This is a genomic window from Streptomyces azureus, from assembly GCF_001270025.1.
GTDB lineage: Bacteria > Actinomycetota > Actinomycetes > Streptomycetales > Streptomycetaceae > Streptomyces > Streptomyces azureus.
Genome location: NZ_DF968213.1, coordinates 1 through 55661 on the forward strand (window position 1 = coordinate 1; position 55661 = coordinate 55661).

General features: G+C 70.7%; 54 protein-coding genes, 1 tRNA gene and 2 pseudogenes (1 of these 57 running past the window's edge). 27 read left to right on the forward strand and 30 right to left on the reverse strand.

The genetic code is table 11. The annotated features are described in order from the left end of the window. Positions 1-423: pseudogene (locus AOQ53_RS05135) on the reverse strand (PucR family transcriptional regulator); the annotation flags it as partial. 61 nt (positions 424-484) lie between these two features. On the opposite strand from AOQ53_RS05135, the gene AOQ53_RS05140 reads away from it, so the two are divergent. Then, a complete protein-coding gene (locus AOQ53_RS05140) occupies positions 485-1135 on the forward strand; it encodes a pirin family protein (RefSeq protein WP_059415425.1) in 651 nt (216 codons plus the stop codon). A gap of 189 nt (positions 1136-1324) precedes the next feature. On the opposite strand, the gene AOQ53_RS05145 is transcribed toward AOQ53_RS05140, so the two are convergent. Beyond that, on the reverse strand, positions 1325-2140 hold the full coding sequence (locus AOQ53_RS05145) for a serine hydrolase domain-containing protein (protein ID WP_059415348.1): 816 nt from the start codon (positions 2138-2140) through the stop codon (positions 1325-1327). Positions 2141-2158: 18 nt separating this feature from the next. Continuing rightward, the gene (locus AOQ53_RS05150; RefSeq protein WP_059415350.1) at positions 2159-2629 is read right to left on the reverse strand and encodes a GNAT family N-acetyltransferase; all 471 of its coding nucleotides are present in this window, start codon (positions 2627-2629) and stop codon (positions 2159-2161) included. A 98-nt stretch (positions 2630-2727) separates the two neighbouring features. Here AOQ53_RS05150 and AOQ53_RS05155 point away from each other — a divergent pair, with 98 nt between their 5' ends. Both AOQ53_RS05155 and AOQ53_RS05160 read left to right on the forward strand, forming a co-directional pair. Next, complete coding sequence (locus AOQ53_RS05155; RefSeq protein ID WP_059415352.1) at positions 2728-3192, forward strand: MerR family transcriptional regulator; 465 nt, start codon at positions 2728-2730, stop codon at positions 3190-3192. Next, positions 3189-4202 (forward strand): aldo/keto reductase, encoded by a 1014-nt coding sequence (locus tag AOQ53_RS05160; protein WP_059415355.1) that lies wholly within the window; start codon positions 3189-3191, stop codon positions 4200-4202. Before AOQ53_RS05155 ends, AOQ53_RS05160 begins: the two co-directional genes overlap by 4 nt. Before the next feature lie 76 nt (positions 4203-4278). On the opposite strand, the gene AOQ53_RS05165 is transcribed toward AOQ53_RS05160, so the two are convergent. The 3 genes from AOQ53_RS05165 to AOQ53_RS05175 form a co-directional block, all read right to left on the reverse strand. After that, a complete protein-coding gene (locus AOQ53_RS05165; RefSeq protein WP_059415356.1) occupies positions 4279-5145 on the reverse strand; it encodes a DUF4429 domain-containing protein in 867 nt (288 codons plus the stop codon). 66 nt (positions 5146-5211) lie between these two features. Beyond that, complete coding sequence (locus AOQ53_RS05170) at positions 5212-6420, reverse strand: alpha/beta hydrolase (protein WP_059415357.1); 1209 nt, start codon at positions 6418-6420, stop codon at positions 5212-5214. A gap of 73 nt (positions 6421-6493) precedes the next feature. Continuing rightward, positions 6494-7069, reverse strand: a complete 576-nt coding sequence (locus tag AOQ53_RS05175; RefSeq protein ID WP_236711600.1) for a TetR family transcriptional regulator — start codon at positions 7067-7069, stop codon at positions 6494-6496. A gap of 171 nt (positions 7070-7240) precedes the next feature. Here AOQ53_RS05175 and AOQ53_RS05180 point away from each other — a divergent pair, with 171 nt between their 5' ends. Further along, the gene (locus AOQ53_RS05180) at positions 7241-8860 is read left to right on the forward strand and encodes an MFS transporter (protein WP_059415360.1); all 1620 of its coding nucleotides are present in this window, start codon (positions 7241-7243) and stop codon (positions 8858-8860) included. A 233-nt stretch (positions 8861-9093) separates the two neighbouring features. Next, positions 9094-9405, forward strand: a complete 312-nt coding sequence (locus tag AOQ53_RS05185; RefSeq protein WP_059415361.1) for a hypothetical protein — start codon at positions 9094-9096, stop codon at positions 9403-9405. Positions 9406-9610: 205 nt separating this feature from the next. On the opposite strand, the gene AOQ53_RS05190 is transcribed toward AOQ53_RS05185, so the two are convergent. Both AOQ53_RS05190 and aceE read right to left on the reverse strand, forming a co-directional pair. Then, positions 9611-10345 carry a potassium channel family protein gene (locus AOQ53_RS05190; protein ID WP_059415362.1) on the reverse strand — a complete coding sequence of 245 codons (735 nt, stop codon included), beginning with the start codon at positions 10343-10345 and terminating at the stop codon, positions 9611-9613. Between the two features lie 83 nt (positions 10346-10428). Further along, positions 10429-13176: a pyruvate dehydrogenase (acetyl-transferring), homodimeric type gene (aceE, locus tag AOQ53_RS05195; RefSeq protein WP_059415363.1), complete on the reverse strand. Its 2748-nt coding sequence runs from the start codon at positions 13174-13176 to the stop codon at positions 10429-10431. 446 nt (positions 13177-13622) lie between these two features. Between aceE and AOQ53_RS05200 the strand changes: the two genes are divergently transcribed. From AOQ53_RS05200 to AOQ53_RS05225, 6 genes are all read left to right on the forward strand, one after another. Further along, entirely contained in the window at positions 13623-14060 is a 438-nt protein-coding gene (locus AOQ53_RS05200; protein WP_010048512.1) for a DUF3052 domain-containing protein, read from the forward strand. A 132-nt stretch (positions 14061-14192) separates the two neighbouring features. Next, on the forward strand, positions 14193-14651 hold the full coding sequence (locus AOQ53_RS05205) for a peroxiredoxin (RefSeq protein WP_010048511.1): 459 nt from the start codon (positions 14193-14195) through the stop codon (positions 14649-14651). Between the two features lie 147 nt (positions 14652-14798). Then, positions 14799-15374 (forward strand): calcium homeostasis/redox stress adaptation protein, encoded by a 576-nt coding sequence (locus AOQ53_RS05210; RefSeq protein WP_059415365.1) that lies wholly within the window; start codon positions 14799-14801, stop codon positions 15372-15374. Positions 15375-15468: 94 nt separating this feature from the next. Then, a complete protein-coding gene (locus tag AOQ53_RS05215) occupies positions 15469-16044 on the forward strand; it encodes a TerD family protein (protein WP_059415366.1) in 576 nt (191 codons plus the stop codon). A 125-nt stretch (positions 16045-16169) separates the two neighbouring features. Further along, positions 16170-17315 carry a DUF475 domain-containing protein gene (locus tag AOQ53_RS05220; RefSeq protein ID WP_059415367.1) on the forward strand — a complete coding sequence of 382 codons (1146 nt, stop codon included), beginning with the start codon at positions 16170-16172 and terminating at the stop codon, positions 17313-17315. A gap of 130 nt (positions 17316-17445) precedes the next feature. Next, positions 17446-18183 carry a TerD family protein gene (locus AOQ53_RS05225; protein ID WP_059415368.1) on the forward strand — a complete coding sequence of 246 codons (738 nt, stop codon included), beginning with the start codon at positions 17446-17448 and terminating at the stop codon, positions 18181-18183. Between the two features lie 49 nt (positions 18184-18232). Here AOQ53_RS05225 and AOQ53_RS05230 read toward each other — a convergent pair whose 3' ends face one another. Then, positions 18233-19201, reverse strand: a complete 969-nt coding sequence (locus AOQ53_RS05230) for a TerD family protein (RefSeq protein WP_059415369.1) — start codon at positions 19199-19201, stop codon at positions 18233-18235. A 230-nt stretch (positions 19202-19431) separates the two neighbouring features. Here AOQ53_RS05230 and AOQ53_RS05235 point away from each other — a divergent pair, with 230 nt between their 5' ends. The 3 genes from AOQ53_RS05235 (at position 19432) to AOQ53_RS05245 (ending at position 24118) form a co-directional block, all read left to right on the forward strand. Further along, on the forward strand, positions 19432-20598 hold the full coding sequence (locus AOQ53_RS05235; RefSeq protein WP_059415371.1) for an HpcH/HpaI aldolase/citrate lyase family protein: 1167 nt from the start codon (positions 19432-19434) through the stop codon (positions 20596-20598). Positions 20599-20660: 62 nt separating this feature from the next. Further along, positions 20661-23300 carry a phosphoribosyltransferase gene (locus tag AOQ53_RS05240; protein ID WP_059415373.1) on the forward strand — a complete coding sequence of 880 codons (2640 nt, stop codon included), beginning with the start codon at positions 20661-20663 and terminating at the stop codon, positions 23298-23300. Continuing rightward, positions 23300-24118 (forward strand): HAD family hydrolase, encoded by an 819-nt coding sequence (locus tag AOQ53_RS05245; protein WP_059415374.1) that lies wholly within the window; start codon positions 23300-23302, stop codon positions 24116-24118. The genes AOQ53_RS05240 and AOQ53_RS05245 overlap by 1 nt, the downstream gene beginning before the upstream one ends. On the opposite strand, the gene AOQ53_RS05250 is transcribed toward AOQ53_RS05245, so the two are convergent. The 4 genes from AOQ53_RS05250 to AOQ53_RS05260 all read right to left on the reverse strand — a co-directional run bounded on the left by AOQ53_RS05250 (position 24030) and on the right by AOQ53_RS05260 (position 27458). Next, the gene (locus AOQ53_RS05250; protein ID WP_059415375.1) at positions 24030-24806 is read right to left on the reverse strand and encodes a DedA family protein; all 777 of its coding nucleotides are present in this window, start codon (positions 24804-24806) and stop codon (positions 24030-24032) included. The genes AOQ53_RS05245 and AOQ53_RS05250 overlap by 89 nt on opposite strands. Before the next feature lie 69 nt (positions 24807-24875). Next, positions 24876-25097, reverse strand: a complete 222-nt coding sequence (locus tag AOQ53_RS40405; protein WP_078945164.1) for an FmdB family zinc ribbon protein — start codon at positions 25095-25097, stop codon at positions 24876-24878. A gap of 22 nt (positions 25098-25119) precedes the next feature. Next, a complete protein-coding gene (locus AOQ53_RS05255) occupies positions 25120-26523 on the reverse strand; it encodes a hypothetical protein (protein WP_059415377.1) in 1404 nt (467 codons plus the stop codon). Between the two features lie 74 nt (positions 26524-26597). Then, entirely contained in the window at positions 26598-27458 is an 861-nt protein-coding gene (locus AOQ53_RS05260; RefSeq protein ID WP_059415379.1) for a DUF4097 family beta strand repeat-containing protein, read from the reverse strand. Positions 27459-27658: 200 nt separating this feature from the next. Here AOQ53_RS05260 and AOQ53_RS05265 point away from each other — a divergent pair. Beyond that, positions 27659-27730: transfer RNA gene (locus AOQ53_RS05265), tRNA-Val, on the forward strand. Between the two features lie 74 nt (positions 27731-27804). Here AOQ53_RS05265 and AOQ53_RS05270 read toward each other — a convergent pair. Then, positions 27805-28155 (reverse strand): hypothetical protein, encoded by a 351-nt coding sequence (locus tag AOQ53_RS05270; protein WP_059415382.1) that lies wholly within the window; start codon positions 28153-28155, stop codon positions 27805-27807. A gap of 112 nt (positions 28156-28267) precedes the next feature. Here AOQ53_RS05270 and AOQ53_RS05275 point away from each other — a divergent pair, with 112 nt between their 5' ends. After that, a complete protein-coding gene (locus tag AOQ53_RS05275; protein WP_059415426.1) occupies positions 28268-28498 on the forward strand; it encodes a DUF2277 domain-containing protein in 231 nt (76 codons plus the stop codon). A 233-nt stretch (positions 28499-28731) separates the two neighbouring features. Here the strand turns inward: AOQ53_RS05275 and AOQ53_RS05280 are convergent, their stop codons facing one another. The 5 genes from AOQ53_RS05280 to AOQ53_RS05300 all read right to left on the reverse strand — a co-directional run bounded on the left by AOQ53_RS05280 (position 28732) and on the right by AOQ53_RS05300 (position 34527). Beyond that, positions 28732-29328: a DedA family protein gene (locus tag AOQ53_RS05280; protein ID WP_059415384.1), complete on the reverse strand. Its 597-nt coding sequence runs from the start codon at positions 29326-29328 to the stop codon at positions 28732-28734. Positions 29329-29536: 208 nt separating this feature from the next. Next, complete coding sequence (locus tag AOQ53_RS05285; protein ID WP_059415385.1) at positions 29537-29989, reverse strand: DoxX family protein; 453 nt, start codon at positions 29987-29989, stop codon at positions 29537-29539. 79 nt (positions 29990-30068) lie between these two features. After that, entirely contained in the window at positions 30069-31982 is a 1914-nt protein-coding gene (locus AOQ53_RS05290) for an FAD/NAD(P)-binding protein (RefSeq protein WP_059415387.1), read from the reverse strand. A 183-nt stretch (positions 31983-32165) separates the two neighbouring features. Beyond that, entirely contained in the window at positions 32166-33803 is a 1638-nt protein-coding gene (locus AOQ53_RS05295) for an alkaline phosphatase D family protein (RefSeq protein ID WP_059415389.1), read from the reverse strand. Between the two features lie 79 nt (positions 33804-33882). Continuing rightward, the gene (locus tag AOQ53_RS05300) at positions 33883-34527 is read right to left on the reverse strand and encodes an HNH endonuclease family protein (protein ID WP_059415391.1); all 645 of its coding nucleotides are present in this window, start codon (positions 34525-34527) and stop codon (positions 33883-33885) included. A 389-nt stretch (positions 34528-34916) separates the two neighbouring features. Here AOQ53_RS05300 and AOQ53_RS05305 point away from each other — a divergent pair, with 389 nt between their 5' ends. Together AOQ53_RS05305 and AOQ53_RS05310 are read left to right on the forward strand one after the other, a co-directional pair. Then, on the forward strand, positions 34917-35498 hold the full coding sequence (locus tag AOQ53_RS05305; protein ID WP_059415392.1) for a TMEM165/GDT1 family protein: 582 nt from the start codon (positions 34917-34919) through the stop codon (positions 35496-35498). Positions 35499-35701: 203 nt separating this feature from the next. After that, positions 35702-36361 (forward strand): HAD-IA family hydrolase, encoded by a 660-nt coding sequence (locus tag AOQ53_RS05310; protein WP_059415394.1) that lies wholly within the window; start codon positions 35702-35704, stop codon positions 36359-36361. A 31-nt stretch (positions 36362-36392) separates the two neighbouring features. Here AOQ53_RS05310 and cpt read toward each other — a convergent pair whose 3' ends face one another. Next, the gene (gene cpt / locus AOQ53_RS05315) at positions 36393-36923 is read right to left on the reverse strand and encodes a chloramphenicol phosphotransferase CPT (protein ID WP_059415396.1); all 531 of its coding nucleotides are present in this window, start codon (positions 36921-36923) and stop codon (positions 36393-36395) included. Positions 36924-36950: 27 nt separating this feature from the next. After that, complete coding sequence (locus tag AOQ53_RS45815) at positions 36951-38378, reverse strand: peptidoglycan-binding protein (RefSeq protein ID WP_099054529.1); 1428 nt, start codon at positions 38376-38378, stop codon at positions 36951-36953. A 159-nt stretch (positions 38379-38537) separates the two neighbouring features. Here AOQ53_RS45815 and AOQ53_RS05325 point away from each other — a divergent pair, with 159 nt between their 5' ends. Further along, positions 38538-40589, forward strand: a complete 2052-nt coding sequence (locus AOQ53_RS05325; RefSeq protein ID WP_059415398.1) for an MDR family MFS transporter — start codon at positions 38538-38540, stop codon at positions 40587-40589. Between the two features lie 19 nt (positions 40590-40608). Here AOQ53_RS05325 and AOQ53_RS05330 read toward each other — a convergent pair whose 3' ends face one another. Further along, positions 40609-41100, reverse strand: coding sequence for a GNAT family N-acetyltransferase (locus AOQ53_RS05330; protein WP_099054531.1), 492 nt, complete (start codon positions 41098-41100; stop codon positions 40609-40611). A gap of 166 nt (positions 41101-41266) precedes the next feature. On the opposite strand from AOQ53_RS05330, the gene AOQ53_RS05335 reads away from it, so the two are divergent. Beyond that, the gene (locus tag AOQ53_RS05335) at positions 41267-41983 is read left to right on the forward strand and encodes a hypothetical protein (protein WP_059415401.1); all 717 of its coding nucleotides are present in this window, start codon (positions 41267-41269) and stop codon (positions 41981-41983) included. A 5-nt stretch (positions 41984-41988) separates the two neighbouring features. Then, positions 41989-42537 carry a hypothetical protein gene (locus AOQ53_RS05340; RefSeq protein WP_059415403.1) on the forward strand — a complete coding sequence of 183 codons (549 nt, stop codon included), beginning with the start codon at positions 41989-41991 and terminating at the stop codon, positions 42535-42537. Positions 42538-42547: 10 nt separating this feature from the next. Here the strand turns inward: AOQ53_RS05340 and AOQ53_RS05345 are convergent, their stop codons facing one another. Continuing rightward, positions 42548-42955 carry a DnaJ family domain-containing protein gene (locus AOQ53_RS05345; protein ID WP_059415405.1) on the reverse strand — a complete coding sequence of 136 codons (408 nt, stop codon included), beginning with the start codon at positions 42953-42955 and terminating at the stop codon, positions 42548-42550. A gap of 88 nt (positions 42956-43043) precedes the next feature. Here AOQ53_RS05345 and AOQ53_RS05350 point away from each other — a divergent pair, with 88 nt between their 5' ends. Next, positions 43044-43436: an FHA domain-containing protein gene (locus AOQ53_RS05350; protein WP_059415407.1), complete on the forward strand. Its 393-nt coding sequence runs from the start codon at positions 43044-43046 to the stop codon at positions 43434-43436. A 66-nt stretch (positions 43437-43502) separates the two neighbouring features. Here the strand turns inward: AOQ53_RS05350 and AOQ53_RS05355 are convergent, their stop codons facing one another. Both AOQ53_RS05355 and proP read right to left on the reverse strand, forming a co-directional pair. Further along, positions 43503-44174, reverse strand: a complete 672-nt coding sequence (locus AOQ53_RS05355; protein WP_059415409.1) for an O-methyltransferase — start codon at positions 44172-44174, stop codon at positions 43503-43505. 103 nt (positions 44175-44277) lie between these two features. Further along, on the reverse strand, positions 44278-45651 hold the full coding sequence (gene proP, locus AOQ53_RS05360) for a glycine betaine/L-proline transporter ProP (protein WP_059415410.1): 1374 nt from the start codon (positions 45649-45651) through the stop codon (positions 44278-44280). A gap of 310 nt (positions 45652-45961) precedes the next feature. Here proP and AOQ53_RS05365 point away from each other — a divergent pair, with 310 nt between their 5' ends. Next, the gene (locus AOQ53_RS05365; RefSeq protein WP_059415412.1) at positions 45962-48010 is read left to right on the forward strand and encodes a bifunctional glycosyltransferase 87/phosphatase PAP2 family protein; all 2049 of its coding nucleotides are present in this window, start codon (positions 45962-45964) and stop codon (positions 48008-48010) included. Positions 48011-48078: 68 nt separating this feature from the next. Here AOQ53_RS05365 and AOQ53_RS05370 read toward each other — a convergent pair whose 3' ends face one another. Beyond that, positions 48079-49050, reverse strand: coding sequence for a helix-turn-helix transcriptional regulator (locus AOQ53_RS05370; RefSeq protein ID WP_059415413.1), 972 nt, complete (start codon positions 49048-49050; stop codon positions 48079-48081). A 61-nt stretch (positions 49051-49111) separates the two neighbouring features. On the opposite strand from AOQ53_RS05370, the gene AOQ53_RS05375 reads away from it, so the two are divergent. Beyond that, positions 49112-50593 carry an MFS transporter gene (locus tag AOQ53_RS05375; protein ID WP_059415429.1) on the forward strand — a complete coding sequence of 494 codons (1482 nt, stop codon included), beginning with the start codon at positions 49112-49114 and terminating at the stop codon, positions 50591-50593. Between the two features lie 54 nt (positions 50594-50647). On the opposite strand, the pseudogene AOQ53_RS40410 reads toward AOQ53_RS05375, so the two are convergent. Beyond that, positions 50648-51001: pseudogene (locus AOQ53_RS40410) on the reverse strand (ATP-binding protein); the annotation flags it as partial. Positions 51002-51122: 121 nt separating this feature from the next. Between AOQ53_RS40410 and AOQ53_RS05380 the strand changes: the two are divergent. Both AOQ53_RS05380 and AOQ53_RS05385 read left to right on the forward strand, forming a co-directional pair. Further along, entirely contained in the window at positions 51123-51950 is an 828-nt protein-coding gene (locus AOQ53_RS05380) for a helix-turn-helix domain-containing protein (RefSeq protein WP_059415415.1), read from the forward strand. Then, complete coding sequence (locus AOQ53_RS05385; protein WP_059415417.1) at positions 51931-52119, forward strand: DUF397 domain-containing protein; 189 nt, start codon at positions 51931-51933, stop codon at positions 52117-52119. Before AOQ53_RS05380 ends, AOQ53_RS05385 begins: the two co-directional genes overlap by 20 nt. Here the strand turns inward: AOQ53_RS05385 and AOQ53_RS05390 are convergent. Then, positions 52103-53272 (reverse strand): steroid 3-ketoacyl-CoA thiolase, encoded by a 1170-nt coding sequence (locus AOQ53_RS05390; protein WP_059415418.1) that lies wholly within the window; start codon positions 53270-53272, stop codon positions 52103-52105. The two genes, AOQ53_RS05385 and AOQ53_RS05390, sit on opposite strands and share 17 nt — an antisense overlap. Before the next feature lie 216 nt (positions 53273-53488). Between AOQ53_RS05390 and AOQ53_RS05395 the strand changes: the two genes are divergently transcribed. After that, positions 53489-54724 carry a cytochrome P450 gene (locus AOQ53_RS05395; protein ID WP_059415420.1) on the forward strand — a complete coding sequence of 412 codons (1236 nt, stop codon included), beginning with the start codon at positions 53489-53491 and terminating at the stop codon, positions 54722-54724. Positions 54725-54754: 30 nt separating this feature from the next. Here the strand turns inward: AOQ53_RS05395 and AOQ53_RS05400 are convergent, their stop codons facing one another. Together AOQ53_RS05400 and AOQ53_RS05405 are read right to left on the reverse strand one after the other, a co-directional pair. Then, entirely contained in the window at positions 54755-55579 is an 825-nt protein-coding gene (locus tag AOQ53_RS05400) for an ECF transporter S component (RefSeq protein ID WP_059415421.1), read from the reverse strand. Next, positions 55576-55661 carry the 3' portion of an ABC transporter ATP-binding protein gene (locus tag AOQ53_RS05405; protein WP_059415423.1) on the reverse strand. 1567 nt of this gene lie beyond the right edge of the window, so only the last 86 of its 1653 coding nucleotides appear in the window; its start codon lies beyond the right edge, outside the window — the gene reads right to left on this strand; the stop codon is at positions 55576-55578. Before AOQ53_RS05405 ends, AOQ53_RS05400 begins: the two co-directional genes overlap by 4 nt.

Here is a 55661-nt window from a genome sequence, read left to right on the forward strand (position 1 = left end):
CTCCCGGGCGTAGACGAGCAGGGCCTCGCGCAGCACGTTCTCGTCGCCCGGGGCCGCGACCTCGTCGATCGCGCTCTCCATGACCTCGATGGTGGTGCGCACCATCTCCACGGTCTGCCGCAGCGTGATCGCCCGGGTCAGCTCGCGGGGCGCGGTTCCGAACACGTCGGTGGAGATGGCCTGCGGGGCGTCCGGACGCCGGAACCACTCGGTGAAGGCGGCGATACCCGCCTGCGCGACCAGACCGATCCAGGAACGGTTCTCCGGGGGCATGGCCCGGTACCAGGGCAGCGTCTCGTCCATCCGCGCGATGGCCTGCGCGGCGAGCGATCCGGACGACTTCTCCAGCCGCTTCAGCGTCGCGGCATGCGGGTGGACGTCGTGTGCTGCGGCTTCGTTCTTGCTGGTTTCGGGTCGGGGCACGGGACAAGACTGCCTTATCCGGACGGGAAGGTGCGTCGCCGGGTCTACGGTGGACTCCGTGATGGACGTACGGCGCGCTGATGAGCGCTACCAAGGTGGCGACCCGGAGGCCGGAATCGAGAGCCGGCACGCCTTCTCTTTCGGCCCCCACTACGACCCGGACAACCTCCGTTTCGGCGCGGTGATCGCCTGCAACGAGGAGCACCTGGCACCCGGTGCCGGCTTCGACGAGCATCCGCACAGTCACACCGAGATCGTGACGTGGGTGGTCGAGGGGGAGCTGACGCACCGGGACTCCACCGGGCACGAGTCGGCGGTGCGCCACGGGGACGTGCAGCGGCTGAGCTCGGCGGACGGGATGCGCCACGTGGAGCGCAACGACGGCCCCGACCCCCTGACCTTCGTCCAGATGTGGCTGGCCCCGCTCCGGCCCGGCGGCGACCCGTACTACGAGGTCGTCCACGGCATCGCCGACTCGACGCCCTACGCCGTCCCGGAGGCCGGCGCGATGCTGCACGTACGGCGCCTGGGGGCGGGGGAGCGGACGGCGGTACCGGACGCGGCGTACGCGTACGTGCACGTCGTGCGTGGTGACGTACGCCTGGACGGCGAGGAACTGGGCGCGGGCGACGCGGCCCGGATCACCGACGCCAAGGGCCTGGAAGCCGAGGGCGTGACGGAGGCGGAGCTGCTGGTCTGGGAGATGAACTAGTGCCCCGGCAGGCAACGTTCACCCCGTCGCGACGCCCGGTACGCCCTCTCGCCGCACCGGACGAAAGCCCGAGTGCATCCAGTACGAGGGCTTCCGGCCGGCACTCCCCCGAGCTCTTCGAGCAGGGGGTACCCCCAGAGCACGCACCGGGCGCCGCTCCTTGACGGGCAAACGTTGCCTGCCGGGGCACTAGAGATCGGCCAGTACCGCGTCCGTGAACGCCGGCCACGCCTCGATCGCCCACGGCCCGAACGCCCGGTCCGTCAGTGCGACGCACGCGGCCCGCGCGTCGGGGTCGATCCACAGGAACGTCCCTGACTGCCCGAAGTGCCCGAACGTGCGCGACGAGGACGACGAGCCCGTCCAGTGCGGTGACTTGGAGTCGCGGATCTCGAAGCCGAGCCCCCAGTCGTTGGGGTTCTGGTGGCCGTACCCCGGCAGGACGCCCTTCGTGCCCGGGTAGTGCACGGTCATCGCCTCGGCGACCGTACGGGGGTCCAGCAGACGGGGGCCCTGCACCTCGGCGGCGAACCGCAGCAGGTCCTCGACCGTCGACACCCCGTCCTTGGCCGGAGACCCCTCCAGGCTCGTCGAGGTCATGCCCAGCGGCTCCAGCACGGCCTGGCGCAGGTACTCCCCGAACGGGATGTCGGTCGCCTTCGCGACGTGGTCGCCGAGCTGCTCGAAGCCGGCGTTGGAGTACAGCCGCCGTTCCCCGGGCGGGGCCGTGACCTTGTGCTCGTCGAAGGCGAGGCCCGAGGTGTGCGCGAGCAGGTGCCGGACCGTCGACCCGGCCGGACCGGCGGGCTCGTCGAGCTCGATGGCCCCCTCCTCGTACGCGACGAGCACCGCGTAGGCGGCGAGCGGCTTGGTCACCGACGCGAGCGGGAACCGCTGTCCGGCCGGTCCGTGCGTGCCGAGGACGGTGCCGTCCGCCCGTACGACACCCGCCGCGGCGGTGGGAACCGGCCAGTTCTCGATCAACGCGAGGCTCTTCAGCGACATGCCTTCGAGCCTATGCGCTCAGAGCGCCAGCTCCAGCAAGGGGTCGGGCTTGGGCCGGAAACCGAGGGAGACGTACAGCGGCTCGGCCTCCGGCGAGGCGGTGAGCTGCACGCGCCGGGCGCCGCGTTCGCGGAACCACTCCAGCAGGCTGTGCATGCACGCGCGCGCGTACCCACGCCGACGGGCGTCCGGGTCGGTGGCGACGCTGAAGACGAACCCGACGACGCCCTGCGGATTGCCCGACTTCCCGATGCGGTAGTCGATCGTCCCGGCCACCAGCGACGCCAACGCCCCCGGCCGCTCGGGGTGGTCCACGACGAATGCCGTGAAGTCCCCTTCCGTTTCGCCCAGTTTGGCTCTCAGCGTGGGGAGGGACTCCCCGTGCCAGGCGGTGGAGCCGTCGGCCGCGAACATCGAATCGATCATGACTTGGCGCAGGCGCAGAACTTCCTCGGCGTCCTCGGGCAGGGCACGGCGTACGACACTCATGACGCCCTACGCTAACCAGCCGGATCAAGAAGTGTCCTGCCGATTTCTTACCGTCGGCGCTTGCTTGGAGTGCACTCCAAGGTTCTAGCGTTGGGGGCATGACGGTGATGGAGACCACGGGTACCAGGACCGACACCTGCGCCGGCCCGCCGCAGCAGAACCGGCGTCCGGACGGCCAGGACCGCTACACGATCAGCGAGGTCGTCGCCCTTACGGGCCTGACGGCACACACCCTGCGCTGGTACGAGCGCATCGGCCTGATGCCGCACATCGACCGGTCCCACACCGGCCAGCGCCGCTACACCAACCGCGACCTCGACTGGCTCGACCTCGTGGGCAAGCTCCGCCTGACGGGCATGCCGGTCGCCGACATGGTCCGGTACGCGGAACTCGTGCGTGAGGGCGACCACACCTACGGCGAGCGCTTCGAGCTGCTGAAGACGACCCGTGAGGACGTGCTGGCCAGGATCGACGAACTCCGGGGCACGCTCGCCGTGCTCGACCGGAAGATCAGTTTCTACGCGGACGCCGGGCGTGCCCTGGCGTCGGAGAGGTCCCGATGACGGACGGCAGGATCACGACGGCGAAGCTCGGCGACCACGGCCCCGAGGTGGGTGTCCAGGGCCTCGGCTGCATGGGCATGAGCTTCGCCTACGGCCCCGTGGACGCGGAAGCGTCCCGGGCCACCCTCGAACGGGCGCTCGAACTGGGCGTCACCTTCTACGACACGGCCGACGCGTACGGCGCCGGCGAGAACGAGCGGTTCCTCTCGCCGTTCTTCAAGGCCCACCGCGACGAGGTCGTCATCGCGACCAAGTTCGCCCTGTCGATCCCCCCGGACGACCCGACGCGCCGCGTCATCCGCAACGACCCGCCCTACATCCGTCAGGCCGTCGAGGCGAGCCTGAAGCGCCTCGACGTCGACGTCATCGACCTCTACTACATGCACCGGCGCGATGTGAACGTGCCGATCGAGGAGAGCGTCGGCACCATGGCCGAACTGGTCCGCGAGGGCAAGGTCAAGCACCTGGGCCTGAGCGAGGTGACGGCGGACGAACTCCGCGCCGCCCACGCGGTGCACCCGATCGCGGCCGTGCAGTCGGAGTGGTCGCTGTTCAGCCGTGACATCGAGCCGAAGGTCGTCCCCGCGGCCCGCGACCTGGGCGTGGCCCTGGTCCCCTACTCCCCGCTCGGCCGCGGCTTCCTCACGGGCTCCTTCGCCAAGGCCGAGGACCTGACCCCCGACGACTTCCGCCGCCAGCAGCCCCGTTTCACGGGGGACAACGCGGCGAGGAACGCGGCCCTGCTGGAGCCGATCCGCACGATCGCCTCGTCCCACGGCGCCACCCCGGGCCAGATCGCCCTGGCCTGGGTCCAGCAGCAGGCGGCGGTCCACAACCTCCCGGTCATCCCGATCCCGGGCACCCGCAAGCCGTCCAGGGTGGAGGAGAACACGGCGGCAACCAGGATCGTTCTGACGGAGGAGGAAGTCTCCCTGCTGGACCCGATCGCAGCCCAGGTGGCAGGCAACAGGTACGCGGACATGGCGTTCACTTCGGCGGGTCGTGAGTAGAGGTTCTCAGGGGCGGTGAACTGCGCGACCGGCCACGGAGCACCCGCACCCGCCGGCGCGCAGTACTCCACAGACGCTAAAGCTCCGCCAACAACTCCGCCTTCTTCACCGAGAACTCCTCATCGGTCACCAGCCCGGCCTGGTGCAGCTCCCCCAGATGCCGAATCCGCTCGGCGATATCCGCAGGATCACGCCGCGGCCCAGCCGCGGACACAGCCGCCACCGGACTCGACGTCCGCACCGCCGCCAACACCGCCGCAGCGAACGGCAGTGACTCATGCACGGGTCCATACCCCAGCCCGAACACCACCGCGGCAGGATCCTGGTCAGCCTGCGCAGCCGCGGCCGCCGTCTCCGCTCCGTCGCGCCGCAACAACCGCAGATGCCCCTCGAAGACCTCGGGCGACCGCCACTCCACCCCGTTCAGCTCCCCGACGGAGAAACTCTGGTCCCCGGCCTTCCACTTCGCCGACGACGCCCCGGTCCAGAACCACCGGAAGTTCACGGTCCGCCCGTCGAACGAGGCCTTCCCGTCGTACGCCTTGAACGACAACGGCCCCTTGGGCGGCTCCACGAGGAACCGCTCCGCCGGGCCGGACTCCGTCAGCAGCCCTTGCAGTTCCTCGGCGTAGTACTCCGCGAGGACCTCCCGCTCGGCGGGCAGCACCAGCCGGTAGGGATCGCCGCCGTCCTTGAGCTGCCCGGCGGCCGCCTCCATCAACGGGTCCGCACCGGGCCGCGGCTCGACGCGCAGCACCACCGTGCCGCGCTTCCCGCGCGTCAGTGTCACCCCGGAGATCGCCTCCAGAGGCACACGACGTTCCCCCAGCGCCTGGAAGAGCTTGGGTGTTCGAATTCCCCGCTCGTAACGGATGAGCACGGAGTCGGACTCGAACTCCCAGGCGGCATGATATCCGGCCAGCACATCACCCATGCGGCTCATCGTATGCGGCACGCGCTCCTCCGTCCCCCTCCCGAGCAGACCGCAGTTTCTTCGCCTCTACGCGCGTCAGGCCGCCGCCGTGCCGGACAAACCGGTCCGGCAGACGCCGTCTTCGTGCGCGCAGTGCACCGAGCGGTATGCGCCAACGCCGATCTCTGCGAAATTCATCAGGCTTGCCGTGCCCGGCTCGAAGTAGCCGGCGTGACCCTTCGCACCCTGCGCCGACAACACCCGCGCACCGAACCCGGTGGACACCGGGTCGGCCCCGTGGCCCAGCCCGCCGACCTCCAGGTACGGCACGTCCTGGATCCAGTCGTCGGCGTCCCGCATCGCCCACACCCGGGCGGTGGTGTGCAGCTGGGCGGCCTTCTCGACGCGCATGCCGGGGCTGCCGGCCACCGCGATGTCGGACACCCGGCCCGGCAGCGAGTGCGCGGCGACCCCGCACACCACGGAGCCGTAGCTGTGGCAGAACAGCGAGACCGGCGAACTGTTCGGCAGCGCCCGCACCAGCGCGTTCAGCCGTAGGGCCCCCTCCTCGGCGCGCAACCCAGTGGCCGAGTCGATGCCGAGTCCGCTGGGTGCCGTGTAGTCGGCCCAGGCGATCACGGCTGTACGGGTCGAGGGGCTCGCCGCCCGCTCGGCCGCGTAGAGGGACTCGGCCATGCCGACGGGTGCCGAGTACTTGCGGCGGGTGCGCTGGAAAGTGAGCAGGTCGGTGTCCACACCGGGCACGACGACCGAGACCCGGTCCGCCTCGCGCAGGTCGCCGAAGACCTCCGCCACCCGCCCCGAGCCGTCGGGGTCGAAGGCGAGGATGCGGCGGTCCTTCTCCATGAGGTCTGCGAAGCGGTGCATCCGGCGGCCGGCCTCGTGCTTCCCGGTCTGGGTGAGGCGGCTGTCGTGCATGCGTTCCCGCTCGACCTCTCGTGCCTGGCCGAGCGCGATGCGATTGGCGCGGTAGCGCAGTTCGACCGGGGCGCCGTTCATGTTGCCGACCGCGAGCGGGTACTTACGGACCAGACTCGCGCGGTCCCGCTCGGTGAGCGACGCGAAGAAGCGGGCCAGCTTCGTCGGCTGCGACTGCGGGTCGGGCAGCCGGTGGCCGTCGATCCGGCCGCGCTCCCAGGCGGAGAGCGAGGCCTGCAGCGGCGTGTCGCCCCGCTGGTTGCGCAGAGCCGTCCAACCGCTGGTCGCCAGCATCACGAACACGACGGCCAGAGCGAGCAGTGCGCGCCAGACGTTCAGTTGCGGGGTGGTGTCGAAGGAAGTCACTGAAAGGACACACTAGGAGAACGAAGGGGTCTCGCGTTAACCAAGTGACCGGGATCACGTTTCGGTGTATGCGCTAAGGGGACTGTCCCGTACGCCAGTTCCCGGCCAGGGCCGGGCCCACCTGATCGAGGTAGGTGGCGGTCAGTTGGCGCATCCCTTCGAGGCTGAGGTCGTCCCCCGCGGACCACAACCGCTCGGTGACGCGAATCACCCCGCCGAAGAGCGCCACGATGATCCTGGGCCGCGGATCCGCGTCCACGTCGAGGCCCTCACGCCCGGCGATGATGCGCGCGAGCTCCTCCTCCAGTTCCGCCGCCCGCCGCAGATGGGCGGCGAGCAGTGCGGGCGTCGACTCGATCACCCGGTAGACGCGCATATGGAGGTCGACCGGCACGATCTCCTCGATCGTCTCGTTGATCGCGTCCCAGCTCTCCAGCAGGGCCCGGCGCAGCGCCTCCAGCGGGGCCTCGCCCGGCGGGCGGGCCCGTACGGCCTCGACGACCTGAGTCTCCGCGAGCCGCGTCACGTAGAACGCCGCCTCCTCCTTGCCGGCGAAGTAGCGGAAGAAGGTGCGCTGCGAGACGTCGACGGCGGCGGCGATGTCGTCGACGGTCGTCTCCTCGTACCCGCGCGTGGCGAACAGTTCCATGGCCGCCCGCAGCAGCGCGTCCCGGGTGCGCAGCTTCTTGCGTTCGCGCAGGTTCAAGAGGTGCCTTTCTCTGAAGGGTTTGCCCAGTTCAGGCTATAGGGGGGTGTCGTGTCAGTTACCGACTTGTGAATTGGTTTGTCAATTGTCAGTGACTGTCATTAGCCTCGACGCATGACTAGTCAGACCACCATCGACACGACGGGGTCGGGGGGCAAGGCACCGGCGACGCCGTCGGGCGCGACGCCGGGCAAGGGGCTGCGGGGGCACCCCTGGCTCACCCTCATCACCGTCGCTGTGGGGGTCATGATGGTGGCCCTCGACGGCACCATCGTGGCCATAGCCAACCCCGCCATACAGAAGGACCTCGGCGCCACCTTCGCCGAGGTCCAGTGGATCACCAACGGATACTTCCTCGCCCTCGCGGTCTCCCTGATCACCGCGGGCAAGCTCGGCGACCGCTTCGGTCACCGGCAGACCTTCCTCATCGGCGTCGTCGGCTTCGCCGCCGCCTCGGGCGCCATCGGTCTGTCCGACAGCATCGCGCTCGTCGTCACCTTCCGCGTCCTGCAGGGCCTCTTCGGCGCGCTGCTGATGCCGGCCGCGCTCGGTCTGCTGCGGGCCACCTTCCCGGCCGAGAAGCTCAACATGGCGATCGGCATCTGGGGCATGGTCATCGGCGCCTCCACCGCGGGCGGCCCGATCCTCGGCGGCGTGCTCGTCGAGCACGTCAACTGGCAGTCGGTGTTCTTCATCAACGTGCCGGTCGGTGTCCTCGCCGTCGTCCTCGGCGTCTGGATCCTCCTCGACCACCGTGCCGAGAACGCCCCGCGCTCCTTCGACATCCTCGGCATCGCCCTGCTGTCCGCCGCGATGTTCTGCCTCGTCTGGGCCCTGATCAAGGCTCCGGAGTGGGGCTGGGGCGACGGCAGGACATGGGCGTTCATCATCGCGTCGGTCGTGGGCTTCGCACTGTTCTCCTTCTGGGAGACGAAGGTCAGGGAGCCGCTGGTCCCGCTGGCGCTGTTCCGCTCCGTCCCGCTGTCCGCGGGTGTCGTGCTGATGATCCTGATGGCCATCGCCTTCATGGGCGGGCTGTTCTTCGTGACGTTCTACCTCCAGAACGTGCACGGCATGAGCCCGATCGACGCCGGTCTGCACCTGCTCCCGCTCACCGGCATGATGATCGTCGGCTCGCCGCTCGCCGGCGCGATGATCACCAAGGTCGGCCCGCGGATCCCGCTCGCGGGCGGCATGGCGCTCACCGCGATCGCCATGTACGGGATGTCGACGCTGGAGACGGACACCGGCAGCGGCATCATGTCGGTCTGGTTCGCCCTGCTCGGCCTCGGCCTCGCGCCGGTCATGGTCGGCGCGACCGAGGTCATCGTCGGCAACGCGCCGATGGAGCTGTCGGGCGTGGCGGGCGGTCTCCAGCAGGCCGCCATGCAGATCGGCGGCAGCCTCGGCACGGCCGTGCTGGGCGCCGTGATGGCCTCCAAGGTCGACAGCGACCTCGCGGACAACTGGACGAAGGCGGGGCTTCCGCCGCTGACGCCGGAGCAGGAGCACCAGGCGTCCGAGGCCGTCCAGGTCGGTGTCCCGCCGGTGGCGCCGGGGACGCCGGACGCGATCGCCGCGAAGATCACGGGCGTCGCGCACGACACGTTCATCTCCGGCATGAGCGCGGCGTCCCTCGTCGCCGCCGGTGTCGCCGTGGTGGCGGTGCTGGTGGCGTTCCTCACCAAGCGCGGTGAGAACGCGGGCGCCGGCGCGGGCGCGGCGCACATCTGACGGTCTCTCCCGGGTGTTCGCCTATCAGGGTGAACAAGACCGCCGATCCCTCCCCTCCGGCGGGTATCGCAGGTCACAGTGGGTCAAGTCCTCCGCAGGGCATGGAGGACGGACGCTGCGGCGCGCTGCTGGAGGGGGGCAGCGCGCAAGCAGCGGGATTGAGGCCCGTTTTGGGGGTACTCGCCATGTCGTACCCGAACCGAACCCAACCGACCGAGGGTTTACGGGAGTTGATGATGGCGAGCTTCGGACACGGTACGCGCAGGCACCCCCGCTCACGTGGCCGGACGTGGTCACGGACCGGGCCGGATCGCGCGACGCTCGGAATCATCGGTGTCATCTGCGCGGTTGCCGGATTCTTCGTGCTGGGGATCATCCTCGGCCCCGTGGCGATCGTCTGCGGCTGGCTCGCCATGGGCCGTACCTGGTCGGGCTCCCGCCCGGCCACGGCCGTGGTCGCCCTCGTCCTGGGCGCCATCGACACGCTCCTGGCCATCATCTGGCTGGCCGGAGCGACGACTCCGGGCAACGGCATGCTGTTCTGACCCGGGGAAGTGAGGGAAGGGCCCCTGGCCACCAGGCCGGGGGCCCACCTTCGTGTCCGGTGCGCCCAGCTGCGGGCAGTCGTGCCGCTGGGGCGATGGGGGTCCCCCTGCTCGAGCGAAGCCGAGAGCTTGGGAGGGTGGACGCAGCGGCACCCCGCTCCGCCGGGGCCGCGCACCCACCCGCCCCGGGCGCCCGCGCCGAGCACTACTCAACGGACGTTCCCTTCAACGCCGCCACCTCCCCCCGCAACGCCCGAACCTCCTCCGTCAACTCCCGTATCGCCTCCGTCTGCCGCCGCTCCTCCACATCGTCCTTCTCGAACCGCGCGATGAACCACGCCGCGATGTTCGCCGTCACCACACCCAGCAGAGCGATCCCGGACAACATCAGCCCCACCGCGAGCATCCGCCCCAACCCGGTGGTCGGCGAATGATCCCCGTACCCCACGGTCGTCATCGTCGTGAACGACCACCACACCGCGTCACCCAGCGTCCGGATGTTTCCGTCCGGCGAGTCCCGTTCCACCGACAGCACCGCCAGCGACCCGAACATCAGCAGCCCGACCACCGCACCGGCGACATAGGTCGTCAGCCTGATCTGCGAGGCCATCCGCGCCCGCTGCCCCACCAGCAGCAGCGTCGACACCAGCCGCAGCAACCGCATCGGCTGAAGCATCGGCAGCAACACCGCACCCAGGTCGAGCCAGTGCGTCCGGACGAACACCATTCGCTGCTCGGCGAGCGCGAGCCGTACGACGTAGTCGAGTGCGAACACGCCCCACACCACCCACTCGACGGCCGTGCACACCTCCACCACGTCCCGGCTCGCGTCGGGCCGGACGATCGGCACGGCATAGGCGACGGCGAACGCCAGGGCCAGGCCGAAGAGGGGCCGTTGCGTGTGTTGTTCCCAACGGAGTTGGGCCGACTGCTGCTGCATGGCCGAATCGTAGAAAAGGTGAAGGGGTGGTGTGTCCACGGTGTACCCGTGAGGCTCACCACCCCTTGGCAGGGCCTGACGCGTTACGCGTCGCCGCCCGCGGCCCCCGGGTCGGCCGCCGACACGTCGAGCAGCTGGTACCGGTCGATGGCCTGCTTGAGCACCGACCGGTCGACCTTGCCCTCACGGGCCAGCTCGGTCAGCACCCCCACCACGATCGACTGCGCGTCGATGTGGAAGAAGCGGCGGGCCGCGCCCCGTGTGTCGGCGAAGCCGAAGCCGTCCGCGCCGAGCGACTGGTACGTCTGCGGCACCCAGCGCGCGATCTGGTCCGGAACCGATCGCATCCAGTCGGACACGGCCACGACCGGGCCCTGCGCGTCGGCCAGCTTCCGCGTCACGTACGGCACCCGCTGCTCCTCCTCGGGGTGCAGCAGGTTGTGCTCCTCGCAGGCCACGGCCTCGCGCCGCAGCTCGTTCCAGGAGGTCGCCGACCACACGTCGGCCTTGACGTTCCACTCCTCCGCGAGGATCTTCTGCGCCTCGACCGCCCACGGCACCGCGACACCGGACGCCATGATCTGCGCCGGGATCGAGCCGCCTGTGCCCTCGCTGAAGCGGTAGACACCCTTGAGGATGCCCTCGACGTCCACGTTCTCCGGCTCGGCCGGGTGCTGGATGGGCTCGTTGTAGACGGTCAGGTAGTAGAAGACGTCCTCGCCGTGCGGGTGCTCCTCGGAGCCTCCGTACATCCGGCGCAGGCCGTCCTTGACGATGTGCGCGATCTCGAAGCCGAAGGCCGGGTCGTAGGACACGCAGCCGGGGTTCGTCGAGGCGAGCAGCTGCGAGTGGCCGTCCGCGTGCTGGAGGCCTTCACCGGTCAGGGTCGTCCGGCCGGCGGTCGCGCCCAGGACGAAACCGCGCGCCAGCTGGTCGGCCATCTGCCAGAACTGATCGCCGGTGCGCTGGAAACCGAACATCGAGTAGAAGACGTAGACCGGGATCAGCGGCTCGCCGTGGGTCGCGTACGCCGAGCCGGCGGCGATCAGGGACGCCGTGCAGCCGGCCTCCGAGATGCCGTCGTGCAGCATCTGGCCGTTCGGCGACTCCTTGTAGGCGAGCAGCAGGTCACGGTCGACCGACTCGTACTGCTGGCCGAGCGGGTTGTAGATCTTCGCGCTCGGGAAGAACGAGTCCATGCCGAACGTGCGGTACTCGTCCGGCGCGATCAGCACGAACCGCTTGCCGATCTCCTTGTCCCGCATGAGGTCCTTGAGGAGACGGACGAACGCCATCGTCGTCGCGATGGACTGCTGGCCCGAGCCCTTCTTCACGGTCGCGTACGTCTTGTCCTCGGGCAGAGGCAGCGGCTTGGACCGTACGACGCGCGTGGGGACGTAACCGCCGAGCGACCTGCGGCGGTCGTGCATGTACTGGATCTCCTCCGAGTCCGGACCCGGGTGGTAGTACGGCGGCACGCCGGACTCCAGCTCCTTGTCCGAGATCGGCAGGTGCAGGCGGTCGCGGAAGCGCTTCAGGTCGTCGACCGTCAGCTTCTTCATCTGGTGCGTGGCGTTGCGGCCCTCGAAGTTCGGGCCCAGCGTCCAGCCCTTGATCGTCTTGGCGAGGATCACCGTCGGCTGGCCCTTGTGCTCCACGGCCGCCTTGTACGCCGCGAAGATCTTCCGGTGGTCGTGACCGCCGCGGCCCAGGTGCAGGATCTGGTCGTCGGTCATGCCCTCGACCATCGCGCGCAGGCGGTGGTCGTCCCCGAAGAAGTGGTCGCGGATGTACGCGCCGGTCTCCGTGGCGTACGTCTGGAACTGCCCGTCCGGCGTGGTGTTCATCTTGTTGACCAGCACGCCGTCGCGGTCCTGGGCGAGCAGCGGGTCCCAGGTGCGGTCCCAGACCAGCTTGATCACGTTCCAGCCGGCGCCGCGGAAGATCGACTCCAGCTCCTGGATGATCTTGCCGTTGCCGCGCACGGGGCCGTCGAGGCGCTGGAGGTTGCAGTTGACCACGAACGTGAGGTTGTCCAGGCCCTCGCGGGCGGCGATGGACAGCTGGCCCAGCGACTCGGGCTCGTCCATCTCGCCGTCGCCGAGGAAGGCCCAGACGTGCGACTTCGAGGTGTCGGCGATCCCGCGCGCCTGCATGTAGCGGTTCATGCGCGCCTGGTAGATCGCGCCGATCGGGCCGAGCCCCATCGACACCGTCGGGAACTCCCAGAAGTCCGGCATCGACCGCGGGTGCGGGTACGACGACAGCGCGTACGGCGCCTTCGACTTCTCCTGGCGGAAGCCGTCCAGGTGCTGCTCGCTGAGCCGGTCCAGCATGAAGGCCCGGGCGTAGATGCCCGGCGAGGCGTGGCCCTGGAAGAAGACCTGGTCGCCGCCGTCGCCCTCGTCCTTGCCGCGGAAGAAGTGGTTGAAGCCGACGTCGTAGAGGGAGGCGGAGGACGCGAACGTGGCGATGTGGCCGCCGACGCCGATGCCGGGGCGCTGGGCCCGGGAGACCATCACCGCCGCGTTCCACCGGGTCGCGTTGAGGATCTTCCGCTCGATCTCCTCGTTGCCCGGGAAGAACGGCTCGCTCTTGGTGGGGATGGTGTTGACGTAGTCCGTGCTGCGCATCTCCGGCACGGCCACGCGCTTCTCGCGGGCCCGCTCGATCAGCCGCAGCATCAGGTAGCGGGCGCGCTCGCGGCCGCGCTCGTCGACGGCGGCGTCGAGGGAGTCGAGCCACTCCTGCGTCTCTTCGGGATCGAAGTCAGGAACCTGACTCGGAAGGCCGCCAATGATGATCGGGTTGCGATCGGATGCGGAAGCCACGCTGTTCCTTACCTGTCAGAGGGCCTGCGAGGGCCGCTGTTTCGCTGGGGTCGCCGGTCGTTGTCGCTCTGGCCGCGCCGCTCCCATGGTCCACCTCGGGGCCGTAAACGTCATCTCTACCCAGCGGTAACCCGGGCGTGGGAGCGGCTCCGTGACGTATGGGGCGAATACCTTCGAGTCTCGTACCCGCGGACGATTCCCAAACGCCCAAACAGGGCAGAAAGGTGTGGTGTCCGTCACCTTGGGCCATGATGGTGTGCCTGGTGTTGCGGTGACACCGCCAGGATCGTCACCGTTTCGGCGGTCTGAACGGCCGGGTACTTGCGCGATCCGTCCCGCCCGTGTGGACTACGGCCAATGCTTCGCGCACGCGCGTGGCTGAGATTCCCCCAAGCTCAAAGGAGCAGGGGGCACCCCCATCCCAAGACATGATCAGGAGGCACCCCGTGAGCGCGACCGCGGACCACGCGGAGGAGCGGACGAACCCTGCCGCCAGGCTGGGGTTCCAGCCCGGGCAGGTGGTCCAGGAGATCGGCTACGACGACGACGTGGACCAGGAACTCCGCGAGGCCATTGAGGGCATCGTCGAGGGCGACCTGGTGGACGAGGACTACGACGACGTGGCCGACGCCGTTGTGCTGTGGTTCCGTGACGACGACGGCGACCTGACGGATGCGCTGGTCGATGCCACCACGTACATCGAAGAGGGCGGCGCGATCCTGCTCCTCACGCCGAAGACGGGCCGTTCGGGCTACGTCGAGCCGAGCGACATCTCGGAAGCCGCCACCACGGCGGGCCTGACGGCGTCGAAGAGCGTCAGCGTCGGCAAGGACTGGAGCGGCAGCCGGCTGGCGACACCCAAAGCCGCCAAGTCGAAGCGTTAGCCGTACGGCGCGTCCACGCGCCGGTCGTACGGAAGGGGCGGGCCGGCATCGTCGGCCCGCCCGCCGGTCTGTGCCGGTCCCTGCGTAGGGTGTGTCCCATTCGAGAAGCCCCATGAAGGGACACCCACAACGATGGCGATCCAGGTCGGCGAGAAGGCCCCCGACTTCGAGCTGAAGGACAACCACGGCGCGAGCGTGAAGCTGTCCGACTTCCGCGGTCGGAAGAACGTGGTGCTGCTCTTCTACCCCTTCGCCTTCACAGGCGTGTGCACCGGTGAGCTGTGCGAGCTGCGGGACAACCTGCCGCAGTTCTCCGACCGCGACACCCAGTTGCTCGCCGTCTCCAACGACTCCATCCACACGCTGCGCGTCTTCGCCGAGCAGGAGGGCCTGGAGTACCCGCTGCTGTCGGACTTCTGGCCGCACGGCAACGTCTCGCGCGCCTACGGCGTCTTCGACGAGGACAAGGGCTGCGCCGTGCGCGGCACCTTCGTCATCGACAAGGAGGGCGTCGTGCGCTGGACCGTCGTCAACGGCCTGCCGGACGCGCGCGACCTCAACGACTACGTGAAGGCGCTCGACACCCTGTGACGCTGGTCGGGCGTCATGCGCTCGACACCCGCTGATTTGTCGGCTCCAGGGCCTGCGAGGGGCGGGAACCCGTCACTAGGATCGACTCGTTGATCCGACATCCGAGCACAACGGGGCATCCCGCCCCTGAACACCTATGGAGGACTCGTGGGAGTCAGCCTCAGCAAGGGCGGCAACGTATCGCTGACCAAGGAGGCCCCGGGCCTGACCGCGGTCATCGTGGGTCTGGGGTGGGACATCCGCACCACGACCGGCACCGACTTCGACCTGGACGCCAGCGCGCTGCTGCTGAACTCGTCCGGCAAGGTCGCGAGTGACGCGCACTTCATCTTCTTCAACAACCTCAAGAGCCCCGACGGCTCGGTCGAGCACACCGGTGACAACCTCACCGGTGAGGGCGAGGGCGACGACGAGCAGATCAAGATCGACCTCGCCGGTGTCCCGGCCGACGTCGAGAAGATCGTCTTCCCGGTCTCGATCTACGACGCCGAGACCCGCCAGCAGTCCTTCGGCCAGGTGCGCAACGCGTTCATCCGCGTCGTGAACCAGGCCGGCGGCGCGGAGATCGCTCGCTACGACCTGAGCGAGGACGCCTCCACCGAGACCGCCATGGTCTTCGGTGAGCTCTACCGGCACGGCGCGGAGTGGAAGTTCCGCGCCATCGGCCAGGGCTACGCCTCGGGCCTGCGCGGCATCGCGCAGGACTTCGGCGTGAACGTCTGAGCCGCTCAAAGGTCCCTCTGTCCGGCGCCGCACGGTTTACGTGCGGCGCCGGACGTGCAGGACCCACCTGAGAAACACACCCGGGGAGGGAACCATGGGCGTCACGCTCGCCAAGGGAGGCAACGTCTCCCTGTCCAAGGCCGCACCGAACCTCACTCAGGTGGTGATCGGGCTCGGCTGGGACGCACGCTCGACCACCGGAGCCCCGTTCGACCTCGACGCCAGCGCGCTGATGTGCAGCGGCGGGCGGGTACTCGGGGACGAGTGGTTCGTGTTCTACAACCAGCTCAAGAGCCCGGACGGTTCCGTGGAGCACACCGGTGACAACCTCACCGGCGAGGGCGACGGCGACGACGAGTCGCTCCTGATCGACCTCTCCAAGGTGCCGGCCCAGTGCGACAAGATCGTCTTTCCCGTCTCCATCCACATGGCCGACGAACGCGGCCAGACCTTCGGCCAGGTCAGCAATGCCTTCATCCGTGTGGTGAACCAGGCGGACGGCCAGGAACTCGCCCGCTACGACCTCAGCGAGGACGCCTCCACGGAGACCGCGATGATCTTCGGCGAGGTTTATCGCTACCAGAGCGAGTGGAAGTTCAGGGCCGTCGGGCAGGGGTACGCGTCGGGGCTGCGGGGCATCGCTCTCGACTTCGGGGTCAACGTCTCGTAACGCGATATGAGCAAAAGTCGGGGCCCCGTGGGGTGCGAAGAGGGGCCGACTAGACTTCGGCTTCAAAAGTTCGTAAAGCCGGGTACGGCACGGGAGAGACCCGTACACACACGATTGGGTAGCCAGTGCTTCTGAAAACCTTCGGGTGGTCGTTCGCGGTCACCGCGCTCGGCCTGGTCGCAGCGGTCTTCTACGGAGGGTGGGCCGCCTTCGGGCTCGTAGCGATCCTGTCCGTCCTCGAGATCTCGCTGTCCTTCGACAACGCGGTGGTCAACGCCGGAATCCTGAAGAAGATGAGTGCCTTCTGGCAGAAGATCTTCCTCACGATCGGCATCCTGATCGCCGTGTTCGGCATGCGGCTGGTCTTCCCCGTCGTGATCGTCGCCCTCAGCGCACAGCTCGGGCCGATCGAGGCCGTCGACCTCGCGCTCACCGACAAGGAGCGTTACCAGGAGCTCGTCACCGACGCCCACCCGTCGATCGCCGCTTTCGGTGGCATGTTCCTGCTGATGATCTTCCTGGACTTCATCTTCGAGGACCGGGACATCAAGTGGCTGGGCTGGCTGGAGCGGCCCCTGGCCAAGCTCGGCAAGGTCGACATGCTGTCGGTCTGCATCGCGCTGATCATCCTGCTGATCTCGGCGATCACCTTCGCGACCCACGCCCACCAGCACGGCGGCACGCACGTCGACAAGGCGGAGACGGTTCTGCTCGCCGGTATCGGCGGTCTGATCACTTACATGATCGTCGGCGGTCTCTCCGGCTACTTCGAGGACAAGCTCGAAGAGGAGGAGGAACGCGAACACGAGCAGGAGGAAGAGGCGGTCCGCGCCGGCAAACCGCGCTCCGCGGTCGTCGTGGCGGGCAAGGCCGCGTTCTTCATGTTCCTCTACCTGGAGGTCCTGGACGCGTCCTTCTCCTTCGACGGCGTGATCGGCGCCTTCGCCATCACCAACGACATCGTCCTGATGGCCCTCGGCCTCGGTATCGGCGCCATGTACGTCCGGTCGCTCACGGTCTACCTGGTCCGCGAGGGCACCCTCGACGACTACGTCTACCTGGAGCACGGCGCGCACTACGCGATCGGCGCGCTCGCCATGATCCTGCTGGTCACCATCCGGTACGAGATCAACGAGTTCATCACCGGCTCGGTCGGTGTCATCCTGATCGCCTGGTCCTTCTGGTCCTCCGTCCGCCGCAACCGCGCCCTGGCGGCGGCAGAGGGCAATGCGGGCTCGGACGACAAGACCGAGGTCTCGTCCGGGGTGTGACACCCCTCCGGGTGAGGAACGCTCTGTGCGGGGCGGCCACCGAGGCGAGTCCTCGGCGGCCGCCCCGTCGGTCGTCAAGGGCCGCGGGTACGGCGAGGACCCGCGGTCACCAAGTGAACGTGGGGGCGGAATGGGCCTGTTCGACGGAATCCGGCGTGGGCGCGATGTGCAGTTCGACTCGGGTCACGCGGCAACCAACGCGATCGAACTGACCAAGCGGCACGCGCAGATATCACTCACCAAACAGGGCGCGGCCACCGGCCATCTCCGGGTCAACCTGAGCTGGCGGATGCGCACCTCCGACATCGGCGGCCCGCAGCGCGAGAGCCTGCTGCGGCACCCCTTCAGGGCCCTCAAACCGCCGGAGGTCATCGGCCACAGCCAGAGCGTGGTCAACGTCGACCTCGACCTGGGCTGTCTGTACGAACTCCAGGACGGCAGCAAAGGCGTCGTCCAGCCCCTCGGCGGCTACTTCGGCGACGTCAACGCCGCGCCGTACGTCAAGCTCAGCGGCGACGACCGCTTCGGCTCCGCGTCCGGCGAGACGATGTACATCAACCTCGACCACCGCGACAGCATCAAGCGGCTCCTGGTCTTCGTCTACATCTACGACGCGACGCCCGCCTTCGACCGCGCCCACGCCATCGTCACCCTCTACCCGAGCAACGGCCCCCGCATCGAGATCCACCTCGACGAACGCCAGCCGCAGGCCCGCTCCTGCGCCGTCGTCATGATCGAAAAGGTCAAGGACGAGATCATCGTGCGCCGCGAGGCGCGGTTCGTCTACGGCTTCCAGGCCGAGCTGGACCGGTTGTACGGGTGGGGGCTCCAGTGGGGCAGGGGCTACAAGTCGAAGGTCGAGCGCTGACGACCGGGCTGAGGGCCGGGCCCTCGCGGGGCCGGCCCCCTGGTCCCCTCTAGCGTCCGATGAGCTGTGGGCCCTGCGGGGGCAGGCGGAAGTCCGGGTCGGGGGCCGCGGCGGCGACCGGCTGCGGGTAGCCGTAGCCGGACTGAGCCCCCGTGACGCCCGCCGTCGCCCCCGCCTGCGGATAGCCGTAGGCGGGCTGGCTGGTGGGATGCGGGTAGCCGTACGCCGGCTGGGTCGCCGGGGGCTGCTGGGGCGGATATCCGTACCCGGGCTGTGCGGGCACCACGGTCGGCTGCTCCGGCGGCAGCGGCCGGGACACCTCGGGGGCGGGCTGGGCCGGGGCCGGGGGCTGCTGGGTGGGGGCCGAGGTCGTGGGCTGTGCCGGGTCGGCGGGCGCGGGCTGTGCGGGGCCGGAGGTCGCGGGCTGGGCCGCGCCGACCGTGGTCGGTTGCGCGGCCGTCTCCTCCATCGCCTCCGACTCGTCCACCGAGATGCCGTAGTCGGTCGCGAGCCCCTGAAGCCCGTTCGAGTAGCCCTCGCCCAGCGCCCGGAACTTCCAGCCCTCCCCGCGCCGGTACAGCTCGCCGCAGATCAGCGCGGTCTCCTCGCCCGTCTCCGGCTTGACGTCGAAGTACGCCAGCGCCTCCGCGCCGGAGCCCGCCGCGTCGTACAGCAGAATGCGCAGTGCCCGTACGTGGTCGAACGTGACGCCGTCCGCCGAAGCGACCAGCAGAATCCGGCTGACTTCCGTCTCGACACCGGCGAGATCTGTCTGGATCGTGTCGGTCAGGCCCTCGGCGACCCGCTTCTTGCCGAGCCGCCACACCTTCCCGGAAGGGTGCCGGGGCTGGTTGTAGAAGACGAAGTCCTCGTCGGAGCGCACACGACCGTCGGGGCCGAGGAGCAGCGCGGAGGCGTCGACATCCGGAACCCCCTGCCCGGGTGTCCAGCGCAGCACTGCGCGTACCGTGGTGACTTCCAGCGGGACGTTCGACCCCTTCAGCATCGCGTGCGTCATGCGGTCATCCTGCCTTCTCGGTCCTGCTCACGACAACGCGGGGGCCCGCGGTGCCACGAGCGGCGCCGACGGCCCTCTCGGACTACCGTCGTCTTGGCCGGGTACGGCTGTGTTTGCCCGCGTTACCTGAAATTCATGCCCGACGGGAACCTCTGCCATGGACATCTACGTACTATTACCGGCCAGCTTTCGACGATTCGCAGGTCGCGCAACAACCACGGGGGAGTCCCATGCGTCATTTCGGGCACATCGCCCCTGAGGTGCGAAAGCGTCTCTTCTACCGCGAGCCGTGCACGTTCACCGCGGATTCGCCGGCCTGGCTGCTCTCGGCCGCCCTGGGCGCCACGCTCTACAGCCCGGCCACCCGGGAACGCCTCGCCGACGACATCCTCAAGCAGGCCGGTCGCGGTGTGGTCTCCATGGTCCTGTGCCTGGAGGACTCGATCGACGACGCGGACGTCGGCCCGGGCGAGGAGAACCTCGTCCGCCAGCTCACGGCCCTCGCCGACCACCCGGGCGCGGACCTGCCGCTGCTCTTCATCCGTGTCCGCGTCCCCGAGCAGATCCCCGACCTGGTACGACGCCTCGGGCCCGCCGCCCGGCTGCTGTCCGGATTCGTACTGCCCAAGTTCACCGAGGAACGTGGCATCCCCTTCCTCGAGGCGCTGGCGACCGCCGAGGCCGAAGGCGGCCGTCGCCTCTTCGCCATGCCGGTGCTGGAGTCCCCGGAGCTGCTCTACCGCGAGTCACGCGTGCCGACCCTGGAGGGCATCTCCCGGGCCGTCGACAAGTACCGCGACCGCGTGCTCGCCCTGCGCCTCGGCGTGACGGACTTCTGCTCCTCGTACGGACTGCGCAGAGGCCCCGACATGACGGCCTACGACGTGCAGATCGTCGCCTCCGTGATCGCCGACGTGGTGAACATGCTGGGCCGCGCCGACGGGACCGGATTCACCGTGACCGGGCCGGTGTGGGAGTACTTCCGGGTCCAGGAGCGCATGTTCAAGCCGCTGCTGCGACAGAGCCCCTTCCTGGAGGTGCAGGCCGCGGAACTGCGCGAGAAGCTGATTGAGCACGCCATGGACGGCCTGCTCAGGGAGATCTCCCTGGACCAGGCCAACGGACTGCTGGGCAAGACCTGCATCCATCCCTCGCACGTGCTGCCCGTGCACGCCCTGTCGGTCGTCAGCCACGAGGAGTTCTCGGACGCCCAGGACATCCTGCGCCCCGAGCGCGGCGGCGGGGGTGTGCTGAGGTCGGCGTACACGAACAAGATGAACGAGGTGAAGCCGCATCGGGCCTGGGCCGAGCGGACGCTGCTGCGTGCCGAGGTTTTCGGCGTGGCGAACGAGGACATCGGCTTCGTGGAGCTGCTCGCGGCCGGCTTGGGCGACTGAACGCACGGCATCCGAGGAACGCACACTCGCCGGGGAGACCGGCGACTTCGACGCAGGAATTCATGGAGAAGGCAGTGAACGAGGGGGTGCACCACCAGGTGCGCGACGGGGTGCGGCGGTCCGGGACGGCCGACGGTGCCGACGGCCTCTGGTCGGGCAGCTGGGTCGCCGAGCGGCTCGGCGTCGAGCTCCTCGGCGACGACCGGCTGACCGACCTGCTGGGACTGGCCCTGCGCCGCAACCCCAAGCGGGCACACCTGCTGGTGTCGAACGTGCTCGGCAAGCACGTCCCGCAGTCGCCGTCCGTGGTCTACGGCTACGGCTTCGAGCTGGGCCGCCGGGTGCGTGAACTGCTGGGCGCCGACGAGGCGCGCCGCGCGGTCGTCCTCGGTTACGCGGAGACCGCGACCGGCCTCGGCCACTCCGTCGCCGACGGTCTGGGCCTCGCCCCCTACCTGCACTCCACCCGCCGCCCCGTCGCCGGTCTCGCCCCGGCCGGCGGATTCGAGGAGTCCCACTCGCACGCGACCTCGCATCTGCTGCTGCCGGAGGACCCCGCGCTGCTCACCGGCGACGGGCCGCTGGTCCTGGTCGACGACGAGTTCTCCACGGGGAACACGGTGCTGAACACCGTCCGGGATCTTCACGAGCGGTATCCGCGGCGGCGGTACGTCGTGGTGGCGCTGGTGGACATGCGGTCGGCGGCCGATGCCGGTCGGCTGGAGGAGTTCGCCCGCGAGATCGGCGCCCGCGTGGACCTGGTCGCGGCGGCCTCGGGGGCCGTGCGGCTGCCGGAGGGGGTGCTGGAGAAGGGGCAGGAGTTGGTGGCGCGGTACGAGTCAGAGAGTGCCGCGACGGGTGATCCGTCGTCTGCGGCAGCGTCGTGGCCGGTCGCGCGGTTCCCCGCGCCCCTTGAGGGCGTTGCCGCCAGGCCCCTGGGGGCGCGGGGAACCGCGCGACCAGCCCCCACCGGCCCGCACCCGGACGACAACCGCGCCCACCCCCACCTCACCCGCATAGACCTGCGCTGGCCCGAGGGCCTGCCCGACGGGGGCCGGCACGGGTTCACGCCCGCGCACCGGGAGCGCCTGGAGAAGGCCCTGCCCGCCATGGCGGCCCGGCTCGCCGAGGCACTGCCCGCCGATGCCCGCCGCGTGCTCGTCCTCGGGTTCGAGGAGCTGATGTACGCCCCGCTCAGGCTCGCCCGCGAGCTGGAGCAGATCACCGACGTCGAGGTCCGCTACTCCACCACGACCCGCTCACCCGTCCTCGCCGTGGACGACCCCGGCTACGCGATACGCACCCGCCTGGTCTTCCCCGCCCATGACAACCCCGCCGACGGCCCGGGCGAGCGGTACGCGTACAACGTCGCGGGCGCCGGCTTCGACGCCGTCGTCGCCGTCGTCGACTCGACCGCGGACACCCCCGCGCTGCACGCTCCCGACGGTCTCCTCGCCCGGCTCGCCGCACACACGCCACAGGTCCTCCTCGCCGTCGTGCCGTCGTACGCCCCAGAGCTCCCGCACGCCCCCGAAAGGCCCTCCATGCTGCCCGAGCCCCTCCGCGGCCCCGCCTTCTCCTCGTACGCGCCCGAGGAGGTCGGCTGGCTGCTCCAGGACCTCTCGGACGTGACGCTGGAGGCGCCGACCGAGGAGCGCGAGGAGGCGATCCAGAGCGGCGGCGCGCACTACGCCGAGTCACTGCCCGTGGAGTACCAGCCGACCGAGCAGTACCAGGAGCTGTTCCACTCCGCGCTGGAGACCTCGGCGGCCCGCATCGCGCAGGCCGTCGGCGTCGTCACCGAGACGGTCCTCGCGGAGCGGTCTCCGCGCCCCGCCCTGGTCTCCCTGGCCCGCGCGGGGACCCCCGTCGGCATCCTGATGCGCCGCTGGGCCCAGCACCGGCACGGGCTCGACCTGCCGCACTACGCCGTGTCGATCGTCCGCGGCCGCGGCATCGACGCCAACGCGCTGCGCTGGCTCGCCGAGCACCACGACCCCCGGGACGTCGTGTTCGTCGACGGCTGGACCGGCAAGGGCGCCATCACCCGCGAACTCGCCCAGGCCCTGGAGGAGTTCGAGAAGTCCGACGGCATCACCGGTTTCGACCCCGAGATCGCGGTCCTGGCCGACCCGGGCTCCTGCGTACGGACCTACGGCACCCGCGAGGACTTCCTCATCCCCTCCGCCTGCCTCAACTCGACCGTGTCCGGCCTGATCTCGCGGACCGTGCTGCGCGCGGACCTGGTCGGACCGCACGACTTCCACGGCGCCAAGTTCTACCGCGAACTCGCCGCCACCGACGTCTCGGTGACCTTCCTGGACGCCGTGTCCGCCCGCTTCCCCGAGGTCGCCGACGCGGCCTGCGCCCAGGCCAAGGAACTGCTCGCCGCCGACCGCTCGCCCACCTGGGAGGGCTGGGCCGCCGTCGAGCGCATCAGCGAGGAGTACGGCATCCACGACGTGAACCTCGTCAAGCCCGGCGTCGGCGAGACCACTCGCGTGATGCTGCGCCGCGTGCCCTGGAAGGTCCTGGCACGCGCCGGGGCGGGCAGCGACCTCGACCACGTACGCCTGCTGGCCGAACAACGCGGTGTACCCGTCGAGGAGGTGGCCGACCTGCCCTACACCTGCGTCGGCCTGATCCACCCCAAGTACACCCGGGGCGCTACCGGCGCCGACGGCAAGGCGGTGACGGTCTGATGCCCGCACTCGTCGCGAGCGACCTCGACCGCACCCTGATCTACTCCGCCGCGGCTCTGGCGCTGACCATGCCGGACGTACGGGCGCCCCGGCTGCTGTGCGTGGAGGTGCACGAGAGCAGACCGCTGTCGTACATGACGGAGACGGCGGCCCAGCTCCTCACGGACCTGGGCGACACGGCCGTGTTCGTGCCGACGACGACCCGCACGCGCAAGCAGTTCCTGCGCATCAACCTGCCGGGCCCCGCGCCCACGTACGCGATCTGCGCGAACGGCGGCCACATCCTGGTGGACGGCGTGTCCGACCCCGATTGGCACGCACAGGTGACCGCGCGGCTGGCCGAACGGTGCGCGCCCCTGGCCGAGGTGCAGGAACACCTGCTGAGGGCCGCCGACCCGGTCTGGGTGCGCAAGCACCGCGTCGCCGACGACCTCTTCGCCTACCTCGTCGTCGAGCGTGAACTGCTCGACGAGGACTGGGTGAAGGAACTGGCGGTCTGGGCGGAGAACCGCGGCTGGACCGTGTCCCTCCAGGGCCGCAAGATCTACGCCGTGCCCAAGCCGCTCACCAAGAGCGCGGCGATGCGCGAGATCGCCCGGCGCACCGGCGCCGACCTCACCCTCGCCGCCGGGGACTCCCTGCTCGACGCCGACCTGCTCCTCGCGGCCGACCAGGGCTGGCGCCCCGGCCACGGAGAGCTGGCCGACACCGGCTGGACGGCTCCCGGGATCAGGGCGCTCCCCGAGCGGGGCGTCCTTGCGGGGGAGCGGATCCTGCGGGAGCTCCTTGCTGCCGCTGGGCCTGGCCGGTTCGCCTAGGAGCTCGGGGGGTGCGGTGGTCGTGCGTCTGCGGGTTCGTTGTGGCTCGTCGCGCAGTTCCCCGCGCCCCTTGGGGGCGTTGCAGCAACCGCACCCCGACGAGTGCCAGTACTGCCAGCCCGGCCAGCACGAGGACCGCCTTCGAATACGTCGAGACGACGGTCGTCACCTCGTGCCAGTTCGCGCCCAGCAGGTAGCCCGCCAGCACGAAAACCGTGTTCCAGATCGCGCTGCCCAGGGTGGTCAGCCCCAGGAACACCGGCAGGCGCATGCGCTCCACGCCCGCCGGCACGGAGATCAGGCTGCGGAAGACCGGGATCATCCGGCCGAAGAACACCGCCTTGGTGCCGTGCCGCAGGAACCACGCCTCCGTCCGCTCGATGTCGGAGACCTTCACCAACGGCAGCCGGGCCGCCATCGCCACCGTCCGGTCACGGCCGAGCAGCGCACCGACGCCGTACAACGCGAGCGCGCCTGTCACCGACCCGGCCGTCGTCCACAGCAGGACCGCGAGCAGGCCCATCCGCCCGCTGGACGCGGCGAACCCGGCGAGAGGCAGGATCACCTCGCTGGGCAGCGGCGGGAACAGGTTCTCCAGGGCGATGGCGAGACCGGCACCCGGCGCGCCCAGCGCGTCCATGAGGTCGTTGGCCCACTGCGGACCGGCGTCCGCTGCGATGGCTGTCATGCGGCCACGCTAGAAAACCGGACCTGAAGGATCCCTGAGGAAATCCGCAGGGGTCTCGCGGTCCCCGGGTCAGCCGCAGCAGCCGCCACCGCAGCAGCCGCCCCCACCGCCTCCGCCACCCGCGCTGGGTGCCGGGGCGGATGCCGAGCCGCCCACCGCGACGGTGGAAAGGAGCTTCACCGTGTCGTCGTGGCCCGAGGGGCAGGCCGCGGGAGCGGAGGACTCCGCCATGGGACGGCTGAGTTCGAAGGTGTCGCCGCAGGTCCGGCAGCGGTACTCGTAGCGAGGCATGCGCACAGGTTAACCGGCACGGTCAATGGCCGGCGGCCCCGCGCTCGTCGCGGATCAGGGACACCACACGGGACACGGCCCGGCGTACGGCTTCCGTCTCCGTGAGGAAGTGCCAGTAGTCGGGGTGGCGGCCGTCGAGGGTGGCGATGGCGCGTTCCAGGCGGGACACCGCGTCGTCCAGAGGGCGGGCGTGGCGCGGGTCGGGGGTGTTGCGGCCGGCCATGGCGAGACGCTGGGCGTCGCGGATGGCGAAGCGAGTGCGGTCGATCTCCTGCTGGGGGTCCTTCTGCACGGCGTTCAGGCGGTGCAGGCGGTCGCCGGCGGCCGAGACGGCCTCGTCGGTGGTGTTCAGGAGGGCTCGCACGGTCGACAGCAGGGCCGTGGCGTCGGCCCAGCGCTGTTCGCTGCGGGCGGCGTGGGCCTCGGCCAGTTTCGTCTCGGCCTGGCGTACGTTCTCGGCGGCGATGTCGGGGACGCGTTGCAGGTCCTGCCAGCAGGCCACGGTGAAGCGGCGGCGCAGTTCGCTCAGGATCGGATCGACCTGCTCGGAGCGGGTGGTGAGGGCCTGGGCGCGGGTGCGCAGGGAGACGAGCCGGTGATCGATCTCGGCGGCGCGCTCCGGCAGCCGCTCGGCCTCCACGCGGACCGCTTCGGCCCCGCGCGTGACCCGCTCGGCCCGCTCCAGGGTCTGCGGCACGCCGTGCTGTCCGGCGCCCTGGTTCAGCTTGGTGAGCTCGGGAGAGAGGGCGGCGAGACGGGCGGCGAGGTCGTCTGCCTTCAGCCCTGTCGCCCGTACGGAGTCGAGGGCGTTGGAGGCGGCGAGCAGGGCCTGGCGGGCACGCTCGACCGCGGGGGCGAGGCGGGCCAGCTGGGTCTCGGCCTTGCCGAGCAGCGGGCCGAGGCCGTCGGTGAACCGGTCCAGCTCCTGCTTGACCCGGCCGAGTTCCTCCTTGGCGGCGGTCAGCTCGGTACGGGCGCGGGCGGCGGCCGAGGCCTCCAGGTCGTCGCGGTCGAGGTCATGGGCGTCGACGGCGCTGATGTACTGGCGGCTGGCTTCGTCGATGCGCCGGCCGAGCGCGTCGAAGTCGGCGACGGCACGCCGGGCGGCAGGGGAGTCGTCGACGGCGGTGATCGTCTCGATCGAGATGCGCAGGTCGCGCTGCGCGGTGTCGAGCTCGTAGAAGGCGGCCGCGGCGGCGTCCTTCGCGGCCTGTGCCTCGGCCCGCTGGCTCTCGGCACGACCGCCGAACCAGCGCCGGGTCCCCCCGCCCGCGAAGGCGGCGGGCAGCGCCAGAGCGGCCAGCAGGGGCAGTCCCGTCAGGGTGAGCGCGTCACGGAGCGGGCCGGGGGTGCGGGGGAGGCGGCGGCGCGGGCGGTGAGCGCGCGGCACCGACGGCGAGTACGGCTGCGCTGGAGTCGCCGTCACATCCCTCTCCCGTGCTGTGGTCCACCCTGCCCGGTGTCATTCTCCCACCGGTTAAGGACGAACACACGGGCCGGTTAGTTCGCCGTTCGGACCGTCACTTTGCCGTCGCCGGTGTGGGCGGACACCACATGGGAGCTGCTCTCGTCGCGGGGGACGGACACGTCCACGCCGCCGTCACCGGTCTCGGTGGTCACGCGGTAGGTGGCTTTGGGCAGCGCGATGGTCACCGAACCGTCGCCGCTGCGGGACTCCACGCGGTCCGGTACGGAGCCGAGCTCCAGGTGGACCGAGCCGTCGCCGGTGTGGGTGCGGACGTCACGGGAGGAGACGCTCGCCCGGATGGATCCGTCGCCGGTGCGCATCCGCAGAGGGCCGGTGGTGCCGGTGACGCGAATGGATCCGTCGCCGGTGCGCAGTTCCAGGGGGCCGGTGGTGTCGGTGACGCGGACCGATCCGTCGCCCGTGCGGATGCTCAGGGGGTCCCGGAAGCCGCGGGCGCGCACGCTGCCGTCGTCGTCCTGGACCTTCACGGTGACGCCCCGCGGTACCTCGATGCGGTGCTTGGCCGAGCAGTCGACGACGACGCCGGAGCACTTCAGCCGCAGCACCAGCCGGTCGTCCCGCATGGACCAGGTGGCCTTGGCGTCCTTGCCGACGACGACCGAGCCCTGGAACCACCGGGTGACCTCGATCTGGCCCGCCGGGTTCGAGTCGGCGGCGACGATCTCGAGGGCCGAGTCGTCGGAGTCGACGGTGAGCGTGCGGCTCCGGAGATCGAAGGACCGGCGATCGGGTTCCTTGTCGTCCCCGGCGGACGCGCCGCAGGCGCTGAGACCGGCGACGAGCACCACGACGGCACCGGCGACGGCGACCGCGCGGGCAGAGACTGGGCGGGTGGTGCTGGTGGTGCCTGTGGTGCGAGTGGTGCGGGCCATGACGATCTCCCCCTGGACGGACGCCGAGCGCTCTCGGGCGCTCTACGACCGTATGGATCCAGGACCCGCCGGGGGATCCGGGCCACTCCCGGATCGAAGGTGGGGCTAACCCCCGGACAGACCCACGGATACGGGTTTGCGGGACCGTGCCCCAGGCAATGTAGGCTGTCGACTCGTCCTGGGCGCATGGCCCGGGAGCCGGGTGCGTAGCTCAGGGGTAGAGCGCCTGCCTTACAAGCAGGATGTCGGCGGTTCGAAACCGTCCGCGCCCACCGGATCTTTCCGCCGTCGGATCGTCAGAAGCGCCCCGGGCCCACATCGGCCCGGGGCGCTTCTCAGTCTCCGTCTAGTCTCCGTCGGTCTCCTCCGGCGGAGACTCGTGTGCGTGTTTCAGCGCCGAGCGGGCCGACACCCGCTCGGGACCGGCGAGTTCGGACCAGTAGCGGTGCGTGCTGACGAACACCGCGAGCTCGTGTTCACGCCGCCGGAGCTTCTCCACTTCGGCCTGTTCGTCGGCTGTCCAGCCGGGGGAGGCGGGGCGCTCCACCTTGCGCCAGCCGTTGTCGTCGCTGAAGCCGTCCAGTGGTGCCACCGACCAGGGGAGGCGCTTCAGCAGGGCCGACAGTTCGGCCCGGACCTGATGGAGTTCCTCCTGACCGGCGAGGAGGTCACTCGGAAAGTCATAGGTCGTTGCCACGGCCCAATGATACGCCTGTTCGAATTGAGCGGGCGAGTTCGTTCCTGTGATTCATGCGAACGAGTGTTCCTGGCCGTTCCCCGTGGAGGGGCGCGGGGGCCAGACTGGGGGCATGTGCCGGAGCATCAAGACCCTTCGCCCGCCCGCGATGCCCGAAGAGGCCACGGAGGCGGACATTCGGGCCGCCGCGTTGCAGTACGTGCGGAAGGTTTCGGGTTTCCGCGCCCCCGCCGCTCACAACCAGGAGGTTTTCGAACGGGCCGTGGAGACCATCGCCCAGGCCACGGCCGAGTTGCTGGACGGGCTGGAGGTGCGCGGCGCCGGGGGCCAGCGGGCCAGCTAGCTAGTGCCGCGGCAGGCAACGTTTGCCCGTCAAGGAGCGGCGTCCGGTGCGTGCTCTGGGGGTACCCCCTGCTCGAAGAGCTTGGGGGAGTGCCGGCCGGAATCCCTCGTGCTGGATGTACTCGGGCTTTCGTCCGGTGCGGCGAGAGGGCGTGCCGGGTGTCGCGACGGGGTGGACGTTGCCTGCGGGGCACTAGCGCCGGCCGGCACCCAGGGCGCCTCCGGACCCCAGGCCTACGACGCCCGCGGCTCCCTGTGCATCAGGTACGCCGCCCCCACCCCGGCCCCGAACAGCGCCCCCACCGACACCATCGTCCCAAGCCAGCTCGCGCCCAGCCAGTGGGCGCCGAAGTAGCCGAGGGCGACGCTGTACATGGCCCAGGTGAGACCCGCCAGGGCCGACCAGGGGAGGAAGTCGCGGACGCGGCGGTGGGCGGCGCCCGCGCCGAGGGAGACGACCGAGCGGCCGGCGGGCGCGAAGCGGGCCAGGACGACGAGGGCGCCGCCGCCCCGCGCGAGGGCCGTGCCGAGACGTTCCTGCGCGGTGGTCAGGCGCCGGGAGCGGGAGATCGCCCGGTGCAGACGGTCGCCGCCGCGCCAGGCGAGGCGGTAGGCGGCCAGGTCGCCCAGGACGGAGGCGGTGGCCGCGCAGAGGATCAGCGCCAGGATGTCGGGCACGTCGGCCGCCGAACCCGCGGCCGCCGCCGTCGCCGCCGTGATCACCAGGACGCCGCTGGGCAGCACCGGCAGGAACACGTCGAGCAGGACCGACAGGGCCACCACCGCGTAGATCCATGGGCTGCCGAACAGCGACCCCACATGCTCCAGCACCGCAGCTCCCCGTGGTCCCCCGTGGGCCAGACCGTGCCGCGGTGGCGCGGCGGAGCGGCAGGAGTGGCCGATGACAGCCATACAGCGTACGCCTGGGGTGTGACGGGGGGTTCACGGGGGGGCAGGGGGTGTTCCGGCGTATACGCCGGAGCGGCGCCTCCCCGCACGCAAGGGGAGGCGCCGCTCTGCCCGGCGCGGTCCGGGCGGGTCAGGCCGCCACCGGACTCTGGTCCGTGGACCGCTGTCCCTGCGCCGACGTGCGCTTGGCCAGCAGCCGGTCCACGCCGAACGCGCCGGAACCTGTGAAGATCAGCAGGAACATGGACCAGCAGTACATGGCCGCGCCCTCGCCGTTGTTCTCCATCGGCCACAGCCCCTGCGGCTGGTGGACCTTGAAGTACGCGTACGCCATCGCGCCGGAGGCGATGAACGCCGCGGCGCGGGTGCCCAGGCCCAGCAGCACCAGGGTGCCGCCGACGAGTTCGATGACGGCCGCGTACCAGTTCGGCCAGGCACCGGTCGCCGCAGTGCCCCCCTTGCCGTCCGCTCCTCCGAGGACTCCGAAGAGTGAGGCGGCGCCGTGGCAGGCGAACAGGAGGCCGATGACGATCCGGAACAGTCCGAGCGCGTACGGCTGCGCGCCATTGAGGCGTGCGGTCATGTGGGGTCTCCTTCGGTCGGCCGGCCAGGGGAGGGCCGGTCGGGGGACAGAACCGATGAGTAACTCACGTTAGGCGCGCCTAATAGATGCTTGCAAGTTCAACATTTGGCCACCGATTCACATCCGGCTGGGGCTCGCTTTCCGTCACAGCCGCACGTAGAGCCCCTCTCGCCACCGCGTCCGCGTCCGAAAGCGTGACCGAATCCACACCAGGGCGGGCCCCCGCAGCCGTCACCCAGTGCACGCCCTCCGTCGGCACCCCGAAGGCGAACCGCCTTGCGTGCGGGACCCCTTGACGGTCTATCAGATTGTAAGGGCGTGGTGTCACATCCAACCCCCCTGTCTCATAACCGTCGACGGTGTGCGGGCGGCACTGCCCGGTCCGCAACAGACCCGCGAGGAGGCCGTCGGCTGTTTTCCGCAGATCGGTTTCCGGCAGACGGGCCTCTATGAGGGTTCTCACACGGACGACCGAACCCGGCACGTCGAGCGAGTACGCCGCCCAGGCTCCGTCCGCCTCCGTCACCTTCAGGCGCGGCCCGAGCACGCGCACCACCCCCGCCTCCAACAGGGCCACCAGCTCCTCGATGCGGCGCCTGGGCGGGCCGATGGACAGGAAGGCGTTGAGCGGGGTGTACCAGTGGTCCAGGTGGTCCCGGCGGGAACCGCCGGGGAGGCCGCCGTGGTCGACGATCAGCCGGAGCTCGTTGCGCAGGTCGCGCAACACGTCCAGGGCCGCCTTCAGCGGGCCGCGCACATTGCCCAGGGCGGCCTGCGCGGCGTCTTCGCGCAGATACGAGAGCAGCCAGTCACGCCACTCGCCGGGGTGTGCGAAGTCCCGTCCGGCGTACGGCCGGGAGATCCGCTCCCAGGACCAGCGGTCGGCGTCCGCCACGCCGAACTCGCCCAGCAGCACCGCCTCTTCGGGATCGCCGTGCGGTACGGACAGGAAGCGATCGGTGAATTCCTGGCACCGTCGCGCGGAGGCTCCTGCCCGCCGGAACAGGGCGGTGCAGTACACCGTCTCCACCTCCTTCGCGACCAACGGCCATATCTCCGACAGGAAGTCGGGCGCCTCCCCGGAGTCGGCGCGCTTGCGGAAGCCCGCGATCACATCCGGTGTGAGGACCAGCGGGTCGTGCCGGCCGAACGCCCCCTTCGCGTTGTCGCCGCGGGCCTGGTACGGGATGCCGCGCCGCGACCCGGCGTACAGCCGCGGCTCGCGGCCGGAGGGGAGATAGCGCAGGTCCTGGGCGTCCCGTACGAAACGGCCGCCGCGGCCGGTCGTCAACAGGGCCGTGTGGTCGAAGAAGTTGAGGCCGAGGCCACGCAGCAGGACGGGTTCGCCGGGCGGTACGGAGGACAGGTCGACGTCGGCCGGGTTGGCGGGCGGGACGTGGCGCAGGCCGTGCTGCGCGGCGTGGGCCGCCAGGCGCCGCTGGACCGGGCCGGCGGTCGTCGGCAGGTGCCCCTGGGCCAGGACCACGGCGGACAGGCCGGTCAGGGTGCGGCCGTCGGAGAGGGTGAGGGCCTGGTGGCCGTCGGAGGTGTCGTCGAGCCGTATGGCCCGGGCCCGGTGCGTCTCGATGCGGACGGTCGCCGGCGCGTCCCCTACGACCTGTGCGAACACCCACTCCAGGTAACGGCCGTAGTCCGCCCGGGCCGGGTACTCGTCCGGGCCGAGCCTGCCGCGCGCCCACTCGTACAGGCTCGGGCCCGGGCGGATCGGGCCCGAGCAGTCCACGCTGTCGTCGGTGAACAGGGTCACCTGGCAGGCCACGGTGTTCATCAGCAGCTCGGGCGACTGGTCGGTACGCCAGACGCGGCCCGGGCCCGGCGGGTCCGGATCGATCACGTGGACCGTCAGCCGGGCTCCGGGAGGGAGGAGTTCCGGAGCGGAGGCGCAGAGGCGTTCCAGGACACTGGTACCGCGCGGACCGGCGCCGACCAGGGCGACGGAGAACAGGGCGGATTCCTCGGTCGACGCAGACAAGGGTGGGGCTCCCGGGCGTGTGGGGCGCGTTCGGAAGTCCGCCGGTGGGGAAGCGGACGGTCCGCCTCATCATGCCGTCGCCGAGGGCCGGAACCGAGGTCCGTGGCCAAGGATTGACGCTCGCTGTGGGATGCCTCACGAGCATCACGGTCACAGGGGCAGGAAAGGGTCGTAATGGGTCCCTTACGGCGCAAGCTCGGAGTCCAGGAGCGTCGTCAGGCGTGGGCCCTTTCCCTCCCGTGCCCGTGCCTGCTCCAGTCGCAGCCGTGCCGACCGGCCGCGCAGGGTCAGTGTCATCAGCTGGTTGCCGAACCAGGGGCCGCCCGTCTTTCGCCAGTCGACCGGCGGCCGGGGGAGGCGCCCGTGCCGGGCCAGGCAGCGGCCGAACGCGCGCGCCACCGTGGTCCAGCCGACGCGGAAGGCCATCCGGATCGACATGGGGACGGAGTTGTGGACGGGCGAGCAGACGAGCTGCACCACCCGGGCGTCGGGCCCCGGACCGGGCCACGAGGGCTCGGCGATGTAGGCGTGGTGCACGTCCCCGGACAGCACGCACACCGTCGCCGGGGCGTCCCGCCCCGAGCCTGCCTCGGCGATCAGCTCCGCCAGCCCGGCGAACGACTCGGGGAACGCCGACCAGTGCTCCAGGTCGGCGGCCCGCCGCACCTTCTCCCCGACCCGCGCCCAGCGCTCGCCCCGTTCCCCCCGGCACAGCGCGGCGTTCCAGCCCTCGGCGTCGTGCACCAGATGGGGCAGCAGCCAGGGCAGCGAGGTGCCGAGGAGGAGGTGGTCGTACGACCCGGGGCCGTCCAGTACCTGCTCGTGCAGCCAGGCCTCCTCGCCCGGGTCGAGCATCGCGCGGCGGTCCTCGGCGAGGACCCGGGCCGCCCGGCTGTCGACCATCAGCAGGCGTACGCGCCCGAAGTCGCGCCGGTAGCTCCAGCGGGCCGTGGCCGCGTCGGCGTCGGCCCGGGCTGCGAAGGCGCGCAGCACGTCGGTGCCGTCGGGAACCTTGCGGACGCCCTCGTACACCGGGTCGGCCGCCAGTTCCTCCAGTGAGAGGTTCCCCAGGTGCTGGTGGACCCAGTACGACATCAGGCCGCTCAGCAGCCGCTCCTGCCACCAGCCGGTGGCCCGCATGTCGGCGAGCCAGGCGTCAGAGGTGTTCCAGTCGTCGATGACGTCGTGGTCGTCGAAGATCATGAAACTGGGCACGGTGGACAGCAGCCAGCGGATGCGGGGGTCGAGCCACGACTCGTAGTAGAGGTGCGTGTATTCCTCGTAGTCCGCGACCCCGTTGCCCGGCGGGTCGTTCAGGTCGCGGCGGGCCGCCATCCAGCGCTGCGTCGTTTCCGAGGTCTCGTCGGCGTACACCTGGTCGCCGAGGAGCAGCAGGACGTCGGGCCGCTCGCCCTCCGGGTCGGCCACGAGGCGGGTGGCCAGCGCGTCCAGGGCGTCCGGGCCCACGGGGTCGTGCCCGCCGGCCGGAGGGGCGGCCCAGCGGCAGGAGCCGAAGGCGACGCGGAGGCCGCCCTCGCTGCCCGGCGCGTGGATCGCCGAGGGCGGGAAGGGGGAGTCGGGCAGCGGCCACACGGGTGTGTCGTCGAGGAGGACCTCGTACGTCGTGGACGTGCCGGCCGTGAGGCCGGTCACGGGGATGAGCGCGTAGTGGTGGCCCGCGACCTGGAAGGTCGGGGCCGTGCCGCCGGCGCCGTCGGCGCAGCGCACCGCGGCCGTGCACGGACGGCTCGTCTCGACCCATACGGTCGCGGACGAGCCGTCGGTGTACCTCAGCAGCGGTCCGAGCCGCAGTCCGGCCATCGTGGCCCCCTCTCCGTCGCCCCGTACGGTACGGAACGACGGAGGTCAGCGGGGAGGTTCCGACGCGGAATCCGGTGTGTCAGCAGTTCGCGAGGTGGTTCTGGAGCGCGGACTTCTCGGTCGAGTCGACCGAGAGGCCGTAGTAGTACTTCACCTGGACCCAGGCGCGGACGTAGGTGCAGCGGTACGTCGTCCGGGAGGGCATCCAGGTGGCCGGGTCCTGGTCGCCCTTGGCCTGGTTGACGTTGTCGGTGACCGCGATGAGCTGCGGGCGGGTCAGGTCGTTGGCGAAGGACTGGCGACGGGAAGTCGTCCAGGAGTCGGCGCCTGAGTCCCAGGCCTCGGCCAGCGGGACCAGGTGGTCGATGTCGACGTCGGAGGCGGCGGACCAGGTGGCGCCGTCGTAGGGGGAGTACCAGCTGCCGCTGGTGGCGGCGCAGGAGGAGTCCTGCTGGACGTTCGAGCCGTCGCGCTTGAGGACGACCTCGCGGGTGTTGCAGGAGCCGGACTGGGTGATCCAGTGCGGGAAGAGGTCGCGGTTGTAGCCGGTGCGGTCCTCGGTGGCCACGGTGAGCGAGGCGAGGTAGGAGCGGGCGGTGGCCCCGCTGACAGGGGTGGGCAGGGCTGCGGAGGCGGCCGGGCCGTTGAGAAGGCCGGCCGAGGCTATGAGACCGGTGAGGCCCGCGAGTATGCTGAGCCGTCGACGCGCGTAGAACTTCGGCATGCGAACTCCCTTGAGAGGTGGGGGCGTTGGGCTGCGAGCGAGGGAATGCTCGTCGCGCCGTGTTGCGGGGAGGTGTGCGCCCGGTGAGAAGTTAATGACGCGGCCATGACATGACAAGGTTCAAGGCGGAACTTTCCGCTCCAGGGGTGTCGCGTACCATGGACGGCGCAGAAGGGGAGTAGCTCTTCGCCGGACCGTCGACATACTGCTCAGCTCGCCTGAGCCGGCGCCCGGAGGCAGGTCCTTCCACGGCCCCGCCAGCGAGACCTTCGGCAAGCAGTACACGCCCGTGCCCCACGGCACGGGTGCCGAGTGTGCTGCCGTGCCGAGGTGTCCAGCGTGAAGATCCAGCACTCTCGGTGGGGCAGCCCCGACCGATTGAGGAACCCTTGATCAGCCTGACCGTGACGGCCGTCGTCTTCGGCGTCGTCTTTCTCGCCGAACTGCCGGACAAGACCGCCCTGGCCGGACTCGTCCTCGGCACCCGCTATCGCGCCTCCTACGTCTTCGCCGGTGTCGCCGCCGCGTTCGCGCTGCATGTCGCGCTCGCCGTCGCGGCCGGCAGCGTGCTGACGCTGCTGCCGCAGCAGATCGTGCAGGCGCTGACGGGCGTGCTCTTCCTGGGCGGGGCCGCGGTCCTGCTGCTGAAGAAGGGCGAGGACGAGGAAGAGGTCCGCAAGCCGGAGAACCAGTCCTTCTGGAAGGTCTCGGGCGCGGGCTTCATGCTCATCCTGGTCGCCGAGTTCGGTGATCTCACGCAGATCATGACGGCGAACCTGGCCGCCCGCTACGACGACCCGCTCTCCGTCGGCCTGGGCGCGGTGCTCGCGCTGTGGGCGGTGGCCGGGATCGGCATCGTCGGCGGAAAGGCGCTGATGAAGAAGGTGCCGCTGCGGCTGATCACGCAGATCGCGGCGCTGGTGATGCTGGCTCTCGGGGTGTGGAGCCTGTGGGAGGCCGTGGCCGGGTGAGCCGGGGAGGGCGGGTGCGCCCGGGGCGAGCTGAACGGTGGGTGAACGTCAGTGGGGGGCCCTGGCGCGATCCGGGGATGTTTTGTACCGTGGAGAAACAAAGTGGCCCTCGCCCGTTTTCCCTGACCGGCGGGCGGGGCCGCCTTGTTCCTCCCGGGGGCTGCCGCGCGCCCTCGTCCGTGCCCTGAGCCTTGGAGCTGCCGATGACGGACACCGCCGTGCTCACTGCCCGCGCCCTCCTGCTGGACATGGACGGCACCCTCGTCAACTCCGACGCCTCGGTCGAACGCGTCTGGCGGCGCTGGTCCGAGCGGCACGGGCTCGACGGGGACGAGGTCATGAAGGTCGTCCACGGGCGGCAGGGGTACGCGTCGATGGCGCTGCTGCTGCCCGGCCGGCCGATGGAGCAGAACTACGCGGACAACGCCCGGATGCTCGCCGAGGAGACGGCCGACACCGAGGGTGTCGTCCCGATCCCCGGGGCGCCGGAGTTCCTCGCCTCGCTGCGGGGGCTGCCGCACGCGCTCGTGACCTCAGCCGACGTTCCGCTCTCCGCGGCGCGGATGGCCGCGGCCGGGCTGGACCTGCCCGAGGTGCGGGTGACCGCGGAGTCCGTCGGCGCGAGCAAGCCCGACCCCGAGGGCTTTCTGAAGGGCGCCGCCGAACTGGGTGTGGCGCCCGCGGACTGTGTGGTGTTCGAGGACTCCGGGGCCGGGATAGCGGCCGGGCGCGCTGCCGGGATGACGGTGGTCGGGGTCGGGCCCCGGGCCGCGTTCCACGCGCCGGACGTGGTGGTGGACGACCTCACGCAGGTGCGCGTGGAGGCCGTGGGGGACGGGACGATCCGTCTGTTTGTCGGGTGACGGACGCTGCGGTCATCAGGGGCCGGGTCGGTCAGACGTGGGCGGCGATGGTGCGCGCACACACCAGGGACTCGGCGTGTGTGGTGTCCACCTCCAGGTCGTAGCTCACGCCCTCGTGCACCAGGTGTGCCTGTGAGGCGGCCATGCCCCGGACCCGGTCGCCTCGGGCGATCTCGCGCCCCGCGGCGACCGCGCTGTCACACCTGACGCCGACCCACAGCACGTCGAGCCCGTCCAGGGCCTTCTGCCAGCGCTGCCGGGAGTGCGGTCCGCCGAGGAAGACGTCGTCGACGATGATCCTGGCCCCGGCGCGGGCCATCGCGGCGATGCCCTCGGTCCAGGCCGCGTCCAGTGCGCGGAACTCCGCGCCCACGCTCACCCCGCCGTCCGCGGCGAAGCTGATCCCTCCGTCCGAGCCCTGCATCTTCGCGGGCAGCGCATCGACGAACGAGTCGACGCCGAAGGCCAGCCACGGGCCCGGCAGCACCTCTTGCAGGCACCGTACGATCCCGGACTTGCCGGAGCTCGAACCGCCGTTGAGGACGATCACCTGAGTGGTCACGGCGTCACGATAGGGCGCTCGGGCCGGTCACGGCTCCTTGGTTTCCGACTCCAGCCTGGCCCGCGTCTCCCGGTCGTAGACGCCGAGATCGTCGGTCTGGATACCGCGTGACCATTGATAGGTGCGGACGGCCTCCTCGAGCCGGCTGTCGTAGTCGCCGTCGGTGTCCTCGTCGTAGAGGTGCAACTGGCTCAGCCGGAGCTGGAGTTCGGTGACCTCCGGGCCGCGGTCGCCCGGGCGCAGGACGGTGGCGCCGCCGTTCTGGCGGGACTTGTCCGGGGGTGCGTTCTCGGGACTGGTGGCCGTGGCGGACGTCCGGGGCGCCGACGGGGTGGCCGACTGCGACGGGCTCGGCGAGGCGCTCGGCGTGGAGGGCGACGGGGAGGCCGAGGGGCTCCGGGTGGCCGACGGCGGAGGTATGGCGGGAGCAGGAGGCGCGGCCTGTGCGCTCTCCGCCGGCGGCGTGGACGCCGCGCTGCTCGACGGCGCGTCCGGCACGCTCGCCCGGAGGTCGTCCGGCAGCGCGGAGTTCCGCGACGGCGCCTCGTAGGAGAACATCCCGCTCGCGTACCCGGCCGCGGCCACGACGGCGACACAGGCCCCGGCGGCCGTGGCGAGCAGCGCGTTGCGCCGCCGACGCCGGGGCCTCCGGTCTGTCTCGTCCCGTTCCGGCACGCCCCGGCCCGGTCCCCCCGCGCCATCGAAAAGGCGCAGGTCGGTGACGCTGGGTTCGGTCGCGGCGGGGTTCAGGAGTGTCGGGAGGACGGAGGTGTCCGGGGAGACGGCCGGCCGTGCGGGAGTGGCCGGGGAGACCGGCAGCACAGTGGTCGCGTCCGGGTCGACCGGGGCGACCGGGCGCAGGGGCATGGTCGCGTCGGTGAGTGAGGGCGGTGGTGCGGCACCTTCGGCGCGGGAGGCTTGCCCGGGGTTCGTCATGGGCCGTCGCGGGGCGCCTTCGGCCGCCGGTGGTGGGCCGTCCGTGCGCTTGGGCTCCGCAGGGGGGTTCTGGGACGGGGATGGGGTGCCGTCGGCCGCCCGCCCGGAGGTCCGTCGCGGGGCGTCGTCGGTCGTCCGCCCGGGGGCGTGGACGTGTGAGGCCTGCGCGTGCGGGGAGGCGGTCGGACTGTCCGCCTGGGCTTGTCGCGGGGCGCCTTCTCCCGCCTGGGCGCCGGCCTCGGCGTGTAAGGCCTCCGCGTGTGGGGGCTTGGCCGGGCCGTTCGCGGAGGGCCGTCCCGGCGTGCCCTCGTTCTCAGGGGACCGTGTGGGCGTGTCGGGCGGGAGTTCGACGTAGGGGCGGATGCGGAGCGGGTCGAAGTCCTCCGCTGCTGCCGCCTCGGTCGTGCGGGCGTTGCGGAGGGCCTCTGCGGTGCGGTGGGTGCAGGTGCAGGACGGGGTGTTGTCCGGCTGTCTGGGCGTGCCGCACTCCGGGCACGGGTGGCTGTTCGGCTGTTCCACGCGTTCCTCCCTCCCCTCGCGAACTCCAGAGATTATCCAGATCTTCTCCACAGCGCGGAGGGCCAGCCCCCGGAATGAAGGCTTCCAAAAGGGCTCAACGGGCCATACCCCGTCACACCGGTCACGATGGAAAATGTCACAGGACCCTCGGGAGGTCTCATGGCCGGGCATGCGCACGCCACGAAAGCGCCGGACCAGGGTGCCGCCGACCAGGAGCAGGTGTCCGGGAACGTACTGGTCTCCATCGGCGCACTGCTCCTCGGGATGTTGCTCGCCGCCCTCGACCAGACCATCGTGTCGACCGCGCTGCCCACCATCGTCAGCGAACTCGGCGGCATGGATCACCTGTCCTGGGTGGTCACCGCCTACCTGCTGGCCGCGACCGCCGCGACCCCGCTGTGGGGCAAACTCGGCGACCAGTACGGCCGCAAGCGGCTGTTCCAGACGGCGATCGTGATCTTCCTCGTCGGCTCCGCGCTGTGCGGCACGGCGCAGGACATGACCCAGCTCATCGCGTTCCGGGCCGTGCAGGGGCTCGGCGGCGGCGGACTGATCGTGCTGTCGATGGCCATCGTGGGCGATCTCGTCCCGCCCCGCGAACGCGGGCGCTACCAGGGGCTGTTCGGGGCCGTGTTCGGCGCGGCCAGTGTGCTCGGGCCGCTGCTCGGCGGGCTGTTCACCCAGCATGTGAGCTGGCGCTGGGTGTTCTACGTCAACCTGCCCGTCGGGATCGTGGCGCTCGCCGTGATCGCGGCCGTCCTGCACATCCCGCGCCGGGCGCAGCGGCACGTCATCGACTACCTCGGCACCTTCCTCATCGCGGCCGTCGCCACCTGCCTGGTGCTCGTCGCCTCGCTCGGGGGCACGACCTGGGGCTGGGGGTCCGCGCAGATCGTCGGGCTCGCGGTGCTCGGCGTCGTCCTCGCCGTCGTCTTCGCGGCCGTCGAGCGCCGGGCCGCCGAACCCGTCCTGCCGCCGAAGCTCTTCCGCGTCCGCACCTTCACGCTCGCCGCCGTGATCAGCTTCGTCGTCGGCTTCGCCATGTTCGGCGCGATGACCTACCTGCCGACCTTCCTCCAGGTCGTGCAGGGCGTCAGCCCGACCATGTCCGGTGTGCATATGCTGCCGATGGTGCTGGGGCTGCTGCTGGCCTCGACGGCCTCCGGGCAGATCGTCAGCCGGACCGGCCGCTGGAAGGTGTTCCCGGTCGCCGGTACCGGCGTCACCACCCTCGGGCTGCTCCTGCTCCACCAGCTCGACGAGCGCAGCTCCACCGCCGAGCTGAGCGGTTTCTTCTTCGTCTTCGGCCTCGGACTCGGCCTGGTGATGCAGGTCCTCGTGCTCATCGTGCAGAACGCCGTCCCGTACGAGGACCTGGGCGTCGCCACCTCCGGCGCCACCTTCTTCCGCTCCATCGGCGCCTCGTTCGGCGTGGCCGTCTTCGGCACGGTCTTCGCGAACCGGCTCGGCGACCAGCTCACGGACGCCTTCCGGGGAGCACAGCTGCCGCCCGGCGTCTCCGTGGCCGCACTGGAGGCCGATCCGCGCGGCATCGCCGCCCTGCCGCCCGGTCTGCGCCCGCCGGCCCTGCACGCGTACGCCGTCTCCATCACGGACGTCTTCCTGTACGCCGCCCCCGTCGCGCTCCTCGGCTTCGTGCTCGCCTGGTTCCTGAAGGAGGACCGGCTGCGCGGCTCGGTCACCGCGCCCGACGTCACGGAGACCCTGGCCAGCAACCCCGTCCAGCGGTCCTCGCACGACGAGGTGTGCCGCGCGCTGTCGGTGCTCGGCACCCGCGCGGGGCGGCGCGAGATCTACCGGGAGATCACCGCCCGGGCGGGCTACGACCTGCTGCCCGCGGCGAGCTGGCTGCTGCTGCGGACCAGGCGGTACGGATCGGTGGAACCAGCCGTGCTGGCCGAGCGGACGCCCGTGTCGCTGCCCGTGATCATGGCGGCCGTACGCCAGGTCGAGGAGCGCAGGCTCGCCGTGCGCTCGGGCCTCGACATGGTCCTGACCGACCGGGGACGCGAGGTCGCCGAGCGGCTGGCACAGGCCCGTGAGGATTCCCTCGCCGAGCTGCTCGGCGACTGGTGGGGGCCGGACCGGCCGACGGACCTGGTGCAGCTCGTGCGGGAGCTGAACGGCGAGCTGTGCGGCTCCAGGCGGGAGCGGCCGTCCGAGGCGCGTCCGGTGGAGCACCTCGCCTGAGGCGCGGCCGGCCGGGCGGTCAGGTGAGGGGCTTGGCGAACCAGTGCTCGGCGTACGGGTCGCCGTTGTACGGCTCGGTCTCCGTGTAGCCGAGCCGGGCGTAGAGGGCGCGGGCCTCGACGAGGTCGCCTCGGGTGTCGAGGACGATCCGGTCGGCGCCGAGCGCGCGGGCGGCGTTCTCGGCGGCCCCGACCAGGAGCGCGGCGCCGCCCTTGCCGCGCATCGACTCGTGCAGGAAGACCCGCTTGAGCTCGGCGGTCGTGCCGTCCAGCAACCGTACGCCCGCGGTGCCGGCCGGCTCACCGCCGTACCGGGCGACCAGCAACTGCCCGCGCGGCGGAGCGAGTTCCGCACCCGGCTGGTTGGCGATCTCCCGCTCCAGCTCGTCCGGGTCGGTCCGGCGCCCCTCGTGCAGCAGGTACCAGCGGTCGCTGACCTCGGTGTAGTACGCCCGCCACAGGGCGGCGGCGACGGGGGAGTCGTACGGTTCCGGGGCCACGGTCCAGGTCATGACCGGCATTCTCGGCGGGTGCCCCACCAGGGCCGCAACCGAATAACCCGTGGTGTGCGCGCCCGGGGGCGGCCCGGTCGCCGTTTGGGGGCCTGCTTCCGGGCTACCCGGTCGGCGAACCGGCTCGTGAGGAGAGCCGGTTGGGCCGAGAACCCGGAAGGCATTCATGTCCACTGGCCTGATCATTGCTCTGATCGTGATCGCGGCGGCCGTCGTCATCATCGCGGCCGTCATGACCCTGCGCGCCCGAGGGGCTCGGCGCGGCCCGAGCCTGAAGCGGCGCTTCGGACCCGAGTACGACCTGGCCGTCGCCCGCCACGACGGCGACGCCAAGGCCGCCGAACGCGAGCTCGCCGAGCGCGTGGAGCGCCACGGTGACCTGCGCGAACGAGCACTGGAACCGGCACAGCGCGAGCAGTACGAGGCGCGCTGGACGGCCGCCCAGGAGCGGTTCGTCGACTCGCCGCGGGAGGCGGTCGCCGAGGCGGACCGGCTGCTCGCGGAGCTCGCCGGTGCCCGGGGCTTCCCGGACGGCGGGCAGTACGAGGAACAGCTCGCCGCGCTGTCCGTGCACCACGCCCACCACGTGGACGGCTACCGGCGCGTCCACCGCGCGGCGCACCTGCGCGCGGACGACGCCCGCGACGGCGGCACCGGTACGGAAGACATGCGTGAGGCCATGGTGGCGGCCCGCGCCCTGTTCGAGGAGCTGGTACGGCCGGCCCGCCACGACGGCGGAGGCCACGCCGCCGGTCCGCACCTGGGCGGACGCCATGAGGGCGGACGGCACAAGGCCGGGCTGAACGGCGGCCGCAAGGCTCCGGCCACCCGCGGCGGACACATGCCGTGGGCGCTCCACCGACGTCAGGCGAAGGAGAGTTGAGATCGATGTCCAACATGACCCCACCGCCCGGCGACGCCACCTTCGGCGCCCGCGGCTCCGCCGGCCCCGACACCCGTAGCTCTGTCGGCCCCGACGCCCGAGGCGAGAGCGCCCCGGGCACCGGCCACGGCACGACGCCGCACGGTATCGACGGCCCGACGGACCGCGCCACCGGAAAAGGGACCGCTGAAACCTCCCGGACCCCCGGGACCCCAGGGACCGCAGGGACCGCAGGAACCCCTGGCACCCCCGGAGCACACGGCACGCACCTGCTCCCCCACGACGAGTCCGACAAACTCGTCTCCCAGTTGCACCACGCCGTCACCGAGTTCGTCGACGCCCCCCGGGCCGCCGTCGAGGAGGCCGACCAGGTGCTGGAGGAGATCGCGGCCCGGTTCACCGAGGCCGTGACGCAGCGCCGCCGCACCCTGCGCCACTCCTGGCAGTCCGTGGAGGGCGGAGAGGGCAAGCCCGTGTCGAGCGGCGACACCGAGCAGCTCCGTCTGGCCCTGAAGGACTACAGGGAGCTGGCGGAACGGCTGCTGCACGTGTGAGCGGCCCCGTTCATCGATCCGCCCGGCGCTCCCGCCACTGCCGTACGACGTCCTCGACGTCGTACGGCTTCTTGCCCAGCGGGGGCCCGGGCGGCGGCTTGAACATCATGTCGCGGATCTTGTCGTTGATCTCGCCGATGATCTTCCTGACGGCCTGCTCGGAAGGAGCCGCGTACGCGGCCAGCAGCGCGTCCTCCGCCTCTTTGCGCAACGCCAGCGTCGGCGGCAGGACCGAGATGCCCTCACGGGCCATCTTCCGCTTGACCCACCACAGTTCGTCGTAGGCGGCGTCCACATCGGCCGGCAGCGGTTTGCCCGCCCCCGGCAACCGCTCGAACTCGCCGCGTGTCTCCGCGTCACGGATCTGCTTGTCGACCCAGGACTCGAAGTCGACGCCGGGTGGCTTTCGCTCGGTCATGAGCCCATTGTGCCGGACACCGCGCAGCCGGGCGTTCTATCATGCGGCGGGCTTGCAGGCCCGCCAGGACGTCTCAGGAGGAGCGCACGTGCTCGAACTCACCATGGCCGCCGTGTCCGCGGCGGAGGAGGGTGCCACGGCCGGCATGCTCATGGCCGACGCGCCCAGCGAGGCGGGTGCCGTGCTGCGGGTGGGCCGCGACAAGTCGGTGTGCCGGCTCTCCACACCGGACGACTGGCTGTTCGTCTCCCGCGTCCACCTGGAGTTCCTGTGCGGGTCCGACGGGAACTGGCAGCTGACCTGGCTGCGCGGCTCCCAGCCCGACCCGTCCTCCGAAGTCCGGCTCACGGTCGGGGAGTACGCACAGCCCCTCGCCTACGGCGGCACCGTTCCGCTGCCCAGGGGCGGCAGCGGCGAGGTCATCGTCCAGGACCGCACCGCCCCGCGCAGCGTCAACGTGGGCTTCTACCACGAGGTGTGACGGCCAAGGCCTGAGCCGAGCGACAGGCCCAGGGACCCGAGCGACAGACCCCGGGGCTCACACGGCTCACGCCAGTACCCGTGCCAGCGCGAACCCGTCGTACCCCTTCATGCCGACCGTCTGGATCGCCGTACCGCTCAACCGTGGATGGCTGCCGATCAGTTCGATCGCTGCGCGGATGCCCGTCACGTCCGGGGCCGTGCTCGCCGCGTCGGTCACGCGGCCGCCGCGCACGACGTTGTCGAGGACGATCAGACTGCCCGTGCTGGTGAGCTTCAGGGCCCACTCCACGTAGTGCGGGTTGTTGGCCTTGTCGGCGTCGATGAACACCAGGTCGAAGGGGGGCGGGTTCTCGTCGGCCAGCTTGGGCAGCGACTCCAGGGCCGGGCCCACCCGGACCTCGACGAGCTTGTCCAGGCCGGCGCGCGCGATGTTGCGGACGGCGACCTCGGCGTGCTTGGGGTCGTACTCCAGGGAGACCAGCCGCCCGTCGGCGGGCAGGGCGCGGCCCAGCCAGATGGTGCTGTAGCCGCCGAGCGTGCCGATCTCCAGGATGTGGCGGGCGCCCTGGATCTGGGCCAGGATCTGGAGGAGCTTGCCCTGGTTGCCCGCGACGTTGATGTGCGGAAGCCCGGCGGCGTCGCTGTCGCGCAGGGCTGCCGCCAGGGCTTCGTCGTCCGGGGCGAGGCGGTCGGTGAAGTAGGCGTCGACCTCGTCCCAGACGTGCGATTCGCTCATGCACCTCTACCTTTCGTGGGCATAGTTAGCATCCCTAACTAGTGGCGGTGACGAAGATACGTGGTGCACCGGTTCGCTGTCAGCGGGATTTCGCCCGCGTGTCTCAGCCGGCCACCGAGGGTGCCGAACCCGGCAGCGGGCGCCCCGCCGACTCGGCCATGCGCCACACCGCGAAACCGCCGACGACGGCCGCGGCCATCATGTAGTACGCGGGCATCATCATGTTCCCGGTCGCGCCGATCAGGGCCGTGACCACCAGCGGCGTCGTGCCGCCGAACAGGGACACGGAGACGTTGAAGCCGATGGACAGGGATCCGTAGCGGACCTTCGTCGGGAACAGCGCCGGGAGCGCCGAGGGCATGGCCGCCGTGAAGCAGACCAGCAGCAGGCCCAGCGCGCCCATACCGAGCGCGACGGCCAGCAGGCTGCCCTCGCGGATCAGCAGCAGTGCGGGGACGGACAGCAGCAGGAAGCCCGCGCAGCCGGTGGCGATCACCGGGCGGCGGCCGATCCGGTCGGTCAGCGCGCCGGCGAACGGCTGGACGATCATCATCAGGGCCATCACGCCGAGGACGACGAGCAGGCCGTGCGTCTCGTCGTAGTGGAGCTCACCGGTCAGGTAGCTCGGCATGTACGACAGCAGCATGTAGTCGGTGACGTTGAAGACCAGCACCAGGCCGACGCAGAGCAGCAGCGCGCGCCACTGGCCGGTGATCATCTCGCGCAGCGGCACCTTGGGGCGGTTGGTCTCGGCCTTCTCGGCCTCGGCCGCGAACGCCGGGGTCTCCTCCAGGCGCAGCCGCAGGTAGAGGCCGATGATGCCCATCGGGCCCGCGATCAGGAACGGGATGCGCCAGCCCCAGGAGGTCAGGTCGTCGGCGGAGAGCAGGGCGGTCATCAGCGTGACCAGGCCCGCGCCGCAGATGTAGCCGCCGAGCGTGCCGAACTCCAGCCAGCTGCCGAGGAAGCCGCGCCGCTTGTCGGGGGCGTACTCGGCGATGAAGGTCGAGGCACCGGCGTACTCGCCGCCGGTGGAGAAGCCCTGCACGAGGCGGGCCACGAGGAGCAGGACCGGCGCGCCGACACCGATCGTCGCGTACGACGGGATCAGGCCGATCGCGAAGGTGCCCGCCGCCATCATGATCATGGTGAGCGCGAGGACCTTCTGGCGGCCGACGCGGTCGCCGAGCGGGCCGAAGACCATGCCGCCGAGGGGACGGACCAGGAAGGCCGCGGCGAAGGCGCCGAACGTGGAGAGCAACTGCGCGGTGGCGTTGCCCGAGGGGAAGAAGACCTTGCCCAGCGTGACCGCGATGTAGCTGTAGACACCGAAGTCGAACCATTCCATCGCGTTGCCCAGCGCGGCCGCCTTCACGGCGCGCTTGACGAGCGCGGGGTCGGTGACGGTGGTGTCGGGGGTTTTCGCTGCGCGGCTCTTCAGGCCGGACGCGGGAGCGACGACTGAGACAGTCGACAAGGCTCGCTCGCCTACCTTTCGACGGGGACAGGGACGCGGTCCGCGCGGCGGCGCTGTCGTACGGGCCGAAAAGCGACGATAGGCGGATAAAGGCCGCTTACGGGCGGTACGCCTGTCGTTGCAGGGTGCATCTAAACACCGGCTATGCAGGTACGTATGCCCGGCTGGGAGCGGTTCCCACGCGATCTTCATGTGATCCTTCTCGCGCCCATGAGAGGCAACCGCGCGCGCTCCGCACTATCGTCATCCGGATAAAAGGGACAAAAGGAGGGCGGGCGTCAGGGGTGCACGGGGCGGGAGGCCGACGGGCGTGACGGACGCGGAACGCAGCGGACGACCGACGGAAGCCTTCGGAGCGACAGCCGTCGGCGGGACCCACGCACGCCTGCGTATGGCCTGCCTCGGACTGTGGCTGATCGTCGCGGCCCTCGCCGCACGGCAGGTCGCCGTCGTCCTCGGCAGCCCACGCGGGGAACGGCTGACGGACCTGGAGACCTGGGTCGGGCCGAACGGCGTGCTGCACGTCACCGGATCGCTCTACGACTCCACCCGCTTCACCGGCACCCCCTTCGGCGGGCTCGTCCTCAAGCCCCTCACCCGTGCGGCCGAACAGGCCCTCGGCTGGGGCTGGACCTTCGGCACACTGCTGCTGGTCGCCGCCCTCGGCCTGATCGCCGCCCGAGCCCTGCCCCATCCCATCGGCCGCCGCACGGCCCTGCTGGCCGCCCCCGTCGCCATCGGCCTGCTCATGCTGTCTCTGCCGGTCCGCAACACCCTGTGGCTCGGTCAGACCAGCATCATCCCGGTCCTGCTCGTCCTGCTGGGCTGCTTCGCCGCCCACGGCCAGCGGACCAGCGGCCTGCTCATCGGCGTCGCGGCCGCGCTCCAGCCCACGCTGCTGCTCTTCACGCCCCTGCTGTGGTTCACCGGCCGCAGACACGCCGCGCTCTCCACCGGCGTCACCTTCGCCGCCTGCACCGTGCTCGCCTGGGCCGTGATGCCGCACGACTCCCACACCTACTGGGTCCACCACATGGCCGGCGTCGGCCTCGGCGGCCGGGCCGACGACCTCGGCAACCAGTCCCTGCATGGCGCCCTGCTGCGGTTCGGCCTGAACGGCCCCCTGGAGGTCGCGCTCCTCCTGACGCTCGGCGCGGGCGTCGCCGTCCTGGCCCTGCGCCGCGCCGTGCGCTACTTCGACGACGGCCAGCTCCTCCTCGCCGTCGCGATCACCGGCTGCGCCGCGATCGTCGTCTCGCCCACGGCCTGGCAGCACCAGCTGCTGTGGGTGCTGCTCGCGGTCGTCGGCCGGGCCGGCAGACGCGCCTCCGACCGCTACGTCTGGCCGGTCGCCGTCGTCCTGGTCATGACCCTGCCGGCCAGGACGATGCTGCCGGACATGCCGTCGCTGGACCCGCTGCGCACCAACCTCGTCCTGCTCGCCGCCCTCGCCGCCGCCACGGCCGTGCCGTTCCTCTCCCGCACCTCCCCGCACTACCAGTCGCCGCTACCGACCGAGTACGCCCCCACCGCCCCGCCCCGCTTCCGGCACATCCCGCTCGTGCCCTTCCTGCGCCGGGTCCTCACCAGGCCGAACCTCCTCCTGGAGCTGCTCCTCCTCCGGGTCACCTACGCCGCCTACTCCCAGGTCCGGCTCGCCGCCACCGGGGGCAGCATCTCGGCCGGCCGGGCCGAGGCCGAGGAGAACGGCCGGCAGGTCCTCGGCCTGGAACGCGCCCTGCACATCGACATCGAGCACTGGGCCAACCACACCGTCGTCAGGATCGACTGGTTGCGGAACTTCTTCGACTTCTACTACGGGTCGTTCCACTTCGCCGCCCCGCTGACGGTCCTCGCCGTCCTGTACTGGCGCCGCCCCGCCGACTACCGCTGGGCCCGTTCCGCCCTGGGTCTCGCCACCCTGCTCGCCCTGGTCGGCTTCTGGCTCTACCCGCTGGCCCCGCCCCGGCTGATGCCGACGCTCGGCTTCGTCGACACCGTCCACGGCGTCCAGGACTTCTCCCAGCCCGACTACGGCACGCTCACCGCCCTGACCAACCAGTACGCGGCGATGCCGTCCCTGCACTTCGGCTGGTCGCTGTGGTGCGGCGTCGTGATCGCCGTGCTGGCGCGCCGCTGGTGGATCAAGGCCCTGGGGCTGCTGCACCCGCTGTTCACCGGGTCCGCGATCGTCGTGACGGCTAACCACTGGGTGCTGGACGCGGTGGGCGGGGCCGTCGCCGTCGGGGTGGGCTTCGGGCTGGTGTACGTGCTGACGGGGCCGCGGTCTGCGGTCGCGCGGGACGCCGTGACCGCGGCGCAAGAGAAGGCCGACAGTTCCGTCAGTGCCGGTCCATGACCTCGCGCACCCTGGGACCAGTCAGCAGGCGCTGACCGCACTCCGGTGAGCGGCTGGACGGCGTGAACTCACGTAGAGCGCCTGAGTCCTTCGTCGACGCGGGTGTGCAAGGAGCGCAGCGCCTGTCTCAGTTCTGCCGGTTCGATGCTCGTGAGGTCGGCGTCGAACGTAAGGAGCAGTCCTGCCACCCCTGCCCATGACCACGCACCGAGCGTGAGCCGGCAGTTGGAGTCCGTGACGTGCTCGACCGTCGATCCGCCGGGCGCGAACCGGGCGACGACGGGCGCAGGCAGCGCGACGAGTGCCGACCCGCGGCACGGCCATTCCGCCGGGGTGTCGCCGCGGTCGTACGTGCTCATGACGAATACGACCGGGTCGCCGTGCGGGACGTCGCGGCGGTCGAAGGTTCTCCCCGTGGGCATGCGTGGTTCGAGGCGGTCGATTCGCATCGCGCGCCATCGGTCCGCGTCCGGCTGGAACGCGACGAGGTACCACCGTGCCGCCCACACCACGAGGTCGTGCGGTTCCAGCGTGAGTGTCGTGGGTTCGTCCTCGCCCGCGTAGTCCACGCGAACGATGTGCTGCCGGTTGATCGCGCCACCGATGACTCGGACGATCTCAGCGTCGATGGGCGCTGCGGGGAACTCCCAGTAGTTGCGCGCCGCGGAGACGGTGAATGCTTCGGCGTGGACACGGCTGCGGGCGGGCATCGCCTGCTGCAGCGTGGCGAGAGCGCGGGCCGAGTTCTCGCGGATGCCGGACAGGACCGCGGGGACGGTCTGGAGCGCGACGGCCGCCGCGACAGCCTGGTCCTCGTCGAAGACGACCGGCGGCAACCGGGTGGCGCGGCCGAGCCGGTAACCGCCGCCCGCACCGCGCACGGCCTCGATCTCATATCCGAGTTCTCTGAGCATGTCGATGTCGCGTCGCACGGTCCGCACCGACGTCCCGAGCCTGGTGGCGAGTTCTTCGGCGGTCAGGGTCGCACCGATCCCGAAGATCGACAGCAGCTTGAGCGTCCGCGCGGAGGTGGCGGCCATGCCTCATCCCCTCACCGAAAGCGGTCACTCCGTGGCAACTATAGCTGTCATGGTCATCGGCATGACCGCTTCACAGATCCCTCAAGAGGACACGCGTGCACCCGCGGCTGCCTCGGTACCCATCTCCGGCGCGGGCGCGAGCGCAGCGCTCCTGGTGGTGCTCTTCGGTTCCTTCATGGACCTTCTCGACGCGACGATCGTCACCGTCGCGGCCCCGGCGGTGGCCCAGGACCTGGGGGCCGGCGACGCCGAGATCCAGTGGATGATCGCCTCCTACGTCCTCGCCCTGGGCGCGGGCCTGGTCACCGGCGGACGGCTCGGCGACCAGTACGGCCGCAAGCGCCTGTTCATGATCGGGCTGGCCGGGTTCATGCTCACCTCCGCGCTCTGCGCCCTGGCCGCCGATCCGGGAATGCTCATCGGCATGCGAGCCGCGCAGGGGCTGACCGCAGGGGTCATGGTCCCGCAGGTGTTCGGGATCATCCGGGCATCGTTCGCTCCGGGCGAGCGTGCCAAGGCGTTCGGCGCCTACGGGGCGGTGCAGGGCCTCGCGTCGGTCGCCGGCCCACTGCTGGGCGGGCTGCTCGTCGACGGGGACGTGTTCGGTCTGGGATGGCGCACGATCTTCTGGATCAACGTGCCGGTCTCGATCCTGGCACTGATCATCGGCGCGAAGGTGCTGCCGGAGTCCCGCTCCGCCTCGACCGCGCGGCCGGACCTCCTGGGCGCGCTGCTCGCGGCCTCGGGCATCCTGCTTCTGCTCCTGCCGATCATCCAGACCGAGACCTGGGGATGGACATGGGCAAGTTACGCCCTCCTCGCCGCCGGAATCGCCGTGCTGGCGATCTTCCTCACTTACGAGCGTCGCCTCGCCGGACGCGGGGACGAACCCGTCTTCGATCCCGCTCTGCTCGGCATCCGCGCCTTCGCGATCGGCCTGAGCGCGTCCGTGCTCTTCTTCGGCGGACTCGGGTCGTACTTCCTCACCCTCTCGGTCTACCTCCAGAACGGCACCGACCGCACCGCCTTGGAGACCGGCCTGGTGATCCTGCCTTACGCGCTCGGCTCGATCATCACTTCAGGACTCGGGGTCGCTTTCGCTGCCAAGGCCGGGAGGGCACTGCTCGTCACCGGCTCGCTCACCATCGCGGCATCCCAGCTCGTCCTGTGGGCGGTCATCAGGGACGGCAACGATCCCGGTTACTGGCACCTTGCCCTGGCCCTGTTCGTCGGCGGCCTCGGGCTCGGTCTCGCTGCCCCCATACTCGTCAACGTGGTCCTCGCCGGCGTCCCCGGACGCAATGCGGGCGCCGCGGGGGGCGTGCTCTCCACCGTCAACCAGATCGGCGGCGCCATCGGCATCGCCGTTCTCGGTACGGTCTTCTTCACCGCCGTCACCGGATCGGCGACCGGCGCACCGGGACCGGCCGACTACGGTCACGCGCTCAGCATCGTTCTCGTCGTCTCCGCGGTGGTCTACGTCGTGGCGGCACTCGTGATGCTCGCGCTCCCGAAGACCGCGGCCGAGCACGTCGGCCAGTGAACCCGAGCGGGGGAGAACCGCACCCCTTGGCGGGCGTGTAGGGGCTTCGCTCTCGCATTCGAACCACACGGTCTTTCCGCCCCCGCGCCACGGCGACACACCCCACTTGCCGACCATCGCGTCGAGCAGAAGGAGTCCACGGCCGTTCTCTGAGTCCGCGTCCAATGAGGCCGGTGTGCAGGGGAGTCGGTCGCTACCGTCCGACACCTCCACCCGCACGCCGGTCGGCTGCCGCAGCAACAGCAGCGCGCAGCGGCGGTCCGGGACGTGCTGTACGACGTTCGCGAGCAGCTCGGTCACGCCCAGCTCGATGGCGTCCGACAGCTCGGGCATGCGCCACTCCTCGAGGAAGGAGCGGACGATACGGCGGACGTGGCGGGGCGCGTGTTCACCGACGGTGAGGCGCATCGTGTACTGGGCGGGAATGTATTCGTTCACGGGACGAGACTGACGTGCCGTGACTACTCTGGGCTACGGAACGGATACAACCCGTCCCGTGGTGGACGGAGTTGCGTGAGAGGGGCTCTGTGTGACCAACATCAACGCCCTTGACCCGGGTGCTTCTCCGCTCGATTACTACGGCTTCGAGCTGCGGCGGCGCAGGGAGGCGGCGGGCCTGACGCTGAAGCAGCTCGGGGGAATCCTCAACTACACCGGCTCGCTGGTGGGCCAGATCGAGACAGCACGGAAGGTTCCGACGCCGGAGTTCAGTGAGCGGGCGGATGCGGCGCTGGGCACGGACGGCTTGTTCTCCCGGCTGGTCGAACTGGTGCTGCGGAGTCGGCTTCCGGCATGGTTTCAGCAGGTGGCCGAGCTGGAGATGCGGGCAACCGAGGTCTGCTCCTTCCAGACGCACATGGTCCTCGGGCTGCTTCAGACCCAGGGATACGCGCAGGCCGTGCTCGGCGCCCTTGACCGGAGCGACCTCGAAGACCGCACGGCAGTCCGCCTGGCTCGTCAACGCGTCTTCGAGAAGGGGGATGCGCCCGTCTTCTGGGCTGTCCTCAGCGAAGCCGCGCTGTGCTTGGAGATCGGTGGCCCGGAAGTCATGCGGGAGCAACTGGCCCATCTGTTGTCGTTCGAGGACAACCTCCGGGTCAACATCCAGGTGCTGCCGCTTTCCGTCGGGGCTCACGCGGGACTGACAGGCTCATTCGACCTCTACCACTTTGCGAGCGACCCGACCATCGTCTACACGGAGAGCTACGGCAGCGAGCATCCGACAGCGAATCCGGACACCGTCAAGGACTGCTCGCTCCGTTACGATCATCTTCGGGCTGCCGCGCTCTCCCTCAAGGACTCGGCGGAGCTCATCCGGCGCGTAGTGGAGGATCGCTATGGAGATGCAGTGGCGTAAGTCGACGTACAGCAGTGACCAGGGCGGCCAGTGCCTCGAAGTCGCCGAAATTCCGCACACCACCGTTGCCATACGCGACTCCAAGACCCCGGCGGGACCGATCCTCACCCTCGACCCCGCCACGTTCACCACCTTCATCGACTGGACGACGACTACAACCGCTGAATGATCGTGCCGGTGGCCAAACCGCCCCCCGCACACATCGTGATCAGCGCGAACTCCTTGTCCGCGCGCTCCAGTTCATGAAGTGCCGTCGTGATGAGCCGGGCCCCGGTGGCTCCCACCGGGTGCCCGAGCGCGATCGCGCCACCGTTCACGTTCACCTTCTCCAGGTCCTGCTCGAAGACCTGCGCCCAGCTCAGTACGACCGACGCGAACGCCTCGTTGATCTCCACCAGGTCGATGTCCTTCAGGGACATCCCGGCCTTGCCCAGCACGGCCTTGGTCGCGTCGATCGGGCCGTCGAGGTGGAAGTGGGGGTCGGCGCCCACCAGGGCCTGGGCCACGATCCGGGCCCGGGGCCGCAGCTTCAGGGCGCGAGCCATCCTCTTCGACGCCCACATGATCGCCGCCGCCCCGTCGGAGATCTGCGACGAGTTGCCGGCCGTATGAACCGCCGTCGGCATGATCGGCTTCAGCGCGGCCAGCGCCTCCGCCGTCGTGTCGCGCAGGCCCTCGTCCTTGTCCACCAGGCGCCACATGCCCTGCCCGGCGTGCTGCTCCTCCTCCGTCGTCGGCACCTGGACCGCGAACGTCTCTCGTTTGAAGCGCTCCTCCGCCCAGGCGAGGGCGGCCCGCTCCTGGGAGGCGAGGCCCAGGGCGTCGACGTTCTCCCGGGTCAGGCCACGGTGGCGGGCGATGCGCTCGGCCGCCTCGAACTGGTTCGGCAGGTCGACGTTCCACTCGTCCGGGAACGGCTTGCCCGGCCCGTGCTTCGAGCCCGACCCGAGCGGCACCCGGGACATCGACTCCACGCCGCAGGAGATGCCGACGTCGATCACGCCCGTGGCGACCATGTTGGCCAGCATGTGGGAGGCCTGCTGCGAGGACCCGCACTGCGCGTCGACGGTCGTCGCTGCCGTCTCGTAGGGGAGCCCCATCGTGAGCCAGGCCGTGCGCGCGGGGTTCATGGACTGCTCGCCGGCGTGGGTGACCGTACCGCCGACGATCTGCTCGACGCAGTCGGCCGGGATGCCGGTGCGGCCGAGGAGTTCGCGGTACGTCTCGCCCAGGAGGTAGGCGGGGTGCAGGTTGGCGAGCGCGCCGCCGCGCTTGCCGATGGGGGTGCGTACGGCTTCGACGATCACGGGTTCGGCAGCCATGGGTGCGGGTCCTCTCCGGGAGGCTACGCGGAACTAGTACGCGTTCTAGTTCTGCCAGCAGTGTGCTGAGGACTGCTCGCCGACCGCAAGAGTCGTGCGGGTAATTGAGAGGCCCGCGCCCCTTGCTACTTGTAGAACTCGTTACTACCGTCACCGCAACTCCGCACAGCTGATGGGCCGTCAGAATCAGAGTCGGTACGAGTGGTGGGAGCCGCCATGTCCTGTCCCGCGCTGCCCGAGGGGTTCGACTTCACCGACCCGGACCTGCTGCACAGCCGCGTGCCCCTGCCGGAGTTCGCCGAGCTGCGCCGGGTGGAGCCGGTCTGCTGGGTGCCGCAGCCGGCAGGTCTCGCCGGTTTCCAGGACGAGGGGTACTGGGCGGTCACCCGGCACGCCGACGTCAAGTTCGTCTCCACGCACCCGGAGTTGTTCTCGTCGTACCTCAACACGGCGATCATCCGCTTCAACGAGCACATCGAGCGCGACGCCATCGACGCGCAGCGGTTCATCCTGCTGAACATGGACCCGCCGGAGCACACGCGGGTGCGGCAGATCGTGCAGCGCGGGTTCACGCCCCGGGCGATCCGCGCCCTGGAGGAGCGCCTGCGCAACCGGGCCCACTCCATCGTCGAGGCGGCCCGCACGCACACCGGCCCCTTCGACTTCGTCACCCAGGTCGCCTGCGAACTGCCCCTCCAGGCGATAGCCGAGCTGATGGGCGTGCCGCAGGAGGACCGGGACAAGATCTTCGACTGGTCCAACAAGATGATCGCCTACGACGATCCCGAGTACGCCATCACCGAGGAGGTCGGCGCCGAGTCGGCCACGGAGATCATCGCCTACGCGATGAACATGGCCGCCGACCGCAAGCAGTGCCCCGCCCACGACATCGTCACGCAGTTGGTGGCGGCGGAGGACCAGGGCAACCTCAACTCCGACGAGTTCGGCTTCTTCGTGCTGATGCTGGCCGTCGCCGGCAACGAGACCACCCGCAACGCCATCACCCACGGCATGCACGCCTTCCTCACCCACCCCGAGCAGTGGGAGCTGTACAAGAGGGAGCGGCCATCGACGACGGCGGAGGAGATCGTGCGGTGGGCGACCCCGGTCGCCGCCTTCCAGCGCACCGCCACCCAGGACACCGAGCTGGGCGGCAAGCTGATCCGCAAGGGCGACCGGGTCGGCCTCTTCTACGCCTCCGCCAACCACGACCCCGAGGTCTTCGACGAGGCGGACGACTTCGACATCACCCGCGATCCCAACCCCCACCTCGGGTTCGGCGGCGGCGGCCCCCACTACTGCCTGGGCAAGTCCCTCGCCGTGCTGGAGATCGACCTCATCTTCAACGCCGTCGCCGACGCCATGCCGGGTCTGCGACTGGTCGAGGATCCGCGCCGGTTGCGGTCAGCGTGGATCAACGGAGTGAAGGAACTCCGGGTGAGTACCGGCTGACGTACCGGGCCGGGCAGGGATGTGGGGGCTTCACGTCCGGGGCGCGTCGAACGTGACCGGCGTCTCGAAGGCAGCCCGGCGGGTGGCGCGGCGCAGCGCCCGGAGGACCGCGGGGCCGAGCGTGAGCGTCAGTACGACCGTGACGATCGCCCGGCCCAGGTCCCAGCCCAGCGAGGTGGCCAGGCAGTATGCGAGGAAACGGGCCAGGTTGGCGGCGACCGCCGCGTGCGGGTCGAAGGCGACGTTGGAGGCGAGGGCGCTCATGAAGGGCCAGCCGGCCAGGTTCATGACCGTGCCGTAGGCGAAGGCGGCGAGGAAGCCGTAGGCCGCGAGCATCACGAGCTCCGCCCGGCCGCGCAGCCGGTCCGGGCCCGGCAGCAGACCCGCGCCCATCGCGAACCAGCCCATCGCCAGCATCTGGAACGGCAGCCAGGGGCCGACCCCGCCGGTGAGCAGCGCGGACGCGAACATCGTCACCGAGCCGAGGACGAACCCGAACCCCGGGCCGAGGACCCGCCCGCTCAGCACCATCAGGAAGAACATCGGCTCGATCCCGGCGGTACCGGCGCCGATCGGCCGCAGGGCCGCCCCCGTGGCGGCCAGCACGCCGAGCATCGCGACCGCCTTCGGGCCGAGACCGGACTCCGAGATCGCCGCGGCCACCACCGCCACGAGCAGCACCAGCAGGCCCGCGAAGAGCCAGGGCGCGTCCTGCGCGTGAGCGCTGAGCCGCGAGGTGGGCGGGGTCAGGAACGGCCAGCCGAAGGCGACGACGCCCACGGCGCTGACGAGGGCGAGGGCGGCGAGGGAACGGGGACCCAGACGGACGGCCCGGGCTTGGCGCTGGGTGGTCATGAGCCGGCCTCGGGGTGCAGGGCCGCGCGGACCTGGGAGACCGTGAGCCAGTGCTGCGGGGCCAGGATCTTGGTGACCTGCG

Excerpts from the sequence above, each read along its gene's own strand:
- AOQ53_RS05140 (WP_059415425.1), top strand. The coding sequence starts at position 485 with ATGGACGTACGGCGCGCTGATGAGCGCTACCAAGGTGGCGACCCGGAG.
- AOQ53_RS05145 (WP_059415348.1), bottom strand. The coding sequence starts at position 2,140 with ATGTCGCTGAAGAGCCTCGCGTTGATCGAGAACTGGCCGGTTCCCACC.
- AOQ53_RS05150 (WP_059415350.1), bottom strand. The coding sequence starts at position 2,629 with ATGAGTGTCGTACGCCGTGCCCTGCCCGAGGACGCCGAGGAAGTTCTG.
- AOQ53_RS05155 (WP_059415352.1), top strand. The coding sequence starts at position 2,728 with ATGACGGTGATGGAGACCACGGGTACCAGGACCGACACCTGCGCCGGC.
- AOQ53_RS05160 (WP_059415355.1), top strand. The coding sequence starts at position 3,189 with ATGACGGACGGCAGGATCACGACGGCGAAGCTCGGCGACCACGGCCCC.
- AOQ53_RS05165 (WP_059415356.1), bottom strand. The coding sequence starts at position 5,145 with ATGAGCCGCATGGGTGATGTGCTGGCCGGATATCATGCCGCCTGGGAG.
- AOQ53_RS05175 (WP_236711600.1), bottom strand. The coding sequence starts at position 7,069 with ATGGAACTGTTCGCCACGCGCGGGTACGAGGAGACGACCGTCGACGAC.
- AOQ53_RS05180 (WP_059415360.1), top strand. The coding sequence starts at position 7,241 with ATGACTAGTCAGACCACCATCGACACGACGGGGTCGGGGGGCAAGGCA.
- AOQ53_RS05185 (WP_059415361.1), top strand. The coding sequence starts at position 9,094 with ATGATGGCGAGCTTCGGACACGGTACGCGCAGGCACCCCCGCTCACGT.
- AOQ53_RS05190 (WP_059415362.1), bottom strand. The coding sequence starts at position 10,345 with ATGCAGCAGCAGTCGGCCCAACTCCGTTGGGAACAACACACGCAACGG.
- AOQ53_RS05205 (WP_010048511.1), top strand. The coding sequence starts at position 14,193 with ATGGCGATCCAGGTCGGCGAGAAGGCCCCCGACTTCGAGCTGAAGGAC.
- AOQ53_RS05215 (WP_059415366.1), top strand. The coding sequence starts at position 15,469 with ATGGGCGTCACGCTCGCCAAGGGAGGCAACGTCTCCCTGTCCAAGGCC.
- AOQ53_RS05225 (WP_059415368.1), top strand. The coding sequence starts at position 17,446 with ATGGGCCTGTTCGACGGAATCCGGCGTGGGCGCGATGTGCAGTTCGAC.
- AOQ53_RS05230 (WP_059415369.1), bottom strand. The coding sequence starts at position 19,201 with ATGACGCACGCGATGCTGAAGGGGTCGAACGTCCCGCTGGAAGTCACC.
- AOQ53_RS05235 (WP_059415371.1), top strand. The coding sequence starts at position 19,432 with ATGCGTCATTTCGGGCACATCGCCCCTGAGGTGCGAAAGCGTCTCTTC.
- AOQ53_RS05240 (WP_059415373.1), top strand. The coding sequence starts at position 20,661 with ATGGAGAAGGCAGTGAACGAGGGGGTGCACCACCAGGTGCGCGACGGG.
- AOQ53_RS05245 (WP_059415374.1), top strand. The coding sequence starts at position 23,300 with ATGCCCGCACTCGTCGCGAGCGACCTCGACCGCACCCTGATCTACTCC.
- AOQ53_RS05250 (WP_059415375.1), bottom strand. The coding sequence starts at position 24,806 with ATGACAGCCATCGCAGCGGACGCCGGTCCGCAGTGGGCCAACGACCTC.
- AOQ53_RS40405 (WP_078945164.1), bottom strand. The coding sequence starts at position 25,097 with ATGCCTCGCTACGAGTACCGCTGCCGGACCTGCGGCGACACCTTCGAA.
- AOQ53_RS05260 (WP_059415379.1), bottom strand. The coding sequence starts at position 27,458 with ATGGCCCGCACCACTCGCACCACAGGCACCACCAGCACCACCCGCCCA.
- AOQ53_RS05275 (WP_059415426.1), top strand. The coding sequence starts at position 28,268 with ATGTGCCGGAGCATCAAGACCCTTCGCCCGCCCGCGATGCCCGAAGAG.
- AOQ53_RS05285 (WP_059415385.1), bottom strand. The coding sequence starts at position 29,989 with ATGACCGCACGCCTCAATGGCGCGCAGCCGTACGCGCTCGGACTGTTC.
- AOQ53_RS05295 (WP_059415389.1), bottom strand. The coding sequence starts at position 33,803 with ATGGCCGGACTGCGGCTCGGACCGCTGCTGAGGTACACCGACGGCTCG.
- AOQ53_RS05300 (WP_059415391.1), bottom strand. The coding sequence starts at position 34,527 with ATGCCGAAGTTCTACGCGCGTCGACGGCTCAGCATACTCGCGGGCCTC.
- AOQ53_RS05310 (WP_059415394.1), top strand. The coding sequence starts at position 35,702 with ATGACGGACACCGCCGTGCTCACTGCCCGCGCCCTCCTGCTGGACATG.
- AOQ53_RS05325 (WP_059415398.1), top strand. The coding sequence starts at position 38,538 with ATGGCCGGGCATGCGCACGCCACGAAAGCGCCGGACCAGGGTGCCGCC.
- AOQ53_RS05330 (WP_099054531.1), bottom strand. The coding sequence starts at position 41,100 with ATGACCTGGACCGTGGCCCCGGAACCGTACGACTCCCCCGTCGCCGCC.
- AOQ53_RS05335 (WP_059415401.1), top strand. The coding sequence starts at position 41,267 with ATGTCCACTGGCCTGATCATTGCTCTGATCGTGATCGCGGCGGCCGTC.
- AOQ53_RS05340 (WP_059415403.1), top strand. The coding sequence starts at position 41,989 with ATGTCCAACATGACCCCACCGCCCGGCGACGCCACCTTCGGCGCCCGC.
- AOQ53_RS05345 (WP_059415405.1), bottom strand. The coding sequence starts at position 42,955 with ATGACCGAGCGAAAGCCACCCGGCGTCGACTTCGAGTCCTGGGTCGAC.
- AOQ53_RS05355 (WP_059415409.1), bottom strand. The coding sequence starts at position 44,174 with ATGAGCGAATCGCACGTCTGGGACGAGGTCGACGCCTACTTCACCGAC.
- AOQ53_RS05370 (WP_059415413.1), bottom strand. The coding sequence starts at position 49,050 with ATGGCCGCCACCTCCGCGCGGACGCTCAAGCTGCTGTCGATCTTCGGG.
- AOQ53_RS05375 (WP_059415429.1), top strand. The coding sequence starts at position 49,112 with ATGACCGCTTCACAGATCCCTCAAGAGGACACGCGTGCACCCGCGGCT.
- AOQ53_RS05385 (WP_059415417.1), top strand. The coding sequence starts at position 51,931 with ATGGAGATGCAGTGGCGTAAGTCGACGTACAGCAGTGACCAGGGCGGC.
- AOQ53_RS05390 (WP_059415418.1), bottom strand. The coding sequence starts at position 53,272 with ATGGCTGCCGAACCCGTGATCGTCGAAGCCGTACGCACCCCCATCGGC.
- AOQ53_RS05395 (WP_059415420.1), top strand. The coding sequence starts at position 53,489 with ATGTCCTGTCCCGCGCTGCCCGAGGGGTTCGACTTCACCGACCCGGAC.
- AOQ53_RS05400 (WP_059415421.1), bottom strand. The coding sequence starts at position 55,579 with ATGACCACCCAGCGCCAAGCCCGGGCCGTCCGTCTGGGTCCCCGTTCC.